This is a genomic window from Aurantibrevibacter litoralis (assembly GCF_034651555.1).
In the GTDB taxonomy this organism is placed as follows: domain Bacteria; phylum Bacteroidota; class Bacteroidia; order Flavobacteriales; family Flavobacteriaceae; genus Aurantibrevibacter; species Aurantibrevibacter litoralis.
Map to the genome: position 1 here is coordinate 57,672 of NZ_JAYEEQ010000013.1, position 55,878 is coordinate 113,549.

The 55,878-nt window shown below is 39.6% G+C and carries 58 protein-coding genes and 1 tRNA gene (1 of these 59 cut by a window edge); 33 read left to right on the forward strand and 26 right to left on the reverse strand.

The annotated features are described in order from the left end of the window. From U1E44_RS11515 to U1E44_RS11565, 11 genes are all read right to left on the reverse strand, one after another. Positions 1-2,332 carry the 5' portion of a hypothetical protein gene (locus tag U1E44_RS11515; RefSeq protein WP_322931240.1) on the reverse strand. Its footprint begins 1,223 nt before the window's first position, so the window shows 2,332 of its 3,555 coding nt (coding positions 1-2,332); its start codon is at positions 2,330-2,332; its stop codon lies beyond the left edge, outside the window. Positions 2,333-2,558: 226 nt separating this feature from the next. After that, the gene (locus tag U1E44_RS11520) at positions 2,559-3,257 is read right to left on the reverse strand and encodes a carbonic anhydrase (RefSeq protein ID WP_322931241.1); all 699 of its coding nucleotides are present in this window, start codon (positions 3,255-3,257) and stop codon (positions 2,559-2,561) included. Positions 3,258-3,297: 40 nt separating this feature from the next. Then, positions 3,298-4,959 (reverse strand): CRTAC1 family protein, encoded by a 1,662-nt coding sequence (locus U1E44_RS11525; RefSeq protein ID WP_322931242.1) that lies wholly within the window; start codon positions 4,957-4,959, stop codon positions 3,298-3,300. Further along, the gene (locus tag U1E44_RS11530) at positions 4,952-5,626 is read right to left on the reverse strand and encodes a DUF6796 family protein (protein WP_322931243.1); all 675 of its coding nucleotides are present in this window, start codon (positions 5,624-5,626) and stop codon (positions 4,952-4,954) included. Before U1E44_RS11530 ends, U1E44_RS11525 begins: the two co-directional genes overlap by 8 nt. A 3-nt stretch (positions 5,627-5,629) precedes the next feature. Further along, positions 5,630-6,088: a DUF2062 domain-containing protein gene (locus U1E44_RS11535; RefSeq protein WP_322931244.1), complete on the reverse strand. Its 459-nt coding sequence runs from the start codon at positions 6,086-6,088 to the stop codon at positions 5,630-5,632. Positions 6,089-6,397: 309 nt separating this feature from the next. Further along, complete coding sequence (locus tag U1E44_RS11540; protein ID WP_322931245.1) at positions 6,398-7,477, reverse strand: DUF3179 domain-containing protein; 1,080 nt, start codon at positions 7,475-7,477, stop codon at positions 6,398-6,400. A gap of 106 nt (positions 7,478-7,583) precedes the next feature. Then, complete coding sequence (locus tag U1E44_RS11545; protein WP_322931246.1) at positions 7,584-8,561, reverse strand: transporter family protein; 978 nt, start codon at positions 8,559-8,561, stop codon at positions 7,584-7,586. A 108-nt stretch (positions 8,562-8,669) separates the two neighbouring features. Further along, entirely contained in the window at positions 8,670-9,755 is a 1,086-nt protein-coding gene (locus U1E44_RS11550; protein ID WP_322931247.1) for a DUF2652 domain-containing protein, read from the reverse strand. Between the two features lie 64 nt (positions 9,756-9,819). Continuing rightward, positions 9,820-11,133 (reverse strand): NAD(P)/FAD-dependent oxidoreductase, encoded by a 1,314-nt coding sequence (locus tag U1E44_RS11555; protein ID WP_322931248.1) that lies wholly within the window; start codon positions 11,131-11,133, stop codon positions 9,820-9,822. 247 nt (positions 11,134-11,380) lie between these two features. Beyond that, complete coding sequence (locus U1E44_RS11560) at positions 11,381-11,653, reverse strand: anti-sigma factor family protein (RefSeq protein WP_322931249.1); 273 nt, start codon at positions 11,651-11,653, stop codon at positions 11,381-11,383. Between the two features lie 18 nt (positions 11,654-11,671). Then, the gene (locus U1E44_RS11565) at positions 11,672-12,313 is read right to left on the reverse strand and encodes a sigma-70 family RNA polymerase sigma factor (protein WP_322931250.1); all 642 of its coding nucleotides are present in this window, start codon (positions 12,311-12,313) and stop codon (positions 11,672-11,674) included. Positions 12,314-12,931: 618 nt separating this feature from the next. Here U1E44_RS11565 and U1E44_RS11570 point away from each other — a divergent pair. From U1E44_RS11570 to U1E44_RS11635, 14 genes are all read left to right on the forward strand, one after another. Beyond that, positions 12,932-13,405 carry an OB-fold protein gene (locus tag U1E44_RS11570; protein WP_322931251.1) on the forward strand — a complete coding sequence of 158 codons (474 nt, stop codon included), beginning with the start codon at positions 12,932-12,934 and terminating at the stop codon, positions 13,403-13,405. Between the two features lie 78 nt (positions 13,406-13,483). Further along, positions 13,484-14,056 (forward strand): YceI family protein, encoded by a 573-nt coding sequence (locus U1E44_RS11575; protein WP_322931252.1) that lies wholly within the window; start codon positions 13,484-13,486, stop codon positions 14,054-14,056. A 33-nt stretch (positions 14,057-14,089) separates the two neighbouring features. Beyond that, positions 14,090-14,743: a LysE family transporter gene (locus tag U1E44_RS11580; protein ID WP_322931253.1), complete on the forward strand. Its 654-nt coding sequence runs from the start codon at positions 14,090-14,092 to the stop codon at positions 14,741-14,743. Position 14,744: 1 nt separating this feature from the next. Continuing rightward, positions 14,745-15,230: a hypothetical protein gene (locus tag U1E44_RS11585; RefSeq protein ID WP_322931254.1), complete on the forward strand. Its 486-nt coding sequence runs from the start codon at positions 14,745-14,747 to the stop codon at positions 15,228-15,230. Further along, positions 15,218-15,943, forward strand: coding sequence for an NRDE family protein (locus U1E44_RS11590; RefSeq protein ID WP_322931255.1), 726 nt, complete (start codon positions 15,218-15,220; stop codon positions 15,941-15,943). Before U1E44_RS11585 ends, U1E44_RS11590 begins: the two co-directional genes overlap by 13 nt. Continuing rightward, on the forward strand, positions 15,944-16,987 hold the full coding sequence (locus U1E44_RS11595) for an ATP-grasp domain-containing protein (RefSeq protein WP_322931256.1): 1,044 nt from the start codon (positions 15,944-15,946) through the stop codon (positions 16,985-16,987). Between the two features lie 155 nt (positions 16,988-17,142). Continuing rightward, the gene (locus tag U1E44_RS11600; RefSeq protein ID WP_322931257.1) at positions 17,143-17,718 is read left to right on the forward strand and encodes a hypothetical protein; all 576 of its coding nucleotides are present in this window, start codon (positions 17,143-17,145) and stop codon (positions 17,716-17,718) included. Between the two features lie 12 nt (positions 17,719-17,730). Beyond that, entirely contained in the window at positions 17,731-18,441 is a 711-nt protein-coding gene (locus U1E44_RS11605) for a hypothetical protein (RefSeq protein ID WP_322931258.1), read from the forward strand. A gap of 336 nt (positions 18,442-18,777) precedes the next feature. Continuing rightward, entirely contained in the window at positions 18,778-19,830 is a 1,053-nt protein-coding gene (queA, locus tag U1E44_RS11610; protein ID WP_322931259.1) for a tRNA preQ1(34) S-adenosylmethionine ribosyltransferase-isomerase QueA, read from the forward strand. A 100-nt stretch (positions 19,831-19,930) separates the two neighbouring features. Continuing rightward, positions 19,931-20,968, forward strand: coding sequence for a dual-specificity RNA methyltransferase RlmN (rlmN, locus tag U1E44_RS11615; RefSeq protein ID WP_322931260.1), 1,038 nt, complete (start codon positions 19,931-19,933; stop codon positions 20,966-20,968). 124 nt (positions 20,969-21,092) lie between these two features. After that, a complete protein-coding gene (locus tag U1E44_RS11620; RefSeq protein WP_323673886.1) occupies positions 21,093-22,070 on the forward strand; it encodes a polyprenyl synthetase family protein in 978 nt (325 codons plus the stop codon). Between the two features lie 113 nt (positions 22,071-22,183). Then, positions 22,184-22,747, forward strand: coding sequence for an RNA polymerase sigma factor (locus U1E44_RS11625; RefSeq protein WP_322931262.1), 564 nt, complete (start codon positions 22,184-22,186; stop codon positions 22,745-22,747). Beyond that, positions 22,734-23,471 (forward strand): hypothetical protein, encoded by a 738-nt coding sequence (locus U1E44_RS11630; protein ID WP_322931263.1) that lies wholly within the window; start codon positions 22,734-22,736, stop codon positions 23,469-23,471. Before U1E44_RS11625 ends, U1E44_RS11630 begins: the two co-directional genes overlap by 14 nt. A 93-nt stretch (positions 23,472-23,564) precedes the next feature. After that, on the forward strand, positions 23,565-24,635 hold the full coding sequence (locus U1E44_RS11635) for a porin family protein (RefSeq protein WP_322931264.1): 1,071 nt from the start codon (positions 23,565-23,567) through the stop codon (positions 24,633-24,635). Between the two features lie 125 nt (positions 24,636-24,760). Here U1E44_RS11635 and U1E44_RS16790 read toward each other — a convergent pair whose 3' ends face one another. Beyond that, entirely contained in the window at positions 24,761-25,012 is a 252-nt protein-coding gene (locus U1E44_RS16790) for a zinc-ribbon domain-containing protein (RefSeq protein WP_323673887.1), read from the reverse strand. 129 nt (positions 25,013-25,141) lie between these two features. Between U1E44_RS16790 and dnaG the strand changes: the two genes are divergently transcribed. After that, a complete protein-coding gene (gene dnaG / locus U1E44_RS11640; protein WP_322931265.1) occupies positions 25,142-27,121 on the forward strand; it encodes a DNA primase in 1,980 nt (659 codons plus the stop codon). A 54-nt stretch (positions 27,122-27,175) separates the two neighbouring features. Here the strand turns inward: dnaG and U1E44_RS11645 are convergent, their stop codons facing one another. Together U1E44_RS11645 and nadE are read right to left on the reverse strand one after the other, a co-directional pair. Beyond that, positions 27,176-27,805: a response regulator transcription factor gene (locus U1E44_RS11645; protein WP_322931266.1), complete on the reverse strand. Its 630-nt coding sequence runs from the start codon at positions 27,803-27,805 to the stop codon at positions 27,176-27,178. 139 nt (positions 27,806-27,944) lie between these two features. Beyond that, positions 27,945-28,760 carry an NAD(+) synthase gene (nadE, locus tag U1E44_RS11650; RefSeq protein ID WP_322931267.1) on the reverse strand — a complete coding sequence of 272 codons (816 nt, stop codon included), beginning with the start codon at positions 28,758-28,760 and terminating at the stop codon, positions 27,945-27,947. Positions 28,761-28,852: 92 nt separating this feature from the next. On the opposite strand from nadE, the gene gldB reads away from it, so the two are divergent. The 3 genes from gldB to U1E44_RS11665 all read left to right on the forward strand — a co-directional run bounded on the left by gldB (position 28,853) and on the right by U1E44_RS11665 (position 30,836). Further along, entirely contained in the window at positions 28,853-29,818 is a 966-nt protein-coding gene (gene gldB, locus U1E44_RS11655; protein ID WP_322931268.1) for a gliding motility lipoprotein GldB, read from the forward strand. Between the two features lies 1 nt (position 29,819). Continuing rightward, positions 29,820-30,155 carry a gliding motility protein GldC gene (gene gldC, locus U1E44_RS11660; protein WP_322931269.1) on the forward strand — a complete coding sequence of 112 codons (336 nt, stop codon included), beginning with the start codon at positions 29,820-29,822 and terminating at the stop codon, positions 30,153-30,155. 297 nt (positions 30,156-30,452) lie between these two features. Beyond that, on the forward strand, positions 30,453-30,836 hold the full coding sequence (locus U1E44_RS11665; protein ID WP_322931270.1) for a hypothetical protein: 384 nt from the start codon (positions 30,453-30,455) through the stop codon (positions 30,834-30,836). Positions 30,837-30,857: 21 nt separating this feature from the next. Here the strand turns inward: U1E44_RS11665 and yihA are convergent, their stop codons facing one another. Next, entirely contained in the window at positions 30,858-31,478 is a 621-nt protein-coding gene (gene yihA / locus U1E44_RS11670) for a ribosome biogenesis GTP-binding protein YihA/YsxC (RefSeq protein WP_322931271.1), read from the reverse strand. Positions 31,479-31,490: 12 nt separating this feature from the next. Next, complete coding sequence (locus U1E44_RS11675; RefSeq protein WP_322931272.1) at positions 31,491-32,255, reverse strand: alpha/beta fold hydrolase; 765 nt, start codon at positions 32,253-32,255, stop codon at positions 31,491-31,493. A gap of 261 nt (positions 32,256-32,516) precedes the next feature. On the opposite strand from U1E44_RS11675, the gene mraZ reads away from it, so the two are divergent. From mraZ to U1E44_RS11750, 15 genes are all read left to right on the forward strand, one after another. Continuing rightward, a complete protein-coding gene (gene mraZ, locus U1E44_RS11680) occupies positions 32,517-32,981 on the forward strand; it encodes a division/cell wall cluster transcriptional repressor MraZ (protein ID WP_322931273.1) in 465 nt (154 codons plus the stop codon). Beyond that, positions 32,968-33,876: a 16S rRNA (cytosine(1402)-N(4))-methyltransferase RsmH gene (gene rsmH, locus U1E44_RS11685; RefSeq protein WP_322931274.1), complete on the forward strand. Its 909-nt coding sequence runs from the start codon at positions 32,968-32,970 to the stop codon at positions 33,874-33,876. The genes mraZ and rsmH overlap by 14 nt, the downstream gene beginning before the upstream one ends. Positions 33,877-33,919: 43 nt before the next feature. Further along, positions 33,920-34,237 carry an FtsL-like putative cell division protein gene (locus U1E44_RS11690; protein WP_322931275.1) on the forward strand — a complete coding sequence of 106 codons (318 nt, stop codon included), beginning with the start codon at positions 33,920-33,922 and terminating at the stop codon, positions 34,235-34,237. Continuing rightward, positions 34,237-36,240 carry a penicillin-binding protein gene (locus tag U1E44_RS11695; protein WP_322931276.1) on the forward strand — a complete coding sequence of 668 codons (2,004 nt, stop codon included), beginning with the start codon at positions 34,237-34,239 and terminating at the stop codon, positions 36,238-36,240. The genes U1E44_RS11690 and U1E44_RS11695 overlap by 1 nt, the downstream gene beginning before the upstream one ends. Beyond that, positions 36,240-37,703 carry a UDP-N-acetylmuramoyl-L-alanyl-D-glutamate--2,6-diaminopimelate ligase gene (locus U1E44_RS11700; protein WP_322931277.1) on the forward strand — a complete coding sequence of 488 codons (1,464 nt, stop codon included), beginning with the start codon at positions 36,240-36,242 and terminating at the stop codon, positions 37,701-37,703. Before U1E44_RS11695 ends, U1E44_RS11700 begins: the two co-directional genes overlap by 1 nt. A gap of 36 nt (positions 37,704-37,739) precedes the next feature. Then, a complete protein-coding gene (mraY, locus tag U1E44_RS11705) occupies positions 37,740-38,960 on the forward strand; it encodes a phospho-N-acetylmuramoyl-pentapeptide-transferase (protein ID WP_322931278.1) in 1,221 nt (406 codons plus the stop codon). Further along, entirely contained in the window at positions 38,961-40,295 is a 1,335-nt protein-coding gene (gene murD, locus U1E44_RS11710) for a UDP-N-acetylmuramoyl-L-alanine--D-glutamate ligase (protein WP_322931279.1), read from the forward strand. A 3-nt stretch (positions 40,296-40,298) separates the two neighbouring features. Then, on the forward strand, positions 40,299-41,495 hold the full coding sequence (locus tag U1E44_RS11715; RefSeq protein ID WP_322931280.1) for an FtsW/RodA/SpoVE family cell cycle protein: 1,197 nt from the start codon (positions 40,299-40,301) through the stop codon (positions 41,493-41,495). Then, positions 41,482-42,594, forward strand: coding sequence for an undecaprenyldiphospho-muramoylpentapeptide beta-N-acetylglucosaminyltransferase (murG, locus tag U1E44_RS11720; protein WP_322931281.1), 1,113 nt, complete (start codon positions 41,482-41,484; stop codon positions 42,592-42,594). Before U1E44_RS11715 ends, murG begins: the two co-directional genes overlap by 14 nt. Next, positions 42,591-43,943 carry a UDP-N-acetylmuramate--L-alanine ligase gene (gene murC, locus U1E44_RS11725; RefSeq protein ID WP_322931282.1) on the forward strand — a complete coding sequence of 451 codons (1,353 nt, stop codon included), beginning with the start codon at positions 42,591-42,593 and terminating at the stop codon, positions 43,941-43,943. The genes murG and murC overlap by 4 nt, the downstream gene beginning before the upstream one ends. After that, positions 43,933-44,652 (forward strand): cell division protein FtsQ/DivIB, encoded by a 720-nt coding sequence (locus U1E44_RS11730; protein WP_322931283.1) that lies wholly within the window; start codon positions 43,933-43,935, stop codon positions 44,650-44,652. The genes murC and U1E44_RS11730 overlap by 11 nt, the downstream gene beginning before the upstream one ends. A 3-nt stretch (positions 44,653-44,655) precedes the next feature. After that, positions 44,656-45,990 (forward strand): cell division protein FtsA, encoded by a 1,335-nt coding sequence (ftsA, locus tag U1E44_RS11735; protein WP_322931284.1) that lies wholly within the window; start codon positions 44,656-44,658, stop codon positions 45,988-45,990. A gap of 42 nt (positions 45,991-46,032) precedes the next feature. After that, complete coding sequence (ftsZ, locus tag U1E44_RS11740) at positions 46,033-47,970, forward strand: cell division protein FtsZ (RefSeq protein ID WP_322931285.1); 1,938 nt, start codon at positions 46,033-46,035, stop codon at positions 47,968-47,970. A 102-nt stretch (positions 47,971-48,072) separates the two neighbouring features. Then, positions 48,073-48,522, forward strand: a complete 450-nt coding sequence (locus U1E44_RS11745; protein WP_322931286.1) for a GatB/YqeY domain-containing protein — start codon at positions 48,073-48,075, stop codon at positions 48,520-48,522. A gap of 131 nt (positions 48,523-48,653) precedes the next feature. Then, positions 48,654-48,727: transfer RNA gene (locus tag U1E44_RS11750), tRNA-Arg, on the forward strand. Here the strand turns inward: U1E44_RS11750 and U1E44_RS16795 are convergent. The 10 genes from U1E44_RS16795 to U1E44_RS11795 form a co-directional block, all read right to left on the reverse strand. Next, positions 48,681-50,297 carry a recombinase family protein gene (locus tag U1E44_RS16795; protein ID WP_323673890.1) on the reverse strand — a complete coding sequence of 539 codons (1,617 nt, stop codon included), beginning with the start codon at positions 50,295-50,297 and terminating at the stop codon, positions 48,681-48,683. The genes U1E44_RS11750 and U1E44_RS16795 overlap by 47 nt on opposite strands. Positions 50,298-50,301: 4 nt before the next feature. Beyond that, positions 50,302-51,141, reverse strand: coding sequence for a Fic family protein (locus tag U1E44_RS11755; protein ID WP_322931287.1), 840 nt, complete (start codon positions 51,139-51,141; stop codon positions 50,302-50,304). A 3-nt stretch (positions 51,142-51,144) separates the two neighbouring features. Continuing rightward, positions 51,145-51,282, reverse strand: a complete 138-nt coding sequence (locus U1E44_RS11760; protein WP_322931288.1) for a hypothetical protein — start codon at positions 51,280-51,282, stop codon at positions 51,145-51,147. Further along, positions 51,279-51,686 carry a type II toxin-antitoxin system HicB family antitoxin gene (locus U1E44_RS11765; protein WP_322931289.1) on the reverse strand — a complete coding sequence of 136 codons (408 nt, stop codon included), beginning with the start codon at positions 51,684-51,686 and terminating at the stop codon, positions 51,279-51,281. Before U1E44_RS11765 ends, U1E44_RS11760 begins: the two co-directional genes overlap by 4 nt. A gap of 89 nt (positions 51,687-51,775) precedes the next feature. Then, complete coding sequence (locus U1E44_RS11770) at positions 51,776-51,958, reverse strand: hypothetical protein (protein ID WP_322931290.1); 183 nt, start codon at positions 51,956-51,958, stop codon at positions 51,776-51,778. Between the two features lie 135 nt (positions 51,959-52,093). Next, positions 52,094-52,384, reverse strand: a complete 291-nt coding sequence (locus tag U1E44_RS11775; protein ID WP_322931291.1) for a hypothetical protein — start codon at positions 52,382-52,384, stop codon at positions 52,094-52,096. Between the two features lie 22 nt (positions 52,385-52,406). Then, positions 52,407-53,456, reverse strand: coding sequence for a relaxase/mobilization nuclease domain-containing protein (locus U1E44_RS11780; RefSeq protein WP_322931292.1), 1,050 nt, complete (start codon positions 53,454-53,456; stop codon positions 52,407-52,409). Next, positions 53,446-53,793, reverse strand: coding sequence for a plasmid mobilization protein (locus tag U1E44_RS11785; RefSeq protein ID WP_322931293.1), 348 nt, complete (start codon positions 53,791-53,793; stop codon positions 53,446-53,448). The genes U1E44_RS11780 and U1E44_RS11785 overlap by 11 nt, the downstream gene beginning before the upstream one ends. A 330-nt stretch (positions 53,794-54,123) precedes the next feature. Continuing rightward, a complete protein-coding gene (gene istB / locus U1E44_RS11790; protein WP_322931294.1) occupies positions 54,124-54,849 on the reverse strand; it encodes an IS21-like element helper ATPase IstB in 726 nt (241 codons plus the stop codon). Positions 54,850-54,881: 32 nt separating this feature from the next. Beyond that, a partial coding sequence (locus U1E44_RS11795) for a Mu transposase domain-containing protein (protein ID WP_416242056.1) occupies positions 54,882-55,878 on the reverse strand: 997 nt, incomplete at its 5' end.

Genomic DNA, 55,878 nt, shown 5'->3' on the forward strand with positions numbered 1-55,878 from the left:
TAGGGTTCTTGCTTTCGCCATCTACGATAAAGGTATCTTCCCCATCTAAGCCATAAATCCATATTTCTTTGGTTACGTCTTGGTGAAAAGTACGATTCAAAAGTTCTAAATCTTTCCGTTGTATTTCTATTGTTGTCTTGCCGTTATTTGAACGTGTTATGGTAAAAATATCGCTCTTTTCGGTACCAATTATAATCTCAAAACGGCTCACATAGTCGTAGTATTTTTTAGCGATTTGCAAAAGATTGGCCTTCCGTCCTCTTAGTTTTTGTTTGATATCGTCAATGGTTTTGCCTTTTACCGCATCGGGAACGCCCTCAAAAGCCAATTCAATATCTGCATCGGTTAGGCTTTCTTGAATAAATAGGGCTTGCTTTTCCCATTCGGACCAGTCCGAGCTATCTAAAAGATTAATATCTAGGTGATAGGGCGATGTGGCAAACCACTTTGGACTGCGCAGTGTTTCATCAAAACTTTGCATTTTGCGCAAACCCGGAATGGCTCTTGTTAAAAACTCGATCATAGCACCATCAAACTTCGAAAATGCCTGATCCCTATCTCGGGGAATGGGTTTGCACAATTGAGTGCCGTTTTCAGACTCAAAAAGAGCCCATCGCCATTGATCTTCGTGCCTATCCCAATCTCCAATAAGCATATCAAAAAGTCTGGCACGAATATAGGACGGTTCGTCTACCACCGACTTCCCATTTTTATGAACCACCTCTAATACCTCGGCCGTACTCAATATCTTCTTTGGATTACCAAAACTCTCCACTTCGGTTTGTGTATCGCCTACATGCTCTTCTATGAGGTATAGCTCATCCCCAAATTCGTTATTATAACGCCCCAGAGTTTCCTGTTTGGGAACAAAATACAATGTAGGATTCGTGTGGTACACCCCCACGGGATCAGATAGTTTCCCAATTACAAAAGGCGTATACGGATTGGATGTGGTATAAAAATCTAACAAAAAGGCATCAATAAACGTGCCGTCTAGCGCATCTCCCAAATACACATCCTGAAACGCATTGGCCTGTAAAAACTGTGTGGTGCTTTTTCGTAAGGCTCTCATTACAAATTCTCTACCTGCTTCATCTTTAAGTCGAAGCGACTTGGATTGCTGTCCTCCTCCTTTTTTTATAGGCTGTAAACCGCCCATAAGAGTATCTAGAAAAACGACCGGTGCCGCTACCTCGGCCCCATATAATTCCCTGTAGTGTTTTCCCCATAAACGCTCGTACAATCCTTTTTTTGTGGCTTCTTCGGCGGTATATATAGAGGCCTTCACAGTCTGTGGATACGTTTCTTCGGGTTTAAAATTGGTTACGACATCCTCGGTATCTCCTAGGGCGATGGTCTTTGTAAAAATTGGATGCGCTTGGCCATTTACAGTTTCTATAAAATTCACCGTGATCTTGCCTTGTGTTGAAACGTCTAAGCGGGCATATCCTGTAATGTCTGATGTAAACTCCTCCTTTTTAGCTTTGGCGGTGGCCTGTGTGGCACCCGATGCGCCACTTATAATTTGCGGTACCCCAAATGGATTTAGGTACTGTAGGTTTCTGTCATGACCCGATATAAAAATGACATTGTCGGCTTGTCGCGCAATGGTGCTTAAGCGATTTCGTAACGAGCGATACTGTTTATTCTCGAAATCTTCGGTACGGAAACCGCCTGTTTTCGTCAATAAACCCTGTTTGCTGCGTGTGTACACCGGATGATGTACCGCTACTAAAATGAGCTTGTCTCTATTCTTTTTTACCAGTTCTTCAAAGGCTATAAAAAACTGATTTCTATTTTTTATATCACAATTATCATTGAGATATGAATAGTTATCCCAATCTTCTAAAAACCATTGGGAGTCTAAGGTAATAAGGGTAACGTTATCGGAAATATCCGTCTTTGAAATGGCGCATACGTCATCTGGTTTAAATTTGGCTTTACTGTTTTTCTGAATAAACTTTTCGAGATTCTTGATGCCATTAGAGGTCTCGGGATCCCATCCGTTTTCTCCCGGCGTAAATATGGTGGTTCCCGGAAAAGCAGTTAGAATGGTAAGCTGCTCATTTAAAATAGCTTCTGCGACGGGATTTAAAAACCCGTTTTTGGGAAGTCCGTTTCCTACGATCAACAAGGTTGATGTTTCTTTTGCCATAGCGTCTTCACCAATTTGCGCTAATACGCTTTGGTTTTTGGCTTCGCCCGTATTGGCCGTAATAAATATAGAGGTTTCCACCTCTTGTGCGTTGGCACCGCTGCTTATACCTAAAAACAGAACCCCCAATAGGCTCAAAAATTGGGCAATGTTTATAAACCTAAACTTTACTATCATGGCAATACATATGTTGATGTGTGTTGTAAACAGGTAACCATTACCTGCCTTAAATATACTAGTTCTGATTGTGTTCTTCTCCCCCCCTGTACTTTTGGGGTTTCTTCTTTTAGTTAAGGATACAAATAAGAACAAACCATGAGTAAAATGCGAATTGCATTACCCTTTTCCTTACGCTTTAGAGTATGTAGTATCCCTTTTAAAACGATCCAAATAGGACCTTTCATCACTCCAAGATCGTGATACGTCCCGTATCTAAATGAAATAATGCTCCAACTATCCTTACTTCGCCTTCTTCCGCACGTTTTGCCAATACGGGCTCTGAGCTTTGTAGGGTATGCACCCCGTGGCGCACATTGGCCTCAATAGCCATCTCATAATAATTATCGGCACTCTCATTTAATTCCATTTCTTCCGGCTCCAGTTTTATGTAATCTATTATGTTTTGGATATGATTGGGTACAGCATCGTTTTTATGATCTATGAAAGCACCAATGGCACCGCATTGCGAATGACCAAGAACAATGACCAAGGGAGCCTTTAAATGTTCCACGGCATACTCCACACTACCCAGTTCATAGTCGCCAATAATATTACCGGCATTTCTGATTACAAAAAGATCGCCGAGACCTTGATCGAAAACCAATTCCGGAGGTACTCTAGAATCTGAACAGGAGACCACTACGGCATAAGGATGCTGCCCCTTTTTTAAATCCCGAATACGTTCTAAGGTCTGATCGGGGTGCAATGGGTGGTTTTCTAGGAATCTTGTGTTGCCTTCCATGAGTAGTGTTAATCCTTCCTTAGCATCTAAGTGTATCGTTTTTTTTTCTTGATTTTGTTTACAATTAACGCCCAACACAAAAATAAGTATTAGGTATACGGCTTTTTTAAGAAATTTTGGCAAGAAAGTGTTCATAATCATTGGAGGTACTAGTTAGGAGCATTAATAGGATTGCACCACGTTATATTTCTTCTGGTATTTCGTCTTGTTGCTCTAGTGTTAATAATCGTTTTTGCGCTTCTAAATGAACATCAACCACCGAATTTACTTTTGGGTTTAAAATGATTTCCGTATTTCCGTTCATGTAGGTTATGGTTATTTTTGAAATTTCCTGTTCTTGTCCCAGTCCAAAATGTAATAATTTGGTTTGATCGCTCACGAGACCTTCGCCGGTAATAACCCAATCTGTTAAGGTAAATGATGGTGTTTCAACGGTTACCTTGCAGCCAATACCTTCGGCATTATCCTTTAATTTTACTTGTACGGAGTTGTTCCCATTTCCGTTATTTAAGTAGGCTAAAGGCGAACCGCTGATATTCGTCCAAATTAAATCTAAATGCCCATCCAAATTAAAATCGCTTACCAAAGGGGCAATTCCATAGTTCTTATTTACGACTCCGCTTTCTTTTTCGGTGGGGACAAATGTATGATCCTCCTTTTGAAGCAAAAGTCGACCGGGTAATTTAAAAATTTTACTAAATGGAAAATCAACATAATTCTCGGCCACCATAAGATCTTGTAAGCCATCATTATTCATATCGGCAAAAGTGCATCCCCAAGAAAATTCATAGCCCGCTATTTTAGCGGCTTCAGCCGTATCGGTAAACCTGAAATTTCCTTCATTTCTAAATAAAATCCATTTGTCGTTATACTTGGATTTATCCGTGATATCGCCCATAGCCATTATAGGAGGTGTAGTAGTGCCTACATTAGAAAACATAAAATCTACCCATCCGTCATTATTGTAATCGCCTACCGCAATACCCATTGGATATGCAAATTTGTTGGTCAGGGGATTATCTTTCATGCTAAAGGTAAGATCGCCATTATTTTTATAGGTTCTTACTTCACCGGTATCATAGGCTACAACCAAGTCTAGCCAAGAATCGTTATCAATATCTACCAAAACGCCTTGAAAGGTATTATGCACATAATTTAACCCGGCTTTTTGGGTAATACTGGTAAATGTATGATCTCCATTATTCAGAAGTAATTCGCTTGTAGATCCATAATCGTCTCGTTCAAAAATAGTCTGGCCTTCCATTAATCCTTTTTTAATATACGTGGCCAGAAAAATATCTAAAAATCCGTCTTTATTAATATCACCCACAGTAATCCCTGCCGGCGTAGATTTTTCATTGAGAGGCGTATTTATTTTTTGAAGGTTAAATTTTCCTTCGGAATTATAATAGATGTAAAGGCCATCCTCGCGCCCAATAAGTATATCGGAAAACCCATTATTGTCCATATCCGCCGAAACGGCGCCTATAGTTGTAGATAGGGTTTGCTTTGTTGCCAAGCCAACCTCTTCAGTAATGTTTACAAAGGCATTATTTCTAAATGCAAAAAGGGCATCATCTTGACCGTAACCTCCACCAAAAAACACTTCATCCACAAGATCGTTATCAATATCAATTAAGGCAGACGGCGCTAGTGGCAACGATTTATCTCCGTTGTACTCGTGATTAAAATCTAAGGTTACTTGAGAAAACAAGGGGATTTTTTCGGAAGCTATCGTCACGTCATATTTATCGGAGACAGCATCCCACCAAAATCGGGCTAGGACTAATGTCAATGCAATTAGAATTAAGGCTGCTAAGGAATACAGAATTTTCTTAAGCATGATGTAATGGTTTTAAAAAGTGGTTTAGTTGATATAAGGACAAGGTAAATAGGATAAAATGCGTAAAGTTCATTAAAATTGGCAACACATGCTGCCCTACCAAAGGTAAGATATTTCCGATGATGACTAGCCCAATTAAAATCACTATAGGGCTAAAGATGGCCATCCATTTCGCGTAATAAGTGCCTCCTTTAAGAATAGCCACACAAAAACAAATAGACAATGCCGTGATCACTACACGCAGCACTTGAACTAAAATCTCTACATGTGCGGTGTAATGCGAGAGCAACTGTGTATACGTGATGGGCGCTATGCTACTTTTAAGATGTACAATCTGACCTATGGAGACTCTGGAGCCAATCCAAACACCGCCAACGGCAAACGCTATAAATCCTAATAACAGCACTGCCCTAGCCCAATTTTCACTCCCCGATTTTAACATGAAATAAAGGTGTAAATAGCCTGCAAAATAAAAAGGAATACCGCTTACGGCTAAAAAATGACCTCGGGATAAGTTGGAAAGTGAAACATATCTAAAGAACTCATAATCATCGGCATTACCCAAAATCTGAGGCGAATAGTGCAGTAAGTATTCTCCCATACCCACGAGTATGGCGCCTAAAATACCCAAATAACCTAAAATTTTTATGGTGTGGATTGACTGCATGGGTTAGTTTCGAAGTTTGACGAAAAATGTTAACAAAACTTTCAATCCGAAGTAAAAGCCTATCGATAAAGGAATGACAACAACAAACCAGCCTGTAAATCCGCATAACAGCTCATAGGATAGTGCAGTTACCGTATTAAAAAAACTTTCTTCATAGCTTTCCTTAATTGCCGCAACGGTTAATAACGTATGTTCGGTGTTCCACAAATTGGCACCGATATAAATAAAAGGGAGTAACAACAGCAGTTTAATGGGTTCTACCACATAACTTAAGGCAATCATTATGGGCAGATTCAACTTAAATTTAAACGCAAGGAGCGTTAAAATAATGGTGGTAATTCCGAAAATAGGGAAAAAAGAAATAGCCACTGAAACGGTAATACTTGCCGACAGTTGTTTGGGCGAAAGACCTTGTTTAAAAAGTGCCTTACATTCCTCCCAAATTTTTTTGATGTATTTCATGACGATATAGCTCGCTTTTATTGCCAACACCGGAGCGTGTTAAACGAATGTACCATTTCCTTTTAAACTAGCGCACAAATTTTCTTAAACTTACACCTCTGAGCTAGCGGTAAAAATTTTAAGGATTGTTCTGGTAGGATACCAATTTCAAACTGGCACTAGGAGGTACATTTCGTTCCATCGCTTGCGTCCCATTTCCGTATGGGACGTTTGGCCTTTAGTAAAAAAGGGATCATGATTTTAGTAAAAATCATGATCCCTTTTTTTTGCCTTTAACGAAGCCTTCTTTTATGGACGGAAGGCATCTATCTAGTTTTGAAATATTTCGGTGTTGTAAAATGCCGGTATAGAAAACCACATCCCCATCATATACTCTGCATGTTTTAAAAACTGTCCTTGTCGCGGCCCGGTAATGGCCTCGCCAAACACGTTCCATTCATTGCCTTCATTATCACCTAAAATAATTTCGGTACCGTCGTGGATGTACTCAAAATCTAAATCACTGGTTTCAGGCGTAATTTCGAAGGCAACGATAAAATTGGCATTGCCCACAATCATATAGTTCTTTCCTTTAAAGGTATCAGTTTTAACATTATCTCCTATAGGAAAACTTGCAAATCTATAGGCTTTGGCATCAGAGCCATCCAAGATTGCCAATACTTTTTCTTTGGATGGTAATCGTTCATCCTTGGGAACCGGAAAAAGAAACCTATCGTTGTTCGTATTGTAGTCGCCATAAGGCGAAGTGCCGTATGTTCTTGAAAAACCGGTATTGAGACCAATAACTTGAGAATTAGGATATAATTCTTTCCAGGTCTTCCAGTTGGTCTCGAACAACATAATTAAATCTGCTTTCTGGCCCAAAAGTGGGCCATTAACGGCTTCATTTAAAATTTGAGCCCAATTGCTTCTGGTTGCCCTGTCAAAGGGTATTAAATTGGTATTAAACAATAAACCGGAAACCCCAAAAGTGGTTTTGCTACCGTTAAGGATCCTATTCCATCCAATACCGGTTCCTGTAAGCGGGCAATAATTTATGGCTACGGATACATCATCGATATCGTCATTTATAATTTCGTGCCAATCCAAAATGGCATGAGGATAGCCTCGTACATCATCTCCTTTTTTAAACCCTAAAATTAGATCGTCGTCCCTCATGTAATTAATGTTCGCCACTAGGGTAAAACTAGGATTCTCCAGAGCCGGTATTCCATCTCTTCCGGGTCCGCCATCTAAAACCTCATTAATTGGAATGCTCCATTCTGATGCCCCGGAGGTGGGTGGATTGGGAGCACCTGTAATAGGGTTTGTTCCGCTTTCCGAACTGCTAGAGGTACTACACCCAATAAAGAGCGTACTAAAAAACAAGAGTAAAATTACCTTTTTCATATATTCCATTTTTTTATTGTTTCACTGATTTTGGCCTTTGTCCAAGCACTTAAATCGGCACTGTGTATGCTTCTTTTCCCCTTTGAACATGGAGTTACGGCCTGCATTACGGTTCTATATTTATTAGATTGGTTTTCCTTGTATTAAATCGATACGACAAGCCGGTAGAAAATCGGGAAGTTGGGGTCACCTGAGTACCCACCACAAAACTATACAATGGCAGCTCTAATCGGGATATAAAAGTGATGTCTTGTGTAATTTTAACAGCTACTTCCGGACGTATAAAAACCCATTCCCCTCCCGTATTAGGAATCCCTATGTCGTCTATCTTGTCTTCAAAAGCCCTTCTATATTTAAAAATAAGCCCGGGATTGAAAATGGTATTAAATAGTAGAAATTGATCGGTATAACCCACAATAGTTTGCACTTCGTCTCCAAATTCGTAGGTGGCTGTACCATTTAGATAATCATTATTAACCCCTGTAAGCCTGTAGGTAAAACTACCAGAAATGGTTGCCGAAGGTCTAAAATTTACACCTTTTGATACGGAAACCCATCCTACACCGTCCCAGGCTCCGCTTCCGGGTTGTAGATCTGCTGTAAGTTGTATCCCTTGATCGGTTAAAATATCCGATTTTCCGAATGGTGCTTTACCTCCAATACCCAAATTTAAGGAAGTGCGATTGCCGAGAATATCGGGTATAGAATATTTTAGCAATAGTATGGCATCTCCTATACCCGAGGTTTCCGTGAAATTTTCATTGCCAAACTGCGTGATCGTTCGCGATTGGTTTACCCATGTAAACAAGGTTTCTACAGAAAGTTTGTCTGTAAACGCATACCCCATATTAAACAAAACAGAATGTGTAATCCGTTGTCTAGAATCGTCATCTAATTCTCGGGTTCCTGCATTTAACGTATTCAGATTGTTGTAGTCATACGTAATCCCTGCTACCACAATACCCTTCCCTTCGTTGGGTAAACCCAAATTACTAGCCAAGGGAACCCCTCCTGAACAACACGTTTGAGCCACTATTTTTAACGAAAAGAACACCATAAGGATTGCCAAAAGCAATTTTTTCATACCGCACAATTAAAAACCTTTTAAGTAGACGACCATAGGTGTCAATCCTGACATCGCACCAAAAAATTTAACGTATGACTGGTTTTAATGGCTCGGTTAAATACCGTTTTAAGCCGGTGATTTTCTAACGTAATACTTTAGCTTCATCAGAGAAATCTGTGCAATCATAAACATCATCATCCGCAAGGGGAAGTCTAAATACAATTTGGAAATCAGATTCTTTTTGTAATGAATCTCAATGCTCATTTTGGTAGTATCGGTTGCAATCCGCTTTAGTATAAAGATGACATTTAATGGAGAAAGCCAGCTAATACTGTTACTTTGTTCCACATACTCTACCAACCCTTTATTAATATTTTGAGCGGTAACCTGAAACTCCATCGTTGTTGTAGGCATTACACAAAGGTGTTTCGATCCTATCGTATTAAGGTAATCGTGGGCTTTAATATAACGCAATCCCAATATCCATCTGGGTCGTAAAGAAAAATCGGTAACCACGCCATGGAGTTTTCGCAACGGCACTTTCATGACCATAGATCCGGTAACAGGTCTTCTAAACTTTAAAAATTTGGTTCGTGACACAAACTCGGGTATGGTTCCTTTTAGTGGTTCTAACGGAATGTAATTATAGGTAACCGTGCCAATTTCTTTATAATTATTGGCACTTCGCTTTAAAGATACCCAACCGGGTAATTTTTCGTCTTCAGAAAATTCTAAGGATGAGGTGTACAATAAATATTCGGAAGTTAGCACATTGTTCTTTAACAAACGATGCGCCAAGGTAACATCTGGGCCAAAAAGTTTGGTATGTTTCCCCACCTTTCTAAGGGTGGTTTCCCCAAAATGACACACAATTTTTAAGGTAAGTTCATGGGCTGAGGCACAGGCACCACATTGGCATATTCTACTGTGCTCATAGGTTTTTAAATGCTGATGGAATTTGAAAAACATTTGTTCCGCTTGCGCCAATAGTTCCTTTATCGTCGGCTTTTTCCCAATGTGATAAAAGAAAATTGCGTCACCTTCTATTTCGGCCACCTTGAGGTCTAAGGTATTTGAAGCAATAATAATTTCCAATAATTCAGTGATAATATGTGTGCTGTGGTCAATAGCTACTTCGTTGATAAATTTTGTATATCCCGAAATATCTGGAATAAAAAATAAGGTCGGTTGTATGTTGTGATCAATATGCATGGCCCTACAGTAGTCGTTTAAAGTAACTGCTAATTACAGCCAGAATTTCACTTCTAGTACTTTATCATTCTCTTTGGTATTTCCTGATGATAAGCTGATTCGCTTTCTCGTACGAAAAGTATTTTGTAATCCAATTTAGAGCCACACTAAATTTATTTTTAAAACCAGTAATGGCTACTAAATGTATAAAGGACCATAACAGCCACCCAATACGGCCATCTAAAAAGGCGATTTTTAAGTCGGCCACGGCATCTTTTTTTCCAATAGTGGCCATCGATCCTTTATTGCTATATTGAAATGGCGCCTTAAATGTGCCCTTTTCAACATAATGTATTAGATTTTTAGCCAACGTTTTTCCTTGTTGTATAGCGGCTTGCGCCACCATGGGATGGCCTTTGGGAAGTGCCTCGGAAACCATGGCCGCAATATCACCAATGGCAAAGACATTCTCTAGACCTTCAATTTGACTATATGCATTTACTTTTAATCTATTTCCGGGCAAGATGCTGTTTTTGTCTAAACCGTCAATGATATTCCCTGTAACACCGGCGGTCCAAATAAGGGTATTGGACTGTATGATGATCTCCCTATTTTCTGTCAATAGGCGGATGTTCTCACCATCGTAATCCCGAACACGGCTATTAAGCAAAATTTCTACCCCTAGCTTTTTCATAATTTTTAGGGCATGAGCAGATGCTTTTTGAGACATGGCAGGCAATAGTCGATCGGCAGCCTGAATAAGTGTTATTTTCATACTGTCTATTTCTATCTCGGGATAATCGCTACCCAACAAATATTTTTTAAACTCCGCCAAGGCACCTGCCATTTCTACCCCTGCAGGGCCACCACCTACAATTACAAAATTGGTTAGGATGTCTTTTTCAAGATTATTGCATCCTTCTACCGCAGCTTCCAAGTTCTGCAACATCCAACTTCTAATATTTATAGCGTCGTTTATATTCTTTAGACCTATACTGTATTTTTCAATATTTGCCGAACCATAAAAATTGGTAGCACTGCCCGTAGCAATTACCAAATAATCATAAAACACATAGCCGATATTGGTTTGTACTTTATTTTGATGAGTGTCTATATGTGCTACCTTGGCCATTCGATAAATAAAATTATCGCTCGATTTAAAGAGCTTGCGATAGGGCGAAACAATAGCATCTGGCTCCAAACCACTTATGGCAACTTGGTAGAGCAGCGGTTGAAATTGATGGTAATTATTTTGATCTATGAGAATAACCTGTACCTTTTGGTTTTGTAGCTTTTTGATGAGATTAATTCCGGCAAATCCGGCACCAATTACTACTACTTTTGGGTAGCTGTTTTCTGGTATACAAAGTGGTTGGTTATAGTGATCGTGACTGTGCATGGTGCGTATAGTATAAGTATTATTTGTGATCCGTACAATTATTTTCTACGTTTTCATCTCCAAAACTTCTAACAGAAACGTCGTATTAGGATAGGTTCGCTTTCCCGGAATACGCTCAAAGCAATATCGAGTTTAGTTCCCAAAAACAGTATCCTAAGAACTGCCAGAAACAGATTCTTACCTATACAAAGTACTAATAGCGTGGGTATTTATTATTGGAATGTGCTTTTTTCAAAAGAAAAGGAGGTTAAGCACAATCCTTAATTTGTTGAAGCACTTTCTTTTTGGCCGCCTCGTCCATGTGGTTCAGTTCTTCTTTAGATCTGGAAACCATGCGTTGCATTAAGCTATTCATGAGTAGCGACTGCTTTTCATACGATCGGCATGCACTACACATCCAAATATGCATTTTAAGCTGTATTCTTTCTAAGAGGGACAAGGTTGTTACTTGTTTTTTTTCGACCAAAGCAGTAGCTTGCTTGCAAGAAAGAAACAACATATTCATAATTCTAGGTATCATGTACTCAAGGTTAAAAATTTAAAACTTCCACTTCTGATCAATACAACTTTTAAGCGTTAGTTTAGCTCGGTGTATGATTTGCCAATAATTAGACTGGGTCACTTTTATTTCCTGACAAATTTGATCTGCACTTTTATTTAATAGGTATTTCCACATAATGGCTAACCGCCAATTTTCCGGCAGCTCGTGCATGCAGTTTGTCATAATCTTTCTAAAATTAGCATTGTCTAAAATATGAACCTCCTCCTCCCAAAGTACCGAGTCATCTTTAAGTTTCCAATTGCCATCAGCATCAAAATACGAAGCGGTAAGGTTCTGCGTTGAAGATTCCGAATTTTGGTTATCTACTTGAAGCGATTTGGCTCTTGAGCGATAAAAATCGATTATTTTATTATTCAAAATAGCAAACAACCATGTTTTAGGATTGCTGTTATTCTTAAAGTTTTTGAAACCCTTTGCAGCCGATAAAAAGGTCTCCTGAACTAAATCTTCTGATGTTTCCTTAGATGATGTTTTGTGATACGCCCAAGAAAAAAGATCATCTGCATATTCGTGAAACCAATTTTCTATTATTTCATGCATTTGTGACATAAGCTGATAAATCGGGCAGTTAACCACATAGACATTGCTATGGTCGATAAAATCACCAAAATCTTTCATAAAACCAGCAAATAAAAGTCTTAGTATTCGCTTAAACGAAATGAGCTTCTTAGGCTGTGCGCATTTCGTTTTACAGGATTTATTTTTCTTCAATTTCCAGATTACCCCTTTACCAATTTGGAATACTTAATTTGCAACTTTGAATTACCAAAACCCATAGCCTATCCTAATGGAAAAGGCGGATACGTCCTTACAAAATAGAGCAATCCCAGCCTATGTAAACAAGGAATACCCAATGACTATACCTGGCAGAAGCCATGCCAAAAAGCATAACACATAGGAGAATGCGTATAGGCGAATTACATTCTTGGGCTGTGGGCAGTCTAAGAATGACCCATTTAATAAAATAGATATAAACACATGAAACTACAGATTGGTGTTCTTGTATTTTATCCGTGTCCAACACAGTCGTGTTCCTTATTTTTTAGATGGATGGTTCTAGTATAAAACCTCAATCCGAAGTTCGACTACGTTTTTTGAATATTTTAGCAGGTTTAAAACAATACAGTGCTGTAGAAGGAGCTAGACCAATAGAGACCCGCATCGCTCGCATCTTTTTTTTAATATGTCAGGAAAAAAGTATTGATCGACTATATAGGCATAAAAAGCAAAAATACCATGAAGAAAAAAACTATAAAAATAATTGTTGGCTTAGGCCTATTTTCCCTACTCGTCGGCGCCATTATCGTTTATAGAATGATGAATATGCCGCACAGAGATGTTCAGTCGGCCAAAACAGATGTAGCCATTTCAGCGGCAGCTTTAGTACATGAATATTTGGCAGACGCTTCTATGGCAAACAACAAATATCTTGAGGCTGAAGGAGATTCTAAAATACTTGCCGTTTCGGGCGTTATTGCTTCCATTACAGAGGATCAAAACAATCAAATAGTGATCTTACTTAAAGACAATGCTGAAAAGGCAGGTGTGAGTTGCACCTTTACTACAGAAACCAATGCCAACACCACTGATTTAAAAGTTGGCCAAACCATTACAGTAAAAGGCGTAATTCGTTCCGGTGCCGGATTTGATGAGGATTTGGAAATGTACGAAGATGTTATTTTAGAAAAGTGCGATATCGTTAAAAAATAAAAAAGAACTGTATCTAAAACAGATACAACATAAGAAAATAGTAAAACCCCAAAATCAATAATATTAAAATTAAATATCATGAAAAAAGTTTCAATTATTGCCCTAGCCTTTAGTGTGTTTGTAATCTCTGCGTTTTCCGCTCTAGAGGATAAATTAGTAACCAAGGATGCGCATATCAGTTTTTATTCGCACACTCCTGTAGAAGACATTGTAGCAAACAATTACAAAGTAGTGAGCACCATTAATACAACCTCCGGCGATGTGGTTTTTTCGGTACCTATGCAGAGTTTCGAATTTGAAAAAGCATTGATGCAAAAGCATTATAACAGTGCTGATTTTTTGGACACCAAAAATTTTCCAAAATCAAAATTTACGGGAAAAATCACTAACTTAACGGACGTTAATTTCAAAAAAGACGGAACTTATGCGGTAACCATAAAAGGAAACCTCACTATTAAAGAAGATACTAAACCGATGACCGAAAAAGCAACGATTACGGTTACCGGAAATAAAGTTTCGTTAGATTCTAAAATGAAGGTGACACTTGGCGATTTTGGAATTACCTTTACCAAAGGAAAACCATCGACCAATATCGCCAAAGATGTTGAAGTGACTTTAAAAGCGGTATATCAAAATAATACTAGTCTATAAATTAGAGGCTACAGTTTTTAACCTTAACATAGTTTGATAAAACACATAAACATATTGTTGGCCGGATTGCTGATAAGTTTTTTAGGTGCCCTTCCGCTGGGCACCTTAAACATTACTGCGTTTCAAATAGCAGCTATGCAGAATGTACCAGATGCACTTTGGTTCGCCATAGCTGTAGTTGTAGTTGAATTGGTAGTGGTGCGAATTACCTTAGTTATTGCGCATAAAATAGATTTTAGTGATAAGTTCTTTGCGTATGTTTTTCCTATTGCTGCACTCCTGTTAATGTACTTGGCTATCTCAAGTTTTATAACTTCTGGCAATGCGCAAGAGTTAGATGCGGGCACCACTTTATTCCCCTTTGTAAAGTCTACTTTTATATTGGGTATACTGCTCAGTATTCTAAATCCGATGCATCTTCCGTTTTGGATGAGCTGGAACAGTATTTTATTTGAAAGGAAAACCTTAGAAAAAAGACTAAGCATGTATGCCATGTATATTACAGGCATTGGTGTAGGATCTATAACGGCATTATTTATATTTATTTTTGCCGGAAAACATATATTTCAGAATTACCAGCAGTACAATTATTTATTGGCATTTATAATGGGATGTTTATATTTAGGCTTTTCATTTTATCTGCTTTATTTGCTTTATAAAAACCATGTAAAACTTAATATACAGTGAAATGTTCAAGTCATCCGATTTAACCCTAGAGCAATTTAAGGAAGTGCTCTTGCAACTCCCTGAAAATTGCTATGATCAAGCGTGCCCCACATTATCCGGTGCCTCTATAGGCCAGCATACAAGGCACATTATAGAATTGTATCAATGCCTGCTAAGTGGTTATGACACTTCCGAGGTTTGTTACGACAATCGCAAAAGAGACAAGCGTATAGAGCAAGATATTGCTTTTGCAGTCAATGCGCTACAGCAGATTCAGCAATGCCTTGAACAACCCGATAAAAATCTAGTGGTGACCTATGAGTTAGACGGTCGCGAGGTAACATTTCAATCTAATTATTTTAGAGAGGTGATGTATAATTTGGAGCATACCATTCACCATGAGGCTTTAATAAAAGTAGCTATTCTTCAATTAACAAATATAGCAGTGCCCGCATCTTTTGGAGTGGCACCGTCAACCCTTCAATTTAGAAAGGCATGTGTACAGTAAGTTTTGTGGCATCGGGCAACCGTTATTACCTAACTTCTAACCGAGATGAACATCGGGCCAGACCTGCTGCTTTGGTACCCAAGGAAGAATGGATCAATAACTGTAAGGTGGTATACCCAAAAGATCCTAAAGCAGGGGGTACTTGGTTTGCTGTAAATGAGAACGGTGATGTCGCTGTGTTGCTCAATGGCGCTTTTCAAAAACATATAGTGAAAGGGAATTATGAAAAAAGTAGGGGCTTGGTGCTGTTAGATATTATTAGCAGTCCACAGCCGCTTTCCAAATTGCACGAAATAGATGTATCCTGTATAGAACCTTTTACAGTCATTTTGTTTGGTGGGGGTGAATTGGTAGAATTTCGATGGGATGGAATTCAGAAACATTTTAAATCCTTGCCATTGTCTAAAAACCACATCTGGTCTTCTGCTACCTTATATAGCAGTGAGGCAATGGCGCACCGAGAAGACTTGTTTCACCTTTTTCAACAAAAAAAACAAACGATAAAGGGCGAGGACATTTTAGAATTTCATGCTACAAATCATGAAGATTATGAGAATGGCTTTGTTATTGATCGAAGCACCGGGCTAAAGACATTTAGTGTAACGCAAGCCATTGTAGGTAGCGATGCCATAAAATTACATCACGTAGATTTGTTAAACGCTACAAAACATTCCCTTTCATTACGCCCTAAGGTAACCCTTATAACACCATAAATGACCTCTTGGAAATTAAAATGGCATAAAATAACACATTGGGAATACTGGCCTATGGAGGCGGTATATTATCCTATTTTTCCGTTGTGGTTGTACTTAGCCATTAAGGCAAGATCCTTCTTTTTTTTCAATGCGGCCAATCCGTCCATAAAAAATGGCGGTATGGCTATGGAATCTAAAATGGAGATTTACGACCTAATTCCCAATGCCTATATCCCAAAAACCCTGTTGGTGCAAAAACAAACTTCATTTGAGACACTATCTAACCTTCTGCAACAAAGCAGTCTTACTTTTCCTATAATCGCAAAACCGGATATTGGAATGAAAGCCTTTGGAGTAGAAAAATTAGCGAGTTTGGAATCCCTCCAGAAGTATCAAGAAAAAATATCTCATGATTTTTTAGTTCAGGAACTTATTGAGTATCCCAATGAAGTGGGTCTCTTTTATGTACGGCAACCGCATGAAAAAAGGGGCAGTATCACCGGTATCGTATCTAAAGAATTCTTATCGGTAACCGGTAATGGTAAAGACACCATCACCCATTTAATAAAACAAAATCCGCGAAGCCATCTGCAGCTCCCTGCATTACGAGTAAAATTTGGTGCCACCCTAGAAACCATTTTGCCGGTAGGTCAAAAGTTTGTGTTAGTCCCCTACGGCAGTCATACAAGAGGTGCCAAATTTATAGATGACACCCACAGGGTAAATGACAAACTCGTGCACACCATAAATAAAATTTGCACGCAAATTCCGGGATTTTTTTACGGAAGATTAGATATATTATACACCAATTTTGAGGATTTAGCCGAAGGCAAAAATTTCAAAATTATCGAAATTAATGGCGCAGGTAGCGAAGCAACACATATATACGATCCCAAACATTCTCTTTTCTATGCTTGGCGTGAAATTTATAAGCACTGGCGATTATTATATCAAATAAGTGTGGCCAATAAACAAAACGGGCATACGTACTTAAGTTATAAAGATGGTACCGCTATGCTCCGTGCCAATAGCCTATTGGAAGCACAATTAAAATTGATGTGATTTTTTTGAGTAATGCACATTATGCAAAAAAAAACTTTCCGAATGGGGTTTCATAAATGGCGCCTGTATGAATATGGCTTGGCTATTAAAAATTTAACAGTACGCTAAGCCTTCGTTTTAGTACTAAAAAAGTATAACACTTAACCGTAAATAGCATGAAAAAAATTATCTTACTTCTACTCGTAACAGTGTACCTTGGTCTGGCCGGAAACCTTTATGCACAAAATGCGGATACGGATACGGGTCGCAAGGAAATGTACCTTGGGGCATCGTTACAAGCGTACCCGGCAGGGTTTATCCCTACGCTGACTTTTGAACCCTACTTAACTGAAAACACTTCGCTCTTATTTCGATTAGGTGCCAATATCACCGATCGGCAAGACTTTAGCGATGAGAACGATGAAGAAGAAGGCGAAGGTTTTGGAGGGTCTGTTGGTTTCAGAAAATACTATCCACAGAAAAAAGGAAAAATAGTTGCCGGCATTCATTTGGATGCCTGGAATCTATGGATCGATTGGAAAGATAATGGCAACGTGGGCGACACCTATATTTTTGTATTACAGCCTTGGTTAGAAGGTGGATATTATTTTGATCTAAAAAATTCGAAGTCCAAGCTTGGCATCACAGCCGGCTTTGGTCGGGAAATAAATGTTATTACCAGTGGCGATGATGTCGCTCAAGATTGGATTGCCAGTATTATGGTACATTATCAATTTTCGCTCACCAAATAAAATAACTCCAAAATGCAGTGGGCACGCTCTGTGTATAGCGTCATCATGCTGGTTATGGCAACAACAATGGTAGCCAAAGCCCAAGTACCTGTGCGTGCAATGCATAGTAAAGTTAAAGATTCCGGGCAATACGAAGCGTTTGGTGTTCATAAAAAAATTCCCAACCAGATTAAAACACAGGTACTTACTGCCTTATCGTATTACCCTGAACTGCAAGATACTCGGATTATTTTCAGGTTACGAAAAAAAAATACACCCTTATCCTCGCGACCCCAAGTAATTAGTGCTTTTAAAGGTATGGGCAATAGAACGTATATCATTACCATAAGTACTAAAACTAATAAAAAGCTACGCCCCATCCTCCTTGCCAACTTGCCTTACAATGCGCAAATAGGTGTTTTGGGACACGAATTGGCTCATGTGGTAACCTACGAAACAATGCGCAGTTCGCAATTAGTACAATTACCTTTAAAAATGCTAAACAAAAAGTTCACCGACTCCTTCGAGTTTAGGACCGATCTTGTTTGTATTGAACACGGCTTAGGGCATCAATTGTATGATTGGAGCTCTTACGTACGAGAGGCGCTGCAAATTACAGAGTGGCGAGGTGCCTCGCTTAGCACTTCTTTAGACCAAAACGAATCAGAACGTCAGCGGTATATGAATCCCGATACCATACTTTCTTATATGAACAGCATCCCCATATATAATTCCAGCCAATAAAATGAGTAGAGGCATCGCATTATAATTCCAATAAAAAAGAACCGAATAGCACTGAATTATTTGATTGCAATGAATAGATTGCAGCCAAAACTCCTAATTATAAGAGGTAACCATTGCTTTTTAATGATATCTATACGATTGACCTACAATTACATACAATCCATTTATAGGAGGCCTATGTAATAATGGTGCTTTTACTTGACATCCCCTATCCATCGGTCGTATATTTGCAGCCGCTTAAATAAGCCTATTTCATTGCCGCACTATGATCTGTTACAGCACGGTTACTCAAGTGCCTTTAGTAAGAATCCTTATAAAAATAAACGAACAATATCTATGAAATTATCGCACTTTCATTTTGAGCTACCTAAAGAACTCTTAGCCGAATATCCCGCCGAAAATAGAGATGAATCGAGACTTATGGTAATTCATAAAAAAACAGGTAAAATTGAACACAAAATGTTCAAAGACCTTATCGATTATTTTGATGAAGGCGATGTTATGGTTATAAACAATACCAAAGTATTTCCTGCGCGACTTTATGGAAATAAAGAAAAAACAGGAGCCAGAATTGAAGTGTTTCTGTTGCGCGAACTTAATGAAGAACAACGCCTTTGGGATGTATTAGTAGATCCCGCTCGAAAAATAAGAATAGGCAACAAGCTTTATTTTGGTGATGATGACGATCTGGTGGCAGAAGTAATTGATAACACCACCTCTAGAGGAAGAACATTGCGTTTTCTTTATGACGGCTCGTATTCTGATTTTAGAAGAAAATTACGGTCATTAGGTGAAACCCCATTACCCAAATATATAAGTCGTAGCGTAGAACCCGAAGATGAAGATCGGTACCAAACCATTTATGCAAAACACGAAGGAGCCGTTGCAGCACCAACTGCCGGATTGCATTTTTCTAAACACCTTTTAAAGCGAATGGAAATTAAAGGGGTAGATTTTGCTGAGGTGACCTTACACGTAGGTCTGGGTACTTTTAGCCCCGTTGAAGTAGAAGATCTATCTAAACATAAAATGGATAGTGAAGAGTTGATTATCGATGAAAAAGCCACTGAGATTGTGAACAATGCCAAAATAAAAAAGAAAAGAGTTTGTGCTGTAGGTACTACCGCCATGCGCGCTTTAGAAAGTGCAGTGTCTTCGCAACACACACTAAACACCTTTGAAGGTTGGACGAACAAGTTCGTTTTTCCGCCGCACGATTTTAGTATTGCCAACTGTATGGTAACCAACTTTCATTTACCCAAGTCTACTTTATTAATGATGGTCTCTGCTTTTATGGGGCACGACTTAATGAAAAAGGCGTATAAAGAGGCCATTTTAGAGGGATACAAATTTTATTCTTATGGTGATGCCATGCTCATTTTACAATAATGATTAGGTCCCCGCAAACATTCGGGACAAAATAAAAACGAACAAAAATCCCGCTACATCCGTCTTGTGAAAAGCGGGATTTTTTTAGTAACGGCTACTTGTGATACAAAAAAAAGACATTCGGGCACTTACCAAAGACCAGTTACGAGAATTTTTTGTAACCAATGGCGATGAATCCTTTAGGGGCAATCAGGTCTATGAGTGGATATGGCGAAAAGGCTGCCATTCCTTCGAAGCAATGACGAACCTATCCAAGGCAACCAGACAATTGTTAGAAGACCATTTCGTTATTAACCATATTAAAGTAGATGTAATGCAGCGGAGCGCGGATGGCACCATCAAAAATGCAGTGCGCCTCCACGACAACTTGGTAGTAGAGTCAGTCCTTATACCTACTAAGACTAGAACTACTGCCTGTGTATCCAGTCAAGTAGGTTGTAGCCTAGACTGTCTGTTTTGTGCAACGGCAAGATTAAAACGGATGCGCAATCTTAATCCGGATGAAATATACGATCAGGTGGTGGCCATCGATAATGAGAGTCGACTTTATTTTGACAGACCATTGAGCAATATTGTTTTCATGGGCATGGGAGAACCTTTGATGAATTATAATAATGTACTGAAAGCCATAGAAAAAATCACTTCCGCCGAAGGTTTGGGTATGTCTCCAAAACGCATCACCCTTTCTACCTCAGGCGTGCCCAAAATGATCCGAAAAATGGCAGATGATGGGGTAAAGTTTAAGCTTGCGGTTTCACTACATTCTGCCATAGATGAAATTCGTACTTCAATAATGCCTTTTAATGCTACTTTTTCCTTAGCAGATTTACGCGAGTCCTTAGTCTATTGGTACGCCAAGACCAAAAGCCGAATTACCTACGAATATGTGGTATGGGAAGGCATAAACGACACACAAAAAGATGTAGATGCCTTGGTGCAGTTCTGCAAATTTGCACCTTCCAAAGTAAACCTGATAGAATACAACCCCATTGATGATGGCGAATTTCAACAAGCTTCGCAAATAGCAATAGCTTTATATGTAAATACTTTAGAACGTTTTGGCATACCGGTAACTGTACGCCGATCGCGAGGCAAGGATATTGATGCGGCCTGCGGACAGTTGGCCAACAAATCGTAATAGGTCAAAGCCGTACCAATAACAGACAAGTACCTACCATCAACGATTTTAACCCTTTTTCCCCAATATTTTAATTATTTTTACAAAGCCAAACGTAAAAGAGCCCTTTAATGGGTATCCATTTGTGAAAATCGTATCCCAGATAAAAGAGCCAATCCTCATGGAAATGGAATTTTTTGAAAAAAAATTCCATAAATCCATGCAATCAAAAGTGGCGCTACTTAACCGCATTACATACTACATTGTAAATAGAAAAGGCAAACAAATGCGCCCCATGTTTGTTTTCTTAACCGCAAAATTATTGAATAATGGAGAGGTTAACGAGCGAACATATCGCGGAGCCTCGGTGATAGAGCTTATACATACAGCTACTTTAGTACACGATGATGTGGTAGACGAAAGCTATAAACGACGTGGTTTTTTTTCGGTAAATGCGCTTTGGAAAAATAAAATTGCCGTTTTAGTAGGCGATTATTTGTTGTCTAAAGGATTGCTACTATCTATTGACCATGGCGATTTTGACCTGCTCAGAATTATATCGGTTGCCGTACGGGAAATGAGCGAAGGCGAACTGCTACAAATTGAAAAAGCCAGACTTTTAGATATTACGGAGGAGGTATACTACGAAATAATACGACAAAAAACAGCAACTCTCATTGCGGCCTGCTGTAGTTTAGGAGCTTGTTCGGTGCGTCCCGAATCGGAGGATGTAGAAACATTCCGGAAATTTGGCGAACTCATTGGTATGGCATTTCAAATTAAGGATGATTTATTTGATTATGGCGACGCCCAAATAGGAAAACCCACCGGCATCGATATTAAAGAGCAAAAAATGACCTTACCTTTTATTCATGTGCTCAATAAAAGCAGTAAAGAAGACCGTCGATGGCTTATCAATTCCATCAAAAATCATAACAAGGACAAAAAAAGAGTAAAAGAGGTAATTCATTTTGTGAAAGAAAATGGCGGACTACATTATGCCCACAATAAAATGATCGCCTATCAGGAAGAAGCCTTAAGCCTTTTGAACACTTATCCCGATTCACCCTATAAAAGTGCCTTGGAGCTTATGGTAAACTATGTGGTGGGTAGAAAGAAGTAAATTACAAATTACTCTAAATTAAATTTTTACACTTTTTTTATTATTTTAAGTGCTTCAGGCAACGTATTTACAACTTTCTGCGTCTACCTTAATAGAAGGAAATACAAAACCAATTGAAAATCATTTCATTTTATACCAACGAGAAGTTACTTATTAAAAAGGCTGCAGACGCTAACCCGGAGGCACAACGATGGATTTACGATAAATATGCCGCCAAGATGTTAAGTGTTTGTCGGCAATATATAAAAGATATTCATTTTGCAGAAGATGTAATGATTTCTGGTTTCATAAAGGTATTTACTCACTTAAATTCATTTAAAAATGAAGGAAGTTTTGAAGGTTGGATTCGTAAAATAATGGTACGGGAGTCCATTACATTTCTTAGAAAGAAGCAGTTTGTTGTTTTTGATAATGATCTTTATGAAAATCATGCGGGGGCAACTTTGGCAGTTCCTTCTGAAATGGATGTGGAGTATATACAATTGTTGATTGATAATCTGCCTGAAGGATATAAAATGGTATTTATTTTATATGCTGTAGAGGGTTTTTCGCATAAAGAAATCTCCAAAATGCTCCAAATATCCGAAAGCACTTCGAAATCTCAATTATTCAAAGCGCGGAAAATGTTGCAAGAAAAATTAAAAGAACAAAACACCCTAGATTATGGCACCCCTTAAATTTGAAGAACATATAAAGGATAAATTAGACAAGCGAGAAATACAACCATCTGCCCGGGCTTGGGAGCACATCTCATCTCAATTGTCCACACGCGCCAAAAGGCATCGGAACAACTTCCTTTGGTATGGTGTAGCGGCAAGCGTTGCGGGCTTAATTGTCCTTAATTGGATATTTTTAGCTGATGCTAACGACATTGGAGGAATAAAAAATACGGTTGTTGATACAGACAAAACGATAAAGGAAGTACAACTAACTCCAGATATTAAGAGAGAGCCTATAAAAAATGAGGTCATGACCACTACGAAAAAGGAGCCCACAGAACTAAAAGATTCCTCAAATGAATATCGTACAAAGATTCTGAATAATGAGAAAATACAGCAAATTGCCATACTAGATTCGAGTAAGCAATACTTAAAAAATGTATTATGGAAGACTTCCGAAGAAGTCGTAGAAGCAAAAATTGCTGCCGTGGTAGCGGAGGTTGACGAAATGCAACAAGAAAATTATACGGTTACTGAAAGTGACATAGATGCTATGCTGCGAAAAGCGCAACAGGAAATTCTAGTAGAGAAATACATGAAAGAAAGTAATTCGGTAGATGCTACTGCACTACTCATAGATGTGGAAGATGAGTTAGAGCAGTCTTTCCGAGATCACCTGTTTGAAACCTTGAAAAATGGCTTTTTAAAAGTACGAACTGCAGTAGCAGACCGAAATAAATAATCGCGACACCTTAATTACTTTCAAATTTCTCCATAGCATTTTAATGGGGTAAGACGGAGTTTATTCATCAATCAAAATTAAAATCAAATCATCATGAGAATAATTGTACTTTATTTTTTGACACTAATCATGTCATTCATTATGGAAAACGTCGTAGGCCAAGAACCGTATCACAAAAAAATTGAACTTCTAGAAGCGCAAAAAGAGCCTATAGCGACACAAGAACGTGAGGCACTAAAAAAGGAGGTAGCGGACATCAACAAGCGCTTGGAAAACAAAGAAATAAGCACTGAAGAAGCCATTGCTTTAAAAGAAGCGGCTGCAAAAAAAAGAGCCTTAAACATTGATAACAGGACCGCGATTATAACCAATAGAATTGAACTTCTTCAACGAAATGAGGGGAAGGAATTACTGCTTCGGAATCTTGACACTACAGCGATAAAAGGTATAGGATTGCGCATTGATGTTAATGGGGAACCTTTGGAAGAGTTCTTTTTTGATGTAAAAAAGAAAGCCGTAAAATACGATAGGCGCACCTATTCCGATTTTGTTTTGGCATTTGGGCTAAACAATGCTCTAATAGATGGGCAGTCTTTAGAAGACTCGCCATATAAAATTGGAGGAAGCCGTTTTTTTGAAATGGGCTGGGCGTGGCGCACAAGGGTATTTCAAAACACCAATTTTATGCGTATTAATTACGGATTCTCTTTCCAATTCAACGGTTTAAAGCCCAAGGAAAATCAGTTTTTTGTGAACAACAACGGACAGACGGAATTACAGGAATTTGAGTTCGATTTAAGAAAATCGAAACTCCGAATGGACAATTTGGTATTTCCGGTGCATTTTGAATTTGGTCCCTCAAAATTACGAACTACCGAAAAAAGCATGCGCTATTCTCTAGATAATCAGTTTCGTATAGGCTTAGGGGCTTATGGTGGGGTTAACCTAGGAACACGTCAAAAACTAAAATTTAACAGAGATGGCGAACGGGTTAAGGAAAAATTTAACGGAGGGTTACAGACAAGTAATTTTATATATGGCCTAAGTGCCTATGCCGGTATAGAGAACGTACTGCTTTACCTAAAGTACGATTTAAATCCCATTTTTAGAAATGCGCTTGTAGAACAACGTACTATATCTTTGGGGTTGCGTTTTGATTTGTAAGCTTTGGTTATTCAGATTTTAAAGCCGCAACATCATCCCGAATGCAAAATGAAAATTCCCTTTAAACTAGTCCGCGAAACATTAATTTAACCTTTAGAGGTAGTGAAACCGATTGTATAGGCCGTTTAATCAGTCCATCTCTTAGATGCTTCTTTTATCTCATCGGTAAATTCAGTGGCATCATAATATCGTTTGCAATGCGAACATTCGGCAAATAGCTGTGTGTTAATTTTAAATATTCTGATCCAGAAAAGGTGCACATAGTTAGAAATTTTAAACAAAGTTAGGGTACCCTTTTGAGCACAATAAGGGCATTTTACATTTTTTAGCACTATATGTTCCCTCGGCCCCTGTCTGGTACCAAAAAATAAAATCATGCTATGCGTTCACGTTTAAAGGCTTAAAAATAAACAATCTTATTTTTACCGCCTGCAAGATTAGGAAGCTTTCGGATATAATTTTGGTATATTTACGAATTATTTTTTCACTGCAATACATCGTGCAAATTGATTTCAAAACTCACCATAGATCAAGTATATGAAACCGCCCGCCTAGAGGAGGTTATTGGCGATTTTGTACAATTAAAAAAATCTGGATCTAACTTTAAGGGATTAAGCCCGTTTACCGACGAACGTTCGCCAAGTTTTATGGTATCGCCCGTAAAGCAAATATGGAAAGATTTTAGTAGCGGCAAAGGCGGCAATGTGGTGGCTTTTTTAATGGAGCACGAACATTTTACGTATCCGGAAGCTATAAAATACCTGGCAAAAAAATATAATATTGAGGTAGAAGAGACCGAACAAAGTAGTGAACAAAAGGAGGAGGCTAATGAACGGGAAAGCATGTACCTCGTGTCCGAATTTGCGCAAAAGTATTATGAAGAAACATTATGGGAGCACGAATTAGGTAAGGCCATAGGGCTCAGTTATTTTAAAGAACGTGGGTTTACCGATGAAACCATAAAGAAGTTTGGTCTTGGTTATAATCTGGATCAATGGGATGCTTTTACCAATGTAGCCCTTTCTAAAGGCTATCAGTTACATTATTTAGAAAAAACGGGACTTACCATCGTCAAGGAAGACACCTCCGATACGGCCACTACTAAAAAATTCGATCGGTTTAAAGGGCGCGTCATGTTCCCTATTCATTCTATGAGTGGGCGTGTATTGGGTTTTGGCGGACGTATTTTGGTAAATGACAAAAAAGCAGCCAAATACCTAAATTCTCCTGAAAGCGATATTTATCATAAAAGTAAGGTGCTTTATGGTATTTTTCATGCAAAGCAAGCCATTGCCAAAGAAGATAATTGTTATTTGGTAGAAGGCTATACCGATGTTATTCAGTTTCATCAAAGAGGAATTCAGAATGTAGTAGCCTCTAGTGGTACGGCCTTAACACCGGATCAGATTCGGTTAATTAACCGATTAACCAAAAACATCACCGTTTTGTTCGATGGCGATGCCGCCGGTTTACGTGCGTCGCTACGGGGTATCGATTTAATTTTGGAACAAGGAATGAATGTAAAAGTCTGTACCTTTCCCGAAAATGAAGATCCCGATAGCTTTGCAAAAAACAACGATGTTGAAGATGTACTTCTTTATCTTCAAGAAAATGCAAAAGATTTTATACAATTCAAGGCTTCTTTATTAGTTACCGAAGCAGCCAACGACCCCATAAAAAGAGCCGAAACGGTGCGCGACATTGTACACAGCATTTCTAAAATTCCGGATCGGATTAAAAAAGAGATCTACATACAAGAGTGCGCTCAGATCATGAATATTTCTGAGGCTGTACTCTTTAGCACATTAGCGCAAATAGGGAAACAAGAAGTGCGTGAAGCTTCGCAAAAGGTACGGCAAGAGCAGAAAAACTTTGAAGTGGTGCGAAATGAACCTGAAGTAGAGCAGGTAGATGTACAGTATGTTCTAGAACGAAAAATCATTGAAATCCTATTGTTATACGGTCATGTTACGGAGAATTTTGAAGATGTGGTGCTCAAAGAAAATCAAGAAGGGAACTTAGTGCAAGAAAAGGAAGTAGTACCGCAAAAAGTGTATGAAAAAATATACCTGAACTTGCAAGAAGATGAAATTGAATTTACTAATGCGCAGTTCAGAGATATCTACTTTAAACTTATAGAAGTCCTTACTCAAGGGGATGATTTTGAAGTCTCACAATTTATGTCAGTACTAGATTCCGAAACCGGCAGTATTGTTTCGTCCATCTTAATGGAGGAAGAAAAATACCAACTGCATCAATGGACACGTAAAGATATTTATCCGAAAGAAAAAAGCCAAGGCATTCTGCAATTGGTAAGTGAAACCATAATGACTTTAAGGTGCTTTTTAATTAAGAAATTGATTGCCAACTTGTTAGAATCCGTAACTGAGAGCACAGATACCGCTCCAATTTTAGAAGAAGTAAACGATTATAACAAACTTAAAGAACTATTACATAACAAACTGGGAAGGGTACTTTCCTTTTAGGTAAAACTAAAAAACCCGGTGGTTACCGGGTTTATATACTGTAATGGCGTATGCTTAATACAATTCCAATGCTTTGGCCTGTTGTAATAAATCTACCAAATTATCCACATTTAACTTCCGCATTAAGCGTGCTTTATAGGTGCTCACTGTTTTTTCGTTAAGGTTAAGACCGTCGGCCACATCCTTATTTCGTTTTCCGCTCGCCAATAATTTAAGTACTTCCACCTCTCTTGTTGAAAGTTTTCTGAAAAACCTTCGAGGTTTCTGAGTGCCTTCATCAAAAGCAAGACGCTGGGCCAGTTCATTGGTGATAAACATATTTCCCTGACTTACCTTACGTACAGCACTAATAATGTAATCTACCTCAGCAGCTTTAGAAAGATACCCAAAAGCACCGGCTCTAATAGTGCTTAGTGCATACACATCTTCAGATTGTCCGCTGTAAATCAATACTTTCACATCCGGATATTCCTTTTTTATTTTTCGCAACGCGGCGATTCCATTAATTTCCGGAATATCCATTTCTAGAATTATAACATCCGGAATGCTTTCTTCGAGTTTCGCAAAAAGTTCGGAAGTAGAAGCAACATCGCTCACAACGTGAAAATCGGAAACCGCATCAAGCACATTTTTTACCCCCATTCTAACAATAGGGTGGTTGTCGGCAATTAAAATTTTGATCATTTTAGAGGGTTTTTCGTAATTTTAAACTCGTATTTAGCCAAAAAATACTGACATGCAATGTAAGTTTAAAATTGTATTTAGTCAATACAAAACTGAATTATTTTTTACACAGAATCAAGTTTTTAAAAACAAATTCGTTTTAAGTACCTGATTTTAAGTTAAGCGGTAATTTTAAGGCCATAGGGATGTTACAAACAGGTATGGGAATCATTTTGTGTTTATTGGCATTATGGAATCTTTGGTAGATTTGAAAGACCTCTTTTTCCCTTCCACTAAAATCGGTTTCTTTTTTTTCTAATGCCGTCATGGCCATTGCCCATTCCAATTCTGGGTAGGTAGCGCCAATTTGATCTTCATCGGTTCTGTCATCACCCCAAAGTCCGTCTGTAGGTGGCGCATTTAAAATATCTTGATGAATGCCCAATACCTTGGCCAGTTGGTACACCTCCGTTTTTAAAAGATCGGCAATAGGACTTAAATCGACCCCACCGTCGCCATATTTTGTATAAAAACCAACGCCAAAATCTTCAACCTTATTACCTGTTCCGGCCACGAGATACCCATGTAGCGCCGCAAAATAATAAAGGGTAGTCATTCGCAGTCTCGCTCTCGTATTTGCTAAGGACATAAATCGATCTGCCTCATGCGCCACCTCTGGCAGTTGGGCCACCAAACTATCAAAAACAGGGGTAAGATTAACACCTTGCTTATGGGTGTTGGGGTATACTTCTTGAAGCCATTGAATATGGTTTGCTGCACGATCTACCTGATTCATTGCCTGATGAATAGGCATTTCCAGACATAAAAGATCCAGACCCGTTTTGGCACAAAGGGTAGACGTAACCGCAGAATCTATGCCCCCAGAAATTCCGATTACAAAGCCTTTAGCCTTGGCATTATGTGCATAGTCTTGTAACCAACTCACAATGTGTGCTATAATTTTTTCGGTCTGCATGAAAAGGTAATTTTCTTTTAAAAGGATTAACTTTGTTACGTAAAAATAATCCCTGAGGGGTTAACACAAAAATTTTAACCCCATTACTTTGTATGAGAAAAGCTTTTTTTATCATTTTGCCAATTTTGTGGTGTTTTTTTAGTTGTGCTCCTAAAGATAGGACGGAAGATACCATTGCTAAGATTCCTATCGATCTAAAAATTTCGCGATTCGACCAAGAATTTGCCCAAGCTATTCCTCAGGATATTCCCAATCTAAAAAAAAAATATCCCTTCCTATTTCCGCAACAATTTGCAGATAGTATTTGGATAGCGAAACTACAAGACACCTTGCAACACGAGCTACGAGACGAAGTACAAGTCTCATTTAGCCGTATGCCGCAAGAAGAACTGGAAATTGCATCTTTATTTCAGCACATTAAATACTATTTCCCAAGCTTTAAAGAGCCGCAGGCAATTACCCTTATATCCGATGTGGACTATCAAAACAGAATTATTTGGGCAGATTCTCTTTTGCTTATTGGTTTGGATAATTATTTGGGAGCCGATCACAAATTTTATGCGGGCTTATCCAAATACATACGTGCCGATTTAGATAGACAATACCTGGTCGGAGATATAGCTCAGGCGTTTGCCAAAAGTGTAGTGCCACCGCCTAGCGATCGTACGTTTCTTGCAAACTGCATCTATTACGGAAAAGAGTTGTACCTAAAAGAACTGCTAATACCCAATAAAACAGACGCACAAAAAATAGGCTATACCGATGACCAATTAGGATGGGCAGAAGCCAATGAAGCGCAAATTTGGCGGTATTTTGTAGAACGAGAATTGCTTTACAGCACAGATACCAAATTAAGTGCCCGCTTTTTAGATCCGGCACCGTTTTCTAAATTTCAATTAGCGTTCGATAATGAGTCGCCCGGCAGAATAGGCCGCTATATGGGTTGGCAAATAGTGAGGGCATTTATGGCACAAAACAACACGCTTAGCCTAACACAAATGCTATCGCTACCGGCCACTGAAATTTTTGAAAAGGCAAACTACAAACCCAAAAAATAACATGGCAACACTACATACTTCAGAAATACGATTAACGGTTGGTTTAGATGAAAACAGAGTCCCGGAAGAACTTTCATGGTCTGCCGAAGATGGAGGCATTGTAAACGAAGAGGCCAAAGCGATGCTGCTATCGGTTTGGGATAGCAAGAACAAGGAATCCTTAAAAATAGATCTATGGACTAAAGATATGCCGGTAGATGAAATGAAGATTTTCTTTCATCAAACCCTTTTGGCCTTGTCAGATACCTTTATGAAAGCTACCCAAGATGAAAAAATGACCGCCACCATGAAAGATTTCTGTAGTTATTTTGCAGAAAAGTTGGATTTAAAGGCGTGATAGTGTGTGGTTTTGTCTGCTGTGAATGCTGAAAACATGAACTATTACAAGGAACTTTACAAAATAAGATCAGAAGCTTTAGAAAAGGCAAGACGCAATCATGACCGTTCAGCGTGGATTAGAATTTATAAAGAACCTACTCGATAATGGGACAAAAAATGAAGCACACCATCGACGGAAACGACAAAGACATTTTTATGAGCGCAGACTAGTTTTTAAAAAGGGAAACCTAAAGATAATGGTGTTTAATTCTGAAGGTTGCGTATCTTTATAAGGTCGCAATATATTAGCAGTGGTATGAAGAAAAACACACTAAAAAAAGTCCTATTTATTTATAATGCGAATTCGGGCAAGCGAAATGCTCTTTTAGATAGTGCCCACAAAATATTTAGCCCGGACACCTATGACTGCAACCTTTGTGATATCACCTTTGGGGTGTTTACAGAAAATAAAGTGTGGCGGCAGTTTCGGGAAAATAGTGCTTTGCCCTTTGTTTTTTTACATAAGGACGAATTTTTAGCACAATATGCCTCTAAATTTTCGGCCAAATTTAAGTATCCTATCATCTTGGCCGAAACCCAAAACGACTTGGAAATCCTTGTAGACACAGAAAAGCTCAATGGTCTTGAAAATGCCGAAGCTTTAATTGCGTTGTTGCAAAACGAGGTGGTATCATCCTAAAATAACAAGACTATGCTGCCATCATGCCTTTTGGGCTTGCTGAAAAAACCCGTCATTTAATCCCTGTATATACTCTAAAAGTTCGTCCCTGCCGGTACTATGGGTCGCAGATGTAACAAAATAAGGAGGTGCTTCTTCCCAAATTCCGGATACCAAAATTTCGATATACGTGCGCAGGTGGTTTTCTATAGCTTTTGGTTTCAATTTGTCGGCTTTGGTAAACACCATGCAAAAAGGGATACTGTTTATCCCCATCCATTCCATAAATTCCAAATCTATTTTTTGGGGTTCATGTCTTAGGTCTAGCAATACAAAGGCACAAATAAGTTGTTCCCGTTTTAAAAAATAATCCGTAATGTATTTTTGAAATGTCTTTTTACTTTTTTTGGAAACTCTGGCATAGCCATAGCCCGGCAAATCTACCAAAAACCAGTTTTCATTGATTTTAAAGTGGTTTATAAGTTGTGTTTTTCCGGGTCTTCCCGATGTTTTAGCCAAGTTCTTACGATCGGTAAGCATATTGATTAAAGAGGATTTGCCCACATTAGATCGCCCAATAAACGCATATTCCGGCAATGGCTCATTGGGACAATGTACCACTTTGGAGTTGCTCATGATAAAGTCGGCCGACTTTATTTTCATTAAAAGTGGATTTTAAAGGTTGCGCGCCGTTAACCAGGCGTCCAAAATCTTATTAAACTTTTTAGGATGTTCCATCATAGGTGCATGACCACATTTTTTTATCCAAAACAGGTCGGCATCGGGTAAAAGTTTATAAAATTCTTCGGCCACACTGGGTGGCGTTACCGAGTCATTTTTACCCCAAATGATACAGGTTGGCGTCTGCATCTTGGGCAAATCTTTAGACATATTATGGCGAATGGCACTTTTGGCAATAGCCAAGGTTTTTACCAGCTTCATTCTATCGTTTACCGTAGCAAATACTTCGTCTACGATTTCTTTAGTGGCAACCTCAGGATCATAAAATACGCCCTCTGCCTTTTTCTTTATAAACTCGTAATCCCCACGCTTGGGATAACCATCGCCCATGGCGCTCTCATACAACCCTGAGCTTCCCGTGATTACCAAGGCTTTAACCAATTTTGGGTATAGTTTTGTATGCAAAAGTCCAATATGCCCCCCTAAAGAATTTCCTAAAAGAATGACATTTTCTAACTTTTTATAGGCAATAAAACGTTCCAAAAATTTAGCAAAGCTCTTTACATTGGTTTTTAGCAAAGGCATGTCATAAATAGGAAGTTCCGGAACCAAAACTTGATATCCCTTTTTGGGAAAGTGCTCTAAGACTCCCTCAAAATTACTTAAGCCACCCATAAGACCATGCAAAATAATCATTGGGGTACCCTCGCCCACCTCTATATATCGATATTTACCGTCTTTAATAATTGTTCCTTTCATGCAGCATAACAACTTATCTCTAAAGGCAAATATAGACATTTCCAAGTACAACCGAATTTTATTGCGAAACTCAACTTTAAATTGTCGTTACCATTTTTGAAAACCGATTAAATTCCGCTAACCTAAAGCATTGGAATCTATTTAGAACTCCATTTTAAGAAGGTAAAAGGATAAAATTTATCAACAAAGTGGTAATTTGTGGTAATTTGTGGTAATAAATTCTATATATTTGAGTTTAAATAACAAAAGCCAACCAATCCAGTGATCAATTTCATAGGCACATACGATTGTAAAGCAGACAGTAAGGGTCGGGTAATGCTTCCTGTGGCACTTAAAAGTCAGATGGCGCCCGCTTTAAGCAAAGGTTTTGTGATTAAACGATCGGTATTTCATCCGTGTCTAGAGTTGTACCCCATGGACGAATGGAATCTGCTCATGGAGAAGATGAACAAAAAAAATAGATTTAAAAAGAAGAACAACGATTTTATACGGCGTTTTTCTGCCGGAGTTAAAGTGGTAGAGATAGATGGCACGGGAAGACTTTTGATTCCGAAAAACTTGATAGATGTAGCCCACATTTCTAAAGATGTAGTGTTGAGTTCGGCCATTAATATTGTTGAAATCTGGGATAAAGATAAGTATGAAAAAGTATTGGAAGAAACTGCCGAGAATTTTGGCGATTTGGCAGAAGAAGTAATGGGGGATGACGGCGATGAATTATCATAACCCTGTGTTATTGCAGGAAGCTGTAGATGGTCTTCATATAAAGGAAGACGGCATTTATGTGGATGTCACTTTTGGAGGCGGAGGACATTCAAGAGAAATATTGAAAAGACTGGGGCCTGCCGGAAAATTGTTTGCTTTTGATCAGGATGAAGAGGCTGTAAAAAACACGATCCCAGATGAACGCTTTTTGCTGATCACGGAGAATTTTAGATATATATCCCAGTTCCTCAAGTTCTATGGCATACAGCAAGTAGATGGTGTTTTGGCCGATTTTGGAGTGTCGTCCCATCAATTCGACAACGCAGCACGTGGATTTTCTACACGCTTTGATGCCAATTTGGATATGCGGATGAGTCAACGAGACACGCTTTCGGCTCTAGAGGTGGTAAACGATTATACGTTCGAAGCCCTTAACCGAATATTGTTTCAGTACGGAGAATTACGCCAAGCAAAGGCCATTGCAAATGCCATACTAGCAGCAAGAGAATTAAGAGCCATAAAAACGTCGGAACAATTAAAAGAAGTGCTAAAGCCCTTTTTGCCCAAGCACCGAGAGCATAAAATACTGGCGCAAGTATATCAGGCTATTAGAATTGAGGTGAATCAGGAACTATCGGCCATATCGGAATTTTTATTGCAGACGCCCGATTTGGTGAAAGTAGGCGGCAGACTAAGTCTAATTAGCTACCACTCGCTGGAAGACCGGTTAGTGAAACGCTTCATTACAACAGGTAAGTTTGAAGGCGAACCGGACAAAGATTTTTACGGAAAAAGCCATATTCCTTTTAAAAAGGTAAACGGGTTGCAAGTTCCGACAAGAGAAGAACTAAAATTAAACAATAGGGCACGCAGTGCCAAATTGAGAATTGCAGAAAGAATAAAAGAGGACTCTTAAAATTTGTCCTTATAAATAAAGTAACCGATTATAATACATAACAATGAGAAACGGATTTTTAGACATTTTAAAGGGAAAATTCTTAGTGAGTGGCGATGCTCCAAAGAATTGGCTTTTTATCATTTTCGCTTCCTTTTTAGCTACTGTAATGATTGCAAGCTCGCACAGTGCAGATGGTAAAGTACATCGCATTGCATCCCTAAATAACGAAGTAAAAGAATTGCGAAGCCAATTTGTAGAAGTACGCTCAAATGTACAACGCTTAAAACTGGAGTCTACCATAACACAAACCGTACAGCACGAAGGCCTTTATCCATCAGAAGTGCCACCAAAAAAAATCAGGGTTAATCTATCAAAATAATGCCAAACAAAGAAAAGCACATCTTAACGCGTATGTATGTCGTAGCAGGATTTCTGTTTGTCCTGGCTATTACCATTATGGTGAAATTGGTGAGTATCCAAATGGTAGACGGAGAAAAGTATCGAAAGCTGGCTATGGATAGAACCGAAAAAATGTTTACTATAGCGCCCAATCGCGGTAATTTATATTCCGATGACGGAAGTTTGCTTGCTACATCTGTTTCTAAATATACTATACGCTTCGATGCCAAAACAGTTTCTGATAAAGATTTTGAAACGCATGTAACCCACTTATCTAAGGAACTTTCTGCACTACTTAAAAAACCCGCTGCACACTACCAGCAATTGTTACGAAAGGCGAAAGCAAATCAAAGCCGGTATGCCCTTATTGCACGCGATATAGATTATGCCGATTATGTACAGGTAAAAGAAATGCCCTTATTTAACAAAGGCCCTTATAAGGGAGGTCTTATTGTGGAGCAGCGTACCTTGCGCGAACATCCGCTAGGCAAGATTGCGGAACGCAGCGTGGGCTACGAGCGCGTAGATGAGAACGGTTACTATACCCGTGTTGGGTTAGAAGGTGCTTTTGGGCAGTATTTAAGGGGTGCCGAAGGGAAAAGGTTAAAACAAAAAATAGCCAAAGGACAGTGGAAACCTATTGGTTTTGATAATATTATTGAACCCAAAGACGGCTATGATGTGGTTTCTACCATAGACATAAATATTCAAGATATAGCACATCATGCCTTACTCTTTCAGCTTGAAAAGTACAAGGCAGATCATGGCAGCGTTATCGTGATGGAAACCAAAACCGGAGAGATTAAAGCCATTTCAAATTTAGGGCGCACCCAAGAAGGCAAGTACTACGAACGCTTAAATTACGCCATTGGCGAATCGCACGAACCGGGTTCTACCTTTAAATTAATGTCTATAGTAGCGGCCTTAGAAGATAAAGTTATAGATACCAGTACCGTATTCGATACCGAAAATGGTCGTTGGAAGGTATTCGACAGAACAGTGCGCGATGCTAAGCACGGAGGGTATGGTAAAATTTCGGCAGCCAAAGCCTTTGAGGTTTCTTCCAATACTGCGTTTGCCAAAATGATTCATAACGGATACAAACAAAATCCAGAAAAATTTGTAACACGCCTTATGAACATGGGGTTACACCAAGAGTTGGGTTTGCCAGTTAATGGTGAAGGTACACCGGTAATTCGCTATCCCGGCGACAAAGGATGGTCCGGTATTTCATTGGCCTGGATGTCTCATGGCTATGAGGTCTCTATGACCCCTTTACAAATTCTAACCTTCTACAATGCCATTGCGAACGACGGAGAAATGCTAAAGCCCAGACTCATTAAAGAAGTCCGCGAGTGGAATAAAACCATTTACAGCTTTAATAAAGAAATAATAAACCCTTCTATCTGCTCTAAGGAAACCGCCAAGATAGCAAGAAAGTTACTACAAGATGTGGTAGACAAAAAATACGGTACAGGACATAGTCTTTATTCTCCCAATTTTTCAATGGCAGGAAAAACCGGCACCTGTCAAAAAGATTATGTCTCTAAAGATCCCGACAAACTAAAATACATCTCTTCGTTTGCAGGGTATTTTCCAGTCGATGACCCGAAATATTCCTGTATTGTGGTCATACATGAACCCGATAAAAGCGTAGGATATTACGGTGCCGACGTGTCTGGACCGGTGTTCAAATCTATTGCCCAAAAAATATTCAGCTCCTCCCCTATCACAGATGAGTTACATTCCCTTCAACCGGAAACAACTGCCTTAAATGAAGCATACGAAGCCTATTATACAGAAGCTCAGAAAAAATATAACACCGTGCCCAATGTAGAAGGTCTTAGTGGTATGGATGCGGTGGCTATTCTGGAAAATTTGGGGTTAGAAGTAGAAACAAGAGGAAACGGAAAGGTTAGAAAACAATCAATAACCCAAGGTACGGATCTTAAAAAGGTACAAAAAATAGTATTGGAACTCTAATGAAGGTGCTTAAAGACATATTATACGGTGTTGGTCTTTCTGCGGTAAGCGGAACGACATCCCTGCACATCAATAACATTTATTTCGATTCGCGAAAAGTGGGTTTAGATGATGTATTTGTAGCCATAAAAGGTACTGCAGTAGATGGCCATACGTATATACCCAAAGCCATTTCCTCGGGAGCCAAAGCGATCGTTTGCGAGCATCTACCCGATGCGATGGTCAATGGAGTAACTTATATAGCCGTAGATAATGCCCACAAGGCGTTGGCCATTATGGCGTCCAATTTTTACGATACCCCGTCTAAAAATCTAAAACTGATCGGTGTTACCGGAACAAATGGAAAAACCACCGTATGCACGCTTTTGTATCGATTATTTAAAAACGCCGGTTATAAAGTGGGGCTTCTTTCTACTATTAAAATTATGGTCGATGAAACAGAATACCCAACAAGCCTTACCACACCAGATGCCCTTAGCATCAACAGACATCTAAGTTACATGGTAAATTCGGGCGTTGAGTTTTGTTTTATGGAGGTTAGTTCGCATGGTATTCATCAAAAAAGAACCGAAGGACTGGTTTTTGAAGGTGCTGTTTTTACCAATCTAACGCATGACCATCTGGATTATCACAACTCCTTTGCCGAATACCGAGATACCAAAAAAATCTTGTTCGACCAACTATCTAAAAAGGCATTTGCCCTTACCAATATCGACGATAAGAATGGGTTGTTCATGTTGCAAAATACCAAAGCCAGAAAATTTACCTATGCGCTAAAAACCTATGCAGACTATCGTGCCCAAATCTTGGAGAATCAATTTAACGGACAACTTCTAAAGATAGACGGCCAAGAATTATGGTCCAAGCTAATCGGAAATTTTAACGCCTATAACCTAGTCGCTATTTACGCCACTGCCGATTTACTAGGATTAGAAAAAATAGAAACCCTAAGGTTGCTCAGCGAACTAGACAACGTAGATGGCCGATTTCAATACTTTATATCAAAAGAAAGAATTACAGCGATAGTTGATTATGCCCATACACCGGATGCGCTAAAAAATGTACTTGATACAATCAATACATTGAGAACTGGAAATGAAAATGTCATCACCGTCGTGGGGTGTGGTGGTGACAGAGACAGGTCAAAGCGTCCGGTTATGGGTCATATCGCTTCAGCACTGAGCAATACGGTCATCTTTACCGCAGACAATCCCCGAAACGAATCGGCTACTTCCATTATTGATGAAATGCAAGGTGGTGTAGAACCACAACACGCTCGTAAAATACTAGCCATAGAAAACAGGGCACAGGCTATAAAAACTGCCTGTCAACTCGCTCACTCCAATGATATCATCTTGGTGGCCGGTAAAGGGCATGAAACCTATCAGGAAACTAAGGGTGTCCGAATCGATTTTGACGACTTTAAAATGGTGAAAGAAATTCTATTGGACTTAAATAAATGAAAAAAATAAAGGCTTTTTAAACACGCCTTAGGAATTATGCTATACTATTTGTTCGACTATTTAGACAAACAATATGATCTGCCCGGGGCGGGATTATTTCAATTCCTGACTTTTAGGGCGGCTATGGCGGTATTAGTGTCCTTAATTATAGCGACGACCTATGGCAAAAAGATTATACTCTTTCTGCAACACAAACAAATTGGAGAAACGATCCGCGATTTGGGTTTAGAAGGACAACAACAAAAATCGGGTACGCCTACCATGGGAGGCTTAATAATCATTTTGGCCACCCTAATTCCGGTACTTCTTTTTGCCGATTTAAAAAATATTTACATCGTCTTACTCATTTTTACAACTGTTTGGATGGGCGTAATAGGGTTCTTAGATGATTATATTAAAATTTTCAAAAAAGACAAAGCAGGTCTTAAAGGGAGGTTTAAGGTTTTAGGGCAAATTGTACTGGGACTCATTGTAGGTGCCACCCTATACTTTCATCCGGAAGTGACTATGAAAGAACGCAGTAAAACGCAAATTACCGCCAATTTTACGGTAGAAAAAGTAGCCGGAGCAGAGATTAAATCGACCAAAACCACGGTGCCATTTTTTAAAAATAATGAGTTAGATTATACCGCCTTTCTCACCTGGGCCGGAGATGGTTTAGCTACATACGCTTGGCTCATTTTTATTCCTATTGTAATTATCATTGTTACAGCAGTTTCTAACGGCGCTAATCTTACCGATGGCATCGACGGATTGGCAGCGGGAACATCCGCTATTATTGTGCTTACTCTCGGTATATTCACCTGGATTTCCGGAAATATCATCTTCTCTGAATACTTAGACATTATGTTTATCCCTAAGGTTGGGGAACTCGTGGTTTTTATCACTGCATTTGTAGGGGCATTGGTAGGTTTTTTGTGGTATAACGCCTATCCTGCACAAGTGTTTATGGGCGATACCGGAAGCCTTACCATTGGAGGGGTTATTGCAGTTATAGCCATTATAACCCGTAAAGAATTATTGATTCCTGTATTGTGCGGTATTTTCTTTGCCGAGTCACTTTCCGTAATTGCCCAAGTAGGCTATTTTAAATACACCAAAAAAAAATTAGGCGAAGGCCAACGTATTTTCCTTATGGCACCTATTCACCATCACTTTCAAAAGAAAGGATATCATGAAAGTAAGATTGTTACCCGCTTTTGGATCATTGGTATCCTACTCGCCATAATAACCGTAGTAACCCTAAAAATACGCTAAATGAAACGGTTGGTCATCTTAGGCGGAGGAGAAAGCGGTGTAGGCACAGCTATTTTGGGACATAAAAAAGGCTATGACGTTTTTTTGTCGGATAAGGGTAAAATAAAAGCGAAATACAAAGAAGTTCTTATACATCTTGGGATAGATTGGGAAGAAGAACAACATACGGCAGAAAAAATTTTGAATGCCGATCTCGTCATGAAAAGTCCGGGCATACCCGATAAGGCACCTTTAGTGCTTCAGCTAAACGCAAAAGGTATTCCGGTAATCTCCGAAATAGAATTTGCTTCAAAATATACCGATGCTACCATAGTGGGCATTACCGGCAGCAACGGCAAAACCACCACTACCATGCTTACCTACCATATCTTAAAAAATGGGGCCTTACACGTAGGAATGGCCGGGAATATTGGAGACAGCTTTGCCAAAATGGTAGCAGAAAACGACTATGACTACTATGTGCTGGAAATAAGCAGCTTTCAATTAGACGGAATTAAAGATTTTAAACCTCATATCGCTGTTCTTACCAATATTACCCCGGATCATTTAGATCGATACGACCATAGATTTGAAAACTATATCGCCTCTAAATTTAGAATTATAGAAAACCAAAATGAAGAAGATTATTTCATTTACGAAGCAGATGACAATGTAGTATCAAATTGGCTACTGAAGCATCCTACAGCATCTAAAAAAGTGCCTTTTTCACTCTTCGAAAAAAATGGTGAAGGTGCCTACATAAAGGACAATAAAATAATGGTGAACACACAAAATGAAAGTATCGAAATGAGTACAGACACACTTGCTTTAGAAGGAAAACACAACTTAAAGAACACCATGGCAGCCAGCACCGTTGCTAAATTAGTGGGCATTAGAAAGGAGACCATTCGAGAGAGTATTGCCAATTTTCAAGGTGCACCACATCGCTTGGAAAAAGTATTGAAAATACACCATGTACACTACATTAACGACTCCAAGGCGACCAATGTAAATTCTACCTATTATGCCTTAGATAGTGTAAAAACACCCATTGTATGGATTGTTGGCGGGGTAGATAAGGGCAATGAATACAAAGAATTGATGTCGCTGGTGCGCGAAAAAGTAAAGGCTATTGTCTGCTTAGGGTTAGACACTACCAAAATTAAAGAAGCTTTCGGAAATGTGGTAGATCTGCTGGTAGAAACCTACGCCATGGAAGAAGCCGTAAAGGTAGCCTACAAAATTGCGGAACGTGGGGATACGGTGCTTTTATCGCCCGCCTGTGCAAGTTTCGATCTTTTTGAAAATTATGAAGATCGCGGAAATCAATTTAAAAAAGCGGTAAAAAATTTGTAAACGGTGCTGCAATTGTATAAAAATATTAAGGGAGATAAGGCAATTTGGGCTGTAGTGGCTCTATTGGCGCTGTTTTCGTTTTTACCGGTGTACAGTGCCAGTAGCAATTTAGTGTACGTAGTAGGCAACGGAACTACATTTGGACACTTGCTAAAACATGCCCTATTATTGTTTTTGGGTTTTGGAATTATTTATGGGATACACAACATTCCCACCCACTATTTTAAAGGGCTCTCTATAATTGCGATGCCCATAGTGCTGTTACTCTTGGTGTATACTTTAGCACAAGGTACTACTATTGATGGCGCCAATGCCAGCCGATGGATTCGTGTTCCAGTGGTGGGCTTTACCTTTCAAGCGTCCGGCCTTGCCATGGTTGTCCTTATGATTTATGTAGCAAGATACCTCAGTAAAATCAAGGAAAAAACCATTACATTTTCAGAAAGTATACTGCCCTTATGGTTGCCGGTTTTCTTGGTAGTCATGCTTATTTTACCTGCCAATTTCTCTACCGCAGCTATCATTTTCTGTATGGTTCTGTTGCTGTGTTTCTTGGGGGGTTACCCTTTAAAGTATATTATGAGCATTCTGCTCACAGGACTGGTAGTATTAACGCTCTTTATAGGTATTGCCAAGGCGGCACCCGACTTATTTCCCAATAGAGTGGATACCTGGATCAGTAGAATTGAAAATTTTACAAACGGCACCGATTCTGAAGCGGATTACCAAATAGAAAGAGCGAAAATAGCAATAGCAACCGGAGGAATTGTAGGCAATGGTGCCGGAAAAAGTGTTATGAAGAATTTTTTACCTCAAAGCTCATCAGACTTTATATATGCCATAATTATAGAAGAGTATGGTCTTATTGGTGGCTTTGCGCTCGTATTTTTTTACTTGCTACTCCTCTTCAGAATTGTTGTAGTAGCTAATGGAAATAGAACCACTTTCGGAAAATTGGTGGTGCTCGGTGTAGGGCTGCCCATAGTGTTCCAGGCGCTATTAAATATGGCGGTAGCGGTAGAATTATTTCCCGTTACGGGCCAAACTCTACCCTTAATAAGTAGTGGAGGAACCTCTAGTTGGATGACCTGTTTGGCTATAGGTATTATCTTAAGTGCAAGCCATCAAAACAGTAAGGAACGCAAGGCCGTAAAAATAGATGAATCGAACCCTTTAGAAGTACTAAGTGGGCAATTATAAATTTATAGTATCCGGTGGAGGCACAGGCGGCCATATTTATCCGGCCATCGCCATCGCCAATGCCTTGAAACAAAAATTTCCCAATGCCGAATTTCTCTTTGTGGGCGCAAAAGATCGGATGGAAATGGAAAAAGTACCCCAAGCAGGCTATGCCATAAAAGGATTATGGATTAGTGGCTTACAACGTAAACTAAGTGTAAAAAATGTATTGTTTCCAATTAAAATAGTAGATAGTTTGATTAAGGCCAGAAATATACTTGCACATTTTAAACCGGATGTGGTTATCGGCACCGGTGGCTTTGCCAGTGGACCCTTGGTCGCTATGGCATCAACGCGCAATATTCCGGTATTATTGCAGGAACAAAACTCCTACGCCGGAATTACCAATAAACTATTGGCTAAAAAAGCCCATACGATATGCGTGGCTTACGATGGCATGGAACAATTTTTTCCAAAAACAAAAATTGTAAAAACCGGAAACCCCATCCGCAGCGAATTACTTCTGGAAAGCAAGAACTCCAATGAAGCGTTCCAATTTTTAGGTTTGGATCCCAACAAAAAAACGGTACTTATTTTGGGAGGGAGTTTAGGTGCCAAAAAAATTAATGAGCTTATAAAAGACAACCTAGTTTTTTTTAAAACACTTGGCATACAGCTTATTTGGCAATGTGGCAGCTTATACTACGACACGTACAAAATCTTTGCTTCATCTACGGTAAAAGTATATGATTTTCTTAACCGAATGGATATGGCCTATGCGGCAGCCGAAATTATTATATCCAGAGCGGGTGCAAGTTCGGTATCCGAATTATGTGTGGTAGGCAAACCCGTACTTTTTATTCCCTCGCCCAATGTAGCCGAAGACCATCAAACAAAAAACGCATTGACCTTAGTTGAAAAAGATGCGGCATTATTACTGCGAGAAAAAGACGTAACTACCCAATTTGAAGCTACATTTTCTGCCTTAGTAACCTCTAAGGAACGACAAAAAACCTTAGGAGAAAATATCAAAAAATTGGCCTTGCCGAATGCTACTAATGCCATTGTAAACGAAATAGAAAAATTGCTAGTTAACCAAGCAAATGCCGGAGCTACATGAATTTAAAGAACCTACATAATGTGTATTTTATAGGTATTGGCGGCATCGGCATGTCGGCTTTGGCTCGCTATTTTCTTTTCATGGAAAAAAGAGTATTAGGATACGATAAGACCGAGGTACCCCTAACCCGAGAATTAGAAGCCATGGGTATAGATATTCATTATGAGGATAGTGTAGTAGTCGTTCATAACAAGCAATTAGATCCCACCAACACCTTAGTGGTCTATACGCCAGCTGTACCCAAAGATCATGCGGAGTTAAACTACTTTAAAGATCATGGTTTTTCCGTAATGAAGCGCTCTGAAGTATTAGGGTTAATTACAGAAAATTCCTTTTGCTTTGCTGTTGCAGGTACACATGGAAAAACAACGACCTCCTGTATTCTTGCTCATATTTTAAAGGAATCCGGAATACCTATTATGGCATTTTTAGGAGGAATTTCCGAAGATTTTAACAGCAACTTTTTACTAGAAGGAACAGACTATTCTGTGGTAGAAGCCGATGAATACGATAGATCCTATTTAAGACTTTCTCCAAATATTGCTTGCATTACGTCTATGGATGCGGATCATTTGGATATTTATGGCAGTAGAGATGCCCTTGTAGAAAGCTTTGTGGATTTTACAAAACGACTAAAACCCGGAGGCAAGCTTTTTGTTCGCAACGGACTTCCATTAGAGGGCATCACCTACGGTATAGAAGATGATTCGGACTATTGCATACAGCGAATTACCATTAAAAATGGAACCTATATTTTTGATATAAAAACACCGGAAATAACCCTTAAAGACCTACGATTCCACAAACCCGGAAGGCATAATTTACTCAATGGACTAGTGGCCTTCGCCATGGCCATGCAGTTGGGTATTGCACCAGAAAGACTCGCAAAAGCCTTAGCCTCTTTTAAAGGAGTACAACGGCGATTTTCGTATCAAATACAAACAAAATCATTTGTATTTATAGACGATTATGCACACCATCCCACAGAAATTAATGCGGTACACGATGCCATTAGAGAGTTGTATCCCGGCAGGCAGGCCACAGCAGTATTTCAGCCCCATTTATTTTCAAGGACAAAAGATTTTGCCGAAGATTTTGCTAAGAGTCTTTCTTGTTTCGACCGCATTATTCTATTAGATATTTATCCGGCAAGGGAAAAACCCATTCCCGGTATTACTTCTGAGTGGCTTTTACAAAAAATATCCAATCCTAAAAAGGAATTGGTTTCAAAACAAACACTAAGCACGGCTATAAAAACACATCAACCAGAAATCTTAGTCACTATGGGTGCCGGCGACATTGGTCTGGAAATAGCACAATTAAAAAAAGAACTGGAATATGAAATTTAACTGGAATTATATAAAACTATTTGGACTATTAATCACCGTAATTGGCCTTTTTTCCTTTAGTAATCACCGAAGTAATCTAAAAACAGTGCACGGTATAAAGATTGCTTTCGAAGGAAACGAAAATCTATACATTACGGAAGAAACGGTTAATAAATTGTTAATACAAAAATACGGAACACTTCAGAATGTCGCCAAAGAAAAATTAGTTTTGAATACTATGGAAAAGGTCTTACAGGCCAATGAAATGGTAAAAAATGCCCAGGTTTATCTTACTGTAAATGGCGAGCTTAATTCTAAAATAATTCAGCGAAAGCCAATCGGACGAGTAGAGGGGATTGCAAAATTTTATGTGGATGATGAAGGAAAACGAATGCCACTTTCCAAAAATCACTCTGCAAGAGTACCTATAATTACGGGTGAGATCACAGGTAAAGGGTTGGAAGATGTTTTTGCCATTTTAAAATACATTAACCAAATCGATTTTTTACGGAAAAATATCATAGGTATTCATATTGAGGCCGAAGAAAATTACCAGTTAAAATTCCGAATGGAAAATTTTGTGGTACACTTAGGAGGAGTAGATCATTTAGAGGAGAAGTTTACCAATTTTATGGCGTTTTACACTAAAGCGGACAAAGATAATATGCTAAGTGCCTATAGTACAGTAAGTTTAGAGTTTAGTAATCAGGTAGTTTGTAGTAAAATATAAGGTATGGAACAAGGGAATTATTCAGTGGGTTTAGACATTGGAACCACCAAAATTGTAGCAGTCATTGGTAAGGAAAACGAATATGGCAAGATTGAAATTTTAGGAATTGGCAGATCTAAAAGTTTGGGCGTGCATCGCGGAGTGGTGAACAATATTACCCAAACCATTAAGTCGATTCAGCAAGCCGTGGAACAGGCAGAAGCCAATTCAGGCCTTAAGATAGGCTCTGTAGTGGTTGGAATCGCAGGACAGCACATCAGAAGTTTACAGCACAGCGACTACATAACACGGATAGATTCTGAAGAAGTTATAAACGAAGATGATCTGGACAGGTTGTGCAATCAGGTATACAAATTGGTAATGCTCCCCGGAGAGGAAATTATTCATGTGCTTCCCCAAGAGTATAAGGTAGACGGACAAGCCGAAATAAAACAACCCATAGGGATGTACGGCGGTCGTTTGGAAGCCAATTTCCATGTGGTCGTAGGTCAGGTTTCCTCTATAAAAAATGTGGGTCGATGTATTAAAAGTGCCGGATTAGAATTGGGCAATATCACCCTTGAACCCTTAGCATCGGCCAATGCCGTCTTAAGTCAGGAAGAAAAAGAAGCCGGTGTAGCGCTTATTGATATTGGCGGAGGCACCACAGATTTAGCCATTTTTAAAGATGGTATTATTCGGCATACGGCTGTTATCCCCTTTGGCGGCAACGTAATTACCGAAGATATTAAAGAAGGCTGTTCCATAATAGAAAAACAGGCCGAGTTGTTGAAAATTAAATTTGGATCTGCCTGGCCCGGCGAAAATAAGGACAATGAAATCGTATCCATTCCGGGACTAAGAGGTAGAGAACCTAAAGAAATTACGCTAAAAAACCTATCAAAAATTATACATGCCCGGGTAGTAGAAATTGTAGAACAGGTATATGTTGAGATTAAAAACTATGGCCACGAAGAACAAAAGAAAAAACTTATTGCAGGCATAGTGCTCACCGGTGGCGGAAGTCAGTTAAAGCATCTAAAACAATTGGTAGAATACATTACCGGTATGGATACCCGTATTGGATACCCCAATGAGCATCTGGCAGGAGATTCCGATGAGGAAATTGCAAGTCCCTTATATGCTACAGCTGTGGGCTTACTGATGAACGCCCTACAGAACAAGGAGAAAATGCTGGCTTCGAAGCAGACTGAAAAAAGCAGAGAAGAAACACCCTTAGAACCTGTTTTAGAAGGGCACCAAGGCACTACGGTAAAAACGGCCCAACGCCGAGAGCGCAAAACCATTTTTGACAAATGGTCCGAAAAGTTGAAAGATTTTTTGGACAACGCAGAATAACAAACGAAAGAACACAATTTTAGAACCCGTAATACGAACACTATGAGCAAAAACACTGAATTTGAAAGTATCGCTTTTGATTTACCCAAAAATCAAAGCAATGTTATAAAAGTTATTGGCGTTGGCGGCGGTGGCAGTAATGCTATAAATCACATGTTTAAAGCAGGCATCAATGGCGTAGATTTTGTGATCTGCAACACCGACTCGCAAGCCCTTCAAAATAGCCCTGTGCCCAATAAAATACAGTTGGGGGTAACCCTTACAGAAGGTTTGGGTGCTGGCGCAAACCCGGATGTCGGCGAACAAGCAGCCATAGAAAGTATGCAGGATATAAAATCCATGCTAGATACAACCACCAAAATGGTGTTTATAACCGCAGGAATGGGTGGTGGCACAGGAACCGGTGCGGCGCCTGTTATTGCCAGACAAGCCAAGGAAATGGACATCCTGACCGTTGGCATTGTAACGATGCCCTTTGTGTTCGAAGGGAAAATGCGATGCCACCAAGCTCAGTTAGGTATCGAAAAATTACGCGCCAATGTAGATTCTTTAATTGTAATTAATAACAATAAATTAAGAGAAGTATATGGCAATCTAGGTTTTAAAGCAGGCTTTTCCAAAGCGGATGAAGTATTAGCCACTGCGGCCCGAGGAATTGCCGAAGTAATAACCCATCATTATACCCAAAACATAGATTTACGTGATGCCAAAACGGTACTATCCAACAGTGGCACAGCCATTATGGGATCTGCCATTTCTTCCGGTACCGGAAGAGCCAATGAAGCCATCCTAAATGCCTTGGATTCCCCTTTGCTCAATGACAATAAAATTACAGGAGCCAAGAACGTACTGTTGCTCATCGTATCAGGATCTAAGGAAATTACGATCGACGAGATAGGCGAAATCAATGATCATATACAAATTGAAGCCGGTCATGGCGCCAATATCATTATGGGTGTAGGAGAAGACGATACTTTGGGCGATGCTATCGCAGTTACCGTAATTGCTACCGGTTTTCATATAGATCAGCAAGACGATATTGTAAATACCGAATCCAAAAAAATTATACACACCTTAGAAGAAGAACAAAAGGCAGAACAAATTCTAAGATCCAATGAAATTGTGCATACATTGGAAGAAGAAAAAGACGCGCTTCGTGAAGAACCCAGCGTTATAAAGCATACGTTATTTGAAGAACTCCGGGACGATATGGATCTTATTCCAACCTCTAGTTATATTAAGAACTTCAATGTGTTCTACGAAGAAGTAATTGCCCAAAATGTAAGCGACGATTTTATTATTATTGATTCTAAAGAAGCCTTAAATGATATCGAAGTGGTAGAACCGGAAGTCGTATCCAAAAAAAATAAAGAAGAAGATCAGTTTACACTAAGTTTTGATTTGCCTTTATCGAATAAGATCGAAGTTGAGGAAGATGAAAAGGAACACGTGATTACCTTTAATTTGGATGATGAACTAAGGGATATGGATGTTCAAGATCATATAGAAGTGATCCCTGTGTTAGAATACAACAAACACGGAGAAACCCGGTACAGCTTGGATGATTACATGGAGTTAGAAAAAAAATTGACTGGAGCAAAATCTAAGGCCGAAACGTATGAACCTAAAATTGTTGAGAATAAATTGGTATTCGAAAAAAAGACGATCAACACTTCGGAATCTACTGCGCATAGCAATGCTCAAACAGAAATAGATCCTATGAACAGCCCGTTAGAAGATTTGCTCAAAGAACGTGCTGATGAGCGCCGTAGAAAATTAAAAGATTTTAATTACAAATTTCAAAATAGCCTCAACCATATAGAGGAAATAGAAAAGCAACCGGCCTATAAAAGACAGGGCATAGATCTGAATGAAAATCCAAGAGAAGCAAGGGTTTCCAGAACTTCTTTGGGCGAGGACAGCAATGATGAAATACAACTGCGATCTAATAACTCCTTTTTGCACGACAATGTAGATTAGTTCTTTAGTAAGGATGGTCTAAAAAAATACAAGTAAAAACCCGAAAACTAGCATCTTTTTCGGGTTTATTTTTTTATCTTCACACCGCTAAAAAAGCGTATTATGAGCTTGCAGGATAACGTAATGGAACAAATGAAAGCGGCCATGAAAGCTAAAGATGCGGTAGCCCTAGAATCGCTCAGAGCTATTAAATCGGCTATTTTGTTGGCACAAACAGAAGCGGGTGGCGCAGCCGGACTTACCGCAGAAAACGAACTTAAATTGGTTCAAAAGCTGGTAAAACAGCGCAAAGACAGTGCTGCCATTTACAGAGCCCAAGGAAGAGAAGATTTAGCTGCACCAGAATTGGCACAAGCAGCTATAATAGAAAAATTTTTACCCGAACAATTATCGGAAACCCAAATCGCAGAAGTGATCACAAAATTGATAACAAGTTCCGGTGCTTCGGGCATGAAGGATATGGGAAAAGTAATGGGATTGGCTACAGCAGAATTGGCCGGGCGAGCCGATGGCAAGACGATCTCAAAAATCGTAAAAGAGAAGCTGGTATAGTACCATAAAGATACGATTTTGCCCAGCGTGGGAATTAGGTTTGGTGCCTGCCCGAAATAGTTCGTTCTAGCAAGATTCAACAGCGAAGGGTTAAAAGAATGGCATATCATAGAAAGAGAGATTAAAATATTGGCTGCGTAGTTCAACTGGATAGAATATCAGATTTCGGCTCTGAGGGTTGGGGGTTCGAATCCCTCCGCGGTCACTAAACGGGATTTTTCACAAAATGAGTGAAAATTCCCGTTTTTTATTTCCCTTGAGTCACCTGAAAATGAGTAGATTGCGCTGAAAATCTCATTGATCCTAAAAGTTTGAACTGCCTTGTTTTTGAAGTCGTACCCAATTCCGTCTGGGAAGACCATATATTGTAGGGCCCTTTTAGTTTCCAAATCACCTGACTCCCACAATTTAGGAAGGTTACAGGCATAACCAAGTGCCAGTTTTACCGACTTTTTGAGGTTTGAACTATTTATGCCCCTGTTCTCCAATTTTGTTTCGAGTTCCCTTTGTTCGGCCTTCAGTTCTGGCATGAAAAGATCATATTGGGACTTGGTAATCTCGTTCAACAGAACGAACCTTCTTTCTAATGTACCTATCCGCTCCTTTACCTGATCCAGTTCTTTGGACAACCTTTTTTGGTCTTCCAAAGCTTCCTGATTTTTGTCCAGCAGGGTATCGTGAATGATTTCGGTCAGGGGTTCGATGTACTTTTTATCCGCAATCGTATATTCACCCAGAACGTTCAGGAACTCCTGATGGAGCTTTTTAGCGCTCCTGTTCTCCCTACTTCCCTTTCGTCGGTTCTTGTAATAGTAAAGGCCCTTTTTCCGCACTATAAAGCCGGTGTATGGTGTGCCGCAAACCGAAGACCTGACGAACTGTTTCAGAGGCAGGTTTTCGTCATCGAAGGTGTACTTTCGGGGAGATTCACCTACATGAAGCAGATTATGGATTTTAAGAAAGACCTCTTTTGGAATCAGGGCCTCGTGTTTTCCCTCAATTACCTCTCCGGGAATCAGGCTATTGACGATAAGTCCACAATAGAAAGGATTCCGAAAAAGATCGGACAGTTTTTTTGCGTTGATATGCAAGCCCTTTTCCTTTAGGCGTTTTGCAATCTCGACATGGGACATATTTTGGTTGGCCTTCCATAAAAAGGCCTGTTTGAGCAATCTTCCCTCTTCGGTGACCACAAAATTAGGGACCTTCCCTTTTCCGGGATTGGCATTCGTGTATCCAAAGGGGTAAGCTCCCGTCCAGTATCCCTTTCGTAACTTTTCCTGCATGCCGGTAATGGATTTATCCCTGCGGATCTGATTATCGAAGTGGGAGAACATGTGAAAGAGATTTTCTTGGAACGTACCGGCACTTGTGGTCACATCGATTTCCTGAGTGGCCGATATCACGGCAACACCCTGCTTTTTCAACTGTCCGCTGATATACGCCCCGTTCGCGCCCGTTCTTGAAAACCTATCGTAGGAATAGACAATGATATAGCCAATGTTCTTCCTCCTCTTGACATAGCTCAGCATTTTTTGGAATTCCCTTCGCTCATCGCTCTTTGCCGATTCGTAGGTTCCCCCAAAATACTCTATCACCTCTAGCTTTTTTCTGATGGCATACTCCTGACAGTATTTGAGTTGCGTGGTCAGGCTGGCATTGTTATCGAATTGCTCCTTACTGGAAACACGGGTGTAAATAACGGCCGTATCGCTTTTGCCTATAATCCTACCTTTTTCCTTTTTCGCAAATTGCTCGAATACCTCTAGGTTCATACTACTATCTTTTTGGTCCTTTCAAGTCCTTTTTGCTATTATTCCCGTCCTCAATACCCAAGTTGAAATTCTTCGAAAGGTTTTTTTTTTGACCTATTTCCTTTTGCATTCTCTTGATGGAAGTCTCGTAAAAAAAGTTGACTATCGCCAACATATTATTATGTTTCTCGGAAGCTTTGAGTGCATCGATGTATTCTTGCCTATCCTCCTTTAAAATGATGATATGGGGATGTTTGAATTTCTCCAGGATAAAATTGGACAGCAACCGGCCCAACCTTCCATTACCGTCCGGGAAGGGATGGCTGTAAATGAACATTTTGTGGAATATGGCACTCAATTCCAAAGGATGCGTTTTTTTGTTTTTGATGGCATCGTCAAAACTGGCCAGAAGCCTTGGCATGTTCGCTATGGCCTTTTTGGTGTCACGGAATACGGTATCACCGGCCGCCATTTGGGTCTTAGCATATTCCCCGGGTCTATGGCCTTTATAGGGCAAGGTATTTTTGGTCAATATTTTATGGACCGTTCTTACGAAGGATTCGTTTAAGTCGGAACCATTATTTTTTAAGATATAATCATAGGCATTGAAATGGTCCATGATTTCGAACGCTTCCAGTAAGGTCTTGTTGACCAGGTTAACGGCATATCCCTTTTCCTTAAGCTCCCTTGTGTCGTCCACGCTGAAGCTGTTGCCCTCGATACCACAACTGTGGGCGGAAAAAAGGATTTCATTGTATCTCCTGAAATCATCTGCACTAAAGGCCGATACGATCAATTTATCATATTTCTCCTTTAGGGAATCGTACTCTTTCCTGATTACTACGAACGGATCGTTTCCTTCCATGGGCTATTTGAATTTTGATTCGATTTCTATTTTCTTTCGTGACTGTCTTTCATCTTTCCAGAACATTCTTTTTCGAATTGTCCGTAAACGTTCTGCCAATTCACCTCCTACGGTCATCATTCTTTTTGTATCCGTCCTCATTGTTCCTCCCTATTTTGGCTTAGGACCTTTTCCTCGTTCTTTACCAGGTAATCAAAGGCCTTGTTGACCAGTTCGTTCAATTTCATTTTTTTCCTCTCGGCCATTATCGAGAGCTCCCTGTGGATTTCACTGGATGTACGAATATTGAACACGCCCCTATAGAACCTGTTCGGTTCTTTGCCAAGCTCCTTGCAGGTGCCAAGATAATCTTCGACAGATTCCTCAAAGGCCTCCTTTAGCTCTTTGACAGACCTGCCCTCATAGGTCACGAGATCGTTTATTCCGATAACCTTTCCGTGCAGCAAACCGTCCCCTGAACTATACTCCACGGAACCGTAATACCCTTTATGTTCCAAATTATCCGCCATTGCTTCGATTATTCCTTGATCGGCTTTATTTCCCATTGTTTCGTTCGTACACGAACCTGGAACGCAATCCACCCGTTACCAAAGATACTAAAATGCAACTATTATTTAGTTGCTTATTTTTAAGTTTAAACTTCTTTTACACTACCTTGTTGTACATGGCGGCAAACTATGTTGGCGAGTTTCTGGAGCTGCTCCAAAGTTCTTTCAGCCTCTTCCTCTGAATATTCCTCAAAACCGTTAAATGTTTTGAGCCATGTACTATTGAATGTTCCTTTTTTCCGCTTTGGTCCAAATACTGAATTTGACATTACTTATACATCTCGGCAGCTCCCGTGTCTTGAAGGTGACTTCCGTATTTGTAAAAGCAGGCTTTAATTTACCTTTTTTATTTTGTGTAATTCTTTGTGGGGCCATCATTTTATTCCATACTTATTAATGGTCTGTTAAGAACCTTTATTATTGGAATTAGTGTTGACTTTTTTCCTATAAATCCTGTTCACACAGACGATTTTGCCATTGCTCTGTTTGATTTCAAGGTTTTGAAAATCATGCTGTTTCAACATATCGATGATACGCTCCCCTGTATCCAGTCTTTCCAGACCTTCAATTACATCTACCTCCCCATTTTTGATGATCAATTTAATGGAGAGGAACCTTTTGTTCCGTATCATTTCCAGCACTTGGATTTCGGCACAGGACAGTCTCAAGGATTTTAGCTTATCGTTCTTTTTCATGTGTTTGCATTTAGGGGGTTTCCTATAGACCTAGGCCTCTTCTTTTCTTCTTCCTTTTGGACCTTTTCCTGTTGTTCCCGTCCAGAAGTTCCAGTTTAAAAGCGTTCCATTCCGTTTCGCTTACCGCAGCTTGTGTTACTCCATTTCCTTCAATTTGTTCCAGATGACCTTTTGGTTGTTCAGTAGTATTTTCAGTGCCTTCTGTACTTCCATTATTTCTTGGTTTAGGCCCGATTGACCTTCCATGGTCTCTTTCACCAGTAGGATGAGTTCCTCGTTCTTTTTCATTAGCCGATAGTACAATTGAACGGTCTCTTGTTTGCTCATAATCGATGTGTTTTGTTATAGTGTTCCATGAGATTTTTTTGCCGAGCGTACTGCCCTTATATACTACATCCTGATATCTGAACGAAATACCGGAAACCCTTCCCGTGGTTTCGCCTATATTGAATCTTGGGGATACATGTTGCTGTTCCAATAACCCGATAAATTCCCTTGTATCCTTGGCTTTTGAAATCGCCGAACCGATTTTGTCCTGAAGTACAAGCTTGATAGGCAGATTGCCCGTTCTTAGGGTCTTCTCTATTTCTTTTTGGGTAAGTGGTTTTTTAGCGTTCTTGTTACCTACGATTTGGGTAAGCCCGTATTTCTTCTCCAGTTCGTTGAGTATCTCACGGCTTCTTCTCTTAATGTTACTATCGTTTGTTATTCTACCGGAATACCTTACCCGATTGGCTATGATATGGATATGTTCATGTTCCGTGTCGGTATGTCGGTACATAATGAACTGGTTGTTGTCAAAGCCCATCTTCATTAGGTAATCACACCCGAATGAGGCAAATTCCTTATCATCTAAAAAGTCCGAGTGCGGAAGATTGAGGGAGACATGGAGTACAGCTTTCCCCAGGTTTGGTCTTAGTTCCCTGATCAGATTGAATTCCTGGGTCATGTTGACCGGCGTGGAATGTTCGATATTGGAATCGATGACATACCCGACCCCTTCGTCCACCTTCTTTTCATTGTAGGCCAAGACCCCATAAAAATCCTTCCCTATGGTTATCTTACCTATCATTACCCGAAATATTTGATTTAAGGTATTGCAATAGTGCTTTAACTTCCTCCAACTGTTTATGGATGTTGTACGGGTCAAGGATACCGGAGTTGACGTACTTGGCCAACTGGTTCAGGTTGTTGCCCACTCGGCTCAGCTCGACAAAAAATTTCCGGTCCAATGGGCTTACCTTTTTCTTTGGTAAGGACTTTTCGGTGACCTTTCTTCGGATAAATTCGGCAATAGATAGCCCAATGGTCCTGGCATTATCGGAAACCTTGATATAGTCGTCAACGGTCATCCTGATGTTGACCTGTATCAGTTTCAACGATGCCAGTTCTTTTTTTGGCCTACCCATTTTTATGTTTTTTGTGAGGATCACAAAGCAACCTTCAAACGAAGTGCGTAGGGTTTTTGTTAGCAAAAACACAACTTGCTTCGTGACCTCCGATTAATTTTTGGCTAAACTATCGATGATCGGAAAATAAAAATGGGAGTGCTGTACACGAAATCATGTACACCAAATGCAAATTGCTAGGAAAAAATTCTTAGGGGAATTTACTGGGAATGGGCAGCATCTGTAGGCTATGTTGGATGCGCCGGTCAAATTGAGCCATGTGCGCCGGATGAAAGTGAGCCGTTTAAACTAGTTGCTTAAAATCGATTCATTTGTGGGTTAAATTTAGTTTTAATTATTCATTTTTATACGCATTGATTCACCTTTTATATCTATCCTGTGTGCCGAGTGCACCAGTCGGTCAAGTATAGCGTCGGCAATGGTTTTCTCACCGATTACCTCATGCCATGCTTGAACGGGAAGTTGTGAAGCTATTATTGTTGATTTCTTTGCGTGCCGGTCTTCGATTATCTCCATAAGGGCGTGCCTGTTGATGTTGTCCAGAGGTTTTAGCCCAAAGTCATCCAGAATGAGCAGATCCTGTTTTTCGAGCTTGTTTATCTGTTTCAGGTAAGACCCGTCCGCCTTTGATGTCTTTAGCATTGTGAAGAGCTTAGCGGTGTTGAAGTACATTACCTTATACCCTTGGGAACATGCCTGATGGCCCAGGGCCGATGCCAGATAGCTCTTGCCTACCCCGGTACTTCCGGTAACAATTATGTTTTGGTTCTTATCGATAAACCCACAGGATGCAAAACGCTGTATTTGGTTTTTGTCCAATTGTCGGGAAGCTTTGTAATCTATCGCTTCGATTACAGCTGTATACCTGAACCTTGCGGCCTTGGTCAGGCGTTCTATCTTGCGGTTGTCCCTATCGTCCCATTCGCACTGTAGCAAGTAAGCTACCAGCTCGTCGTTGGTGTAATCGACGCCTTGGGATTCCATTGTGGTCATAAAGGCCCTTTGCATTCCATAGAGCCTTAATTGTTTCATTTGTTCTAATGTCCTTGTGTTCATATAATCGTATTTAATGTTTAACGGTCATTCTGCTATTTGTAATAGTTTCCTCCCCTGATATTCTCGTGGTCAGGTATATCGGTGTTTTCGTAAGGTTCCTCCTCGATGGAGTCCCACCCGTTCTTAAGGATTCGCTCTATCATACTGTAGCTGTAGGCGTCATAGTCTAGCGCCCGTTTACAGGCGTTCTCCAAGCGTTGGTCGCCGACCTTTTTGGTCAGGTGGAGTATCCCAAGGCAGGATTTGTAAGATTGTTCCGGGTGCTGCTTTTTCTCAAGTATGCCCATGATGTACCGTTTACAGTTTTCCCCGATACGTTCGGACCAGGCTATAAATTTTTCACTGCTCCATTCACTGACAAAGCGATGGTGCGAAGGCATATGCTCCGCCACGGTGGTATATCCATATTTTTGCCTTTGCCGTGTATGTGCCGCCAAACGTTCGTATTTATGGTATACTTCGATAAAGCTGTCCGAGTAGATTATCTTGACCTGTTTCCCGATATGCTTATAGGGAACGCTGTAATAGTGTTTGTCCTTTCCTAGATAAATATGGCTGTTCTTATGCACGGTACCCTTTGCATAGGATTTTATCTCATAGCGCTTTAAGGGAAGAGGCTCAAGTTCCCGTAGTTCTACTTCTTTGAACAGGGAGTAACGTGAGTACTCCCTTCCCCTGAAGGACATTGCGTTATGTTTTTCCAAAAGGCCTTGTATGGCCTTGTTGATATCCTTTATGCTATGGAAGATATCATTCCTTAAGGGCGCGAATACCCTGGTGTAGATAATGCGTACCGCGTTTTCCACGATGGCCTTGTCCCTTGGTTTATAGCTCCTTGTAGGCAAAATGGCAGTCTGGTAATGTTCTGCGAAGTCGGCAAAAGTCTCGTTGACCTTGGGCTCGTACCGACTGCTCTTGGTGACCGCCGATTTCAAATTGTCCGGTACAAGTGCCTTGGGCACCCCTCCATAGAACCAAAGTGCATTCTCGGTACAACGCACGAATTCTTCCCGTTTTTGGCTCGCACAG

Excerpts from the sequence above, each read along its gene's own strand:
- U1E44_RS16795 (WP_323673890.1), bottom strand. The coding sequence starts at position 50,297 with ATGAACCTAGAGGTATTCGAGCAATTTGCGAAAAAGGAAAAAGGTAGG.
- U1E44_RS11550 (WP_322931247.1), bottom strand. The coding sequence starts at position 9,755 with ATGCATATTGATCACAACATACAACCGACCTTATTTTTTATTCCAGAT.
- U1E44_RS11780 (WP_322931292.1), bottom strand. The coding sequence starts at position 53,456 with ATGATAGGTAAGATAACCATAGGGAAGGATTTTTATGGGGTCTTGGCC.
- U1E44_RS11605 (WP_322931258.1), top strand. The coding sequence starts at position 17,731 with ATGCAGTGGGCACGCTCTGTGTATAGCGTCATCATGCTGGTTATGGCA.
- U1E44_RS11770 (WP_322931290.1), bottom strand. The coding sequence starts at position 51,958 with ATGTCAAATTCAGTATTTGGACCAAAGCGGAAAAAAGGAACATTCAAT.
- U1E44_RS11565 (WP_322931250.1), bottom strand. The coding sequence starts at position 12,313 with ATGAAAGATTTTGGTGATTTTATCGACCATAGCAATGTCTATGTGGTT.
- queA (WP_322931259.1), top strand. The coding sequence starts at position 18,778 with ATGAAATTATCGCACTTTCATTTTGAGCTACCTAAAGAACTCTTAGCC.
- U1E44_RS11730 (WP_322931283.1), top strand. The coding sequence starts at position 43,933 with ATGAAATTTAACTGGAATTATATAAAACTATTTGGACTATTAATCACC.
- U1E44_RS11570 (WP_322931251.1), top strand. The coding sequence starts at position 12,932 with ATGAAGAAAAAAACTATAAAAATAATTGTTGGCTTAGGCCTATTTTCC.
- U1E44_RS11560 (WP_322931249.1), bottom strand. The coding sequence starts at position 11,653 with ATGATACCTAGAATTATGAATATGTTGTTTCTTTCTTGCAAGCAAGCT.
- U1E44_RS11765 (WP_322931289.1), bottom strand. The coding sequence starts at position 51,686 with ATGGGAAATAAAGCCGATCAAGGAATAATCGAAGCAATGGCGGATAAT.
- U1E44_RS11525 (WP_322931242.1), bottom strand. The coding sequence starts at position 4,959 with ATGCTTAAGAAAATTCTGTATTCCTTAGCAGCCTTAATTCTAATTGCA.
- U1E44_RS16790 (WP_323673887.1), bottom strand. The coding sequence starts at position 25,012 with ATGATTTTATTTTTTGGTACCAGACAGGGGCCGAGGGAACATATAGTG.
- U1E44_RS11690 (WP_322931275.1), top strand. The coding sequence starts at position 33,920 with ATGAGAAACGGATTTTTAGACATTTTAAAGGGAAAATTCTTAGTGAGT.
- U1E44_RS11695 (WP_322931276.1), top strand. The coding sequence starts at position 34,237 with ATGCCAAACAAAGAAAAGCACATCTTAACGCGTATGTATGTCGTAGCA.
- U1E44_RS11630 (WP_322931263.1), top strand. The coding sequence starts at position 22,734 with ATGGCACCCCTTAAATTTGAAGAACATATAAAGGATAAATTAGACAAG.
- nadE (WP_322931267.1), bottom strand. The coding sequence starts at position 28,760 with ATGCAGACCGAAAAAATTATAGCACACATTGTGAGTTGGTTACAAGAC.
- rsmH (WP_322931274.1), top strand. The coding sequence starts at position 32,968 with ATGAATTATCATAACCCTGTGTTATTGCAGGAAGCTGTAGATGGTCTT.
- U1E44_RS11675 (WP_322931272.1), bottom strand. The coding sequence starts at position 32,255 with ATGAAAGGAACAATTATTAAAGACGGTAAATATCGATATATAGAGGTG.
- U1E44_RS11635 (WP_322931264.1), top strand. The coding sequence starts at position 23,565 with ATGAGAATAATTGTACTTTATTTTTTGACACTAATCATGTCATTCATT.
- murD (WP_322931279.1), top strand. The coding sequence starts at position 38,961 with ATGAAACGGTTGGTCATCTTAGGCGGAGGAGAAAGCGGTGTAGGCACA.
- U1E44_RS11745 (WP_322931286.1), top strand. The coding sequence starts at position 48,073 with ATGAGCTTGCAGGATAACGTAATGGAACAAATGAAAGCGGCCATGAAA.
- U1E44_RS11585 (WP_322931254.1), top strand. The coding sequence starts at position 14,745 with ATGTTCAAGTCATCCGATTTAACCCTAGAGCAATTTAAGGAAGTGCTC.
- U1E44_RS11535 (WP_322931244.1), bottom strand. The coding sequence starts at position 6,088 with ATGAAATACATCAAAAAAATTTGGGAGGAATGTAAGGCACTTTTTAAA.
- U1E44_RS11555 (WP_322931248.1), bottom strand. The coding sequence starts at position 11,133 with ATGCACAGTCACGATCACTATAACCAACCACTTTGTATACCAGAAAAC.
- ftsZ (WP_322931285.1), top strand. The coding sequence starts at position 46,033 with ATGAGCAAAAACACTGAATTTGAAAGTATCGCTTTTGATTTACCCAAA.
- istB (WP_322931294.1), bottom strand. The coding sequence starts at position 54,849 with ATGAACACAAGGACATTAGAACAAATGAAACAATTAAGGCTCTATGGA.
- ftsA (WP_322931284.1), top strand. The coding sequence starts at position 44,656 with ATGGAACAAGGGAATTATTCAGTGGGTTTAGACATTGGAACCACCAAA.
- yihA (WP_322931271.1), bottom strand. The coding sequence starts at position 31,478 with ATGAAAATAAAGTCGGCCGACTTTATCATGAGCAACTCCAAAGTGGTA.
- U1E44_RS11760 (WP_322931288.1), bottom strand. The coding sequence starts at position 51,282 with ATGAGGACGGATACAAAAAGAATGATGACCGTAGGAGGTGAATTGGCA.
- U1E44_RS11775 (WP_322931291.1), bottom strand. The coding sequence starts at position 52,384 with ATGAAAAAGAACGATAAGCTAAAATCCTTGAGACTGTCCTGTGCCGAA.
- U1E44_RS11600 (WP_322931257.1), top strand. The coding sequence starts at position 17,143 with ATGAAAAAAATTATCTTACTTCTACTCGTAACAGTGTACCTTGGTCTG.
- U1E44_RS11665 (WP_322931270.1), top strand. The coding sequence starts at position 30,453 with ATGAAGAAAAACACACTAAAAAAAGTCCTATTTATTTATAATGCGAAT.
- U1E44_RS11545 (WP_322931246.1), bottom strand. The coding sequence starts at position 8,561 with ATGAAAAAATTGCTTTTGGCAATCCTTATGGTGTTCTTTTCGTTAAAA.
- U1E44_RS11785 (WP_322931293.1), bottom strand. The coding sequence starts at position 53,793 with ATGGGTAGGCCAAAAAAAGAACTGGCATCGTTGAAACTGATACAGGTC.
- U1E44_RS11540 (WP_322931245.1), bottom strand. The coding sequence starts at position 7,477 with ATGAAAAAGGTAATTTTACTCTTGTTTTTTAGTACGCTCTTTATTGGG.
- gldC (WP_322931269.1), top strand. The coding sequence starts at position 29,820 with ATGGCAACACTACATACTTCAGAAATACGATTAACGGTTGGTTTAGAT.
- U1E44_RS11645 (WP_322931266.1), bottom strand. The coding sequence starts at position 27,805 with ATGATCAAAATTTTAATTGCCGACAACCACCCTATTGTTAGAATGGGG.
- U1E44_RS11595 (WP_322931256.1), top strand. The coding sequence starts at position 15,944 with ATGACCTCTTGGAAATTAAAATGGCATAAAATAACACATTGGGAATAC.
- U1E44_RS11520 (WP_322931241.1), bottom strand. The coding sequence starts at position 3,257 with ATGATTATGAACACTTTCTTGCCAAAATTTCTTAAAAAAGCCGTATAC.
- U1E44_RS11530 (WP_322931243.1), bottom strand. The coding sequence starts at position 5,626 with ATGCAGTCAATCCACACCATAAAAATTTTAGGTTATTTGGGTATTTTA.
- mraY (WP_322931278.1), top strand. The coding sequence starts at position 37,740 with ATGCTATACTATTTGTTCGACTATTTAGACAAACAATATGATCTGCCC.
- gldB (WP_322931268.1), top strand. The coding sequence starts at position 28,853 with ATGAGAAAAGCTTTTTTTATCATTTTGCCAATTTTGTGGTGTTTTTTT.
- murC (WP_322931282.1), top strand. The coding sequence starts at position 42,591 with ATGAATTTAAAGAACCTACATAATGTGTATTTTATAGGTATTGGCGGC.
- U1E44_RS11700 (WP_322931277.1), top strand. The coding sequence starts at position 36,240 with ATGAAGGTGCTTAAAGACATATTATACGGTGTTGGTCTTTCTGCGGTA.
- U1E44_RS11590 (WP_322931255.1), top strand. The coding sequence starts at position 15,218 with ATGTGTACAGTAAGTTTTGTGGCATCGGGCAACCGTTATTACCTAACT.
- U1E44_RS11575 (WP_322931252.1), top strand. The coding sequence starts at position 13,484 with ATGAAAAAAGTTTCAATTATTGCCCTAGCCTTTAGTGTGTTTGTAATC.
- U1E44_RS11755 (WP_322931287.1), bottom strand. The coding sequence starts at position 51,141 with ATGGAAGGAAACGATCCGTTCGTAGTAATCAGGAAAGAGTACGATTCC.